51 protein-coding genes and 2 tRNA genes (1 of these 53 cut by a window edge) are annotated in these 56923 nt (G+C 62.9%); 28 read left to right on the top strand and 25 right to left on the bottom strand.

The window, feature by feature from the left end:
* A protein-coding gene (locus tag NHAM_RS17490) for a DUF3772 domain-containing protein (protein ID WP_011511789.1) crosses the window boundary here: on the bottom strand, positions 1–2102 show its 5' portion. It extends 397 nt beyond the left edge of the window; only the first 2102 of its 2499 coding nucleotides appear in the window; it begins with the start codon at positions 2100–2102; the stop codon falls past the left edge of the window.
* A gap of 475 nt (positions 2103–2577) precedes the next feature.
* On the opposite strand from NHAM_RS17490, the gene NHAM_RS17485 reads away from it, so the two are divergent.
* From NHAM_RS17485 to NHAM_RS17475, 3 genes are all read left to right on the top strand, one after another.
* Entirely contained in the window at positions 2578–3807 is a 1230-nt protein-coding gene (locus tag NHAM_RS17485) for an acyl-CoA dehydrogenase family protein (RefSeq protein ID WP_011511788.1), read from the top strand.
* Between the two features lie 9 nt (positions 3808–3816).
* Positions 3817–4359, top strand: coding sequence for a flavin reductase family protein (locus tag NHAM_RS17480; RefSeq protein ID WP_011511787.1), 543 nt, complete (start codon positions 3817–3819; stop codon positions 4357–4359).
* Positions 4360–4560: 201 nt separating this feature from the next.
* On the top strand, positions 4561–5781 hold the full coding sequence (locus tag NHAM_RS17475; RefSeq protein WP_011511786.1) for a citrate transporter: 1221 nt from the start codon (positions 4561–4563) through the stop codon (positions 5779–5781).
* A gap of 17 nt (positions 5782–5798) precedes the next feature.
* Here the strand turns inward: NHAM_RS17475 and pncB are convergent, their stop codons facing one another.
* Positions 5799–7103 (bottom strand): nicotinate phosphoribosyltransferase, encoded by a 1305-nt coding sequence (pncB, locus tag NHAM_RS17470; protein WP_011511785.1) that lies wholly within the window; start codon positions 7101–7103, stop codon positions 5799–5801.
* 170 nt (positions 7104–7273) lie between these two features.
* Between pncB and NHAM_RS17465 the strand changes: the two genes are divergently transcribed.
* The 4 genes from NHAM_RS17465 to NHAM_RS17450 all read left to right on the top strand — a co-directional run bounded on the left by NHAM_RS17465 (position 7274) and on the right by NHAM_RS17450 (position 10684).
* Complete coding sequence (locus tag NHAM_RS17465) at positions 7274–7885, top strand: LemA family protein (protein WP_011511784.1); 612 nt, start codon at positions 7274–7276, stop codon at positions 7883–7885.
* Positions 7886–7906: 21 nt separating this feature from the next.
* Positions 7907–8773 (top strand): TPM domain-containing protein, encoded by an 867-nt coding sequence (locus tag NHAM_RS17460; protein WP_011511783.1) that lies wholly within the window; start codon positions 7907–7909, stop codon positions 8771–8773.
* 2 nt (positions 8774–8775) lie between these two features.
* Positions 8776–9273 (top strand): TPM domain-containing protein, encoded by a 498-nt coding sequence (locus NHAM_RS17455; protein WP_011511782.1) that lies wholly within the window; start codon positions 8776–8778, stop codon positions 9271–9273.
* Between the two features lie 301 nt (positions 9274–9574).
* On the top strand, positions 9575–10684 hold the full coding sequence (locus tag NHAM_RS17450) for a hypothetical protein (protein ID WP_041358311.1): 1110 nt from the start codon (positions 9575–9577) through the stop codon (positions 10682–10684).
* Positions 10685–10879: 195 nt separating this feature from the next.
* On the opposite strand, the gene putA is transcribed toward NHAM_RS17450, so the two are convergent.
* Complete coding sequence (gene putA, locus NHAM_RS17445) at positions 10880–13888, bottom strand: bifunctional proline dehydrogenase/L-glutamate gamma-semialdehyde dehydrogenase PutA (protein ID WP_041359221.1); 3009 nt, start codon at positions 13886–13888, stop codon at positions 10880–10882.
* A 251-nt stretch (positions 13889–14139) separates the two neighbouring features.
* Between putA and NHAM_RS17440 the strand changes: the two genes are divergently transcribed.
* Entirely contained in the window at positions 14140–14733 is a 594-nt protein-coding gene (locus NHAM_RS17440; protein WP_049769367.1) for a hypothetical protein, read from the top strand.
* Positions 14734–14949: 216 nt separating this feature from the next.
* Here the strand turns inward: NHAM_RS17440 and NHAM_RS17435 are convergent, their stop codons facing one another.
* The 4 genes from NHAM_RS17435 to NHAM_RS25205 all read right to left on the bottom strand — a co-directional run bounded on the left by NHAM_RS17435 (position 14950) and on the right by NHAM_RS25205 (position 17616).
* Complete coding sequence (locus NHAM_RS17435) at positions 14950–15150, bottom strand: cold-shock protein (protein WP_011511778.1); 201 nt, start codon at positions 15148–15150, stop codon at positions 14950–14952.
* 429 nt (positions 15151–15579) lie between these two features.
* Positions 15580–15912: a sulfite:cytochrome C oxidoreductase subunit B gene (locus tag NHAM_RS17430; protein WP_011511777.1), complete on the bottom strand. Its 333-nt coding sequence runs from the start codon at positions 15910–15912 to the stop codon at positions 15580–15582.
* 11 nt (positions 15913–15923) lie between these two features.
* Complete coding sequence (locus tag NHAM_RS17425; protein WP_011511776.1) at positions 15924–17132, bottom strand: molybdopterin-dependent oxidoreductase; 1209 nt, start codon at positions 17130–17132, stop codon at positions 15924–15926.
* A gap of 232 nt (positions 17133–17364) precedes the next feature.
* A complete protein-coding gene (locus NHAM_RS25205) occupies positions 17365–17616 on the bottom strand; it encodes a hypothetical protein (RefSeq protein WP_081435031.1) in 252 nt (83 codons plus the stop codon).
* Between the two features lie 350 nt (positions 17617–17966).
* On the opposite strand from NHAM_RS25205, the gene NHAM_RS17415 reads away from it, so the two are divergent.
* Positions 17967–19613 (top strand): glycosyltransferase family 39 protein, encoded by a 1647-nt coding sequence (locus NHAM_RS17415; protein WP_157043671.1) that lies wholly within the window; start codon positions 17967–17969, stop codon positions 19611–19613.
* 210 nt (positions 19614–19823) lie between these two features.
* Positions 19824–20933, top strand: a complete 1110-nt coding sequence (locus NHAM_RS17410; protein WP_011509106.1) for an IS5-like element ISNha7 family transposase — start codon at positions 19824–19826, stop codon at positions 20931–20933.
* A 116-nt stretch (positions 20934–21049) separates the two neighbouring features.
* Here the strand turns inward: NHAM_RS17410 and NHAM_RS17405 are convergent, their stop codons facing one another.
* Complete coding sequence (locus NHAM_RS17405; RefSeq protein WP_011511773.1) at positions 21050–22096, bottom strand: YcjF family protein; 1047 nt, start codon at positions 22094–22096, stop codon at positions 21050–21052.
* Entirely contained in the window at positions 22093–23562 is a 1470-nt protein-coding gene (locus NHAM_RS17400; protein ID WP_011511772.1) for a YcjX family protein, read from the bottom strand. Before NHAM_RS17400 ends, NHAM_RS17405 begins: the two co-directional genes overlap by 4 nt.
* Positions 23563–23808: 246 nt before the next feature.
* Between NHAM_RS17400 and trhA the strand changes: the two genes are divergently transcribed.
* Together trhA and NHAM_RS17390 are read left to right on the top strand one after the other, a co-directional pair.
* A complete protein-coding gene (trhA, locus tag NHAM_RS17395; protein ID WP_049769439.1) occupies positions 23809–24453 on the top strand; it encodes a PAQR family membrane homeostasis protein TrhA in 645 nt (214 codons plus the stop codon).
* A gap of 187 nt (positions 24454–24640) precedes the next feature.
* A complete protein-coding gene (locus NHAM_RS17390) occupies positions 24641–25816 on the top strand; it encodes an isovaleryl-CoA dehydrogenase (RefSeq protein WP_011511770.1) in 1176 nt (391 codons plus the stop codon).
* A 205-nt stretch (positions 25817–26021) separates the two neighbouring features.
* Here NHAM_RS17390 and NHAM_RS17385 read toward each other — a convergent pair whose 3' ends face one another.
* Both NHAM_RS17385 and NHAM_RS17380 read right to left on the bottom strand, forming a co-directional pair.
* A complete protein-coding gene (locus NHAM_RS17385; RefSeq protein ID WP_011511769.1) occupies positions 26022–26834 on the bottom strand; it encodes a DUF2927 domain-containing protein in 813 nt (270 codons plus the stop codon).
* A 217-nt stretch (positions 26835–27051) separates the two neighbouring features.
* Positions 27052–27615: a L,D-transpeptidase gene (locus NHAM_RS17380; protein WP_011511768.1), complete on the bottom strand. Its 564-nt coding sequence runs from the start codon at positions 27613–27615 to the stop codon at positions 27052–27054.
* Between the two features lie 240 nt (positions 27616–27855).
* Between NHAM_RS17380 and NHAM_RS17375 the strand changes: the two genes are divergently transcribed.
* The 3 genes from NHAM_RS17375 (at position 27856) to NHAM_RS17365 (ending at position 30547) form a co-directional block, all read left to right on the top strand.
* Positions 27856–29403 (top strand): acetolactate synthase large subunit, encoded by a 1548-nt coding sequence (locus NHAM_RS17375; RefSeq protein ID WP_011511767.1) that lies wholly within the window; start codon positions 27856–27858, stop codon positions 29401–29403.
* A gap of 64 nt (positions 29404–29467) precedes the next feature.
* On the top strand, positions 29468–30154 hold the full coding sequence (locus tag NHAM_RS17370) for a metallophosphoesterase (protein ID WP_011511766.1): 687 nt from the start codon (positions 29468–29470) through the stop codon (positions 30152–30154).
* Positions 30155–30289: 135 nt separating this feature from the next.
* The gene (locus tag NHAM_RS17365) at positions 30290–30547 is read left to right on the top strand and encodes a hypothetical protein (protein WP_011511765.1); all 258 of its coding nucleotides are present in this window, start codon (positions 30290–30292) and stop codon (positions 30545–30547) included.
* A 73-nt stretch (positions 30548–30620) separates the two neighbouring features.
* On the opposite strand, the gene NHAM_RS17360 is transcribed toward NHAM_RS17365, so the two are convergent.
* From NHAM_RS17360 to NHAM_RS17350, 3 genes are all read right to left on the bottom strand, one after another.
* Positions 30621–30695 (bottom strand) — tRNA-Val (locus NHAM_RS17360).
* A 108-nt stretch (positions 30696–30803) separates the two neighbouring features.
* Positions 30804–32063 carry a hypothetical protein gene (locus tag NHAM_RS17355; RefSeq protein ID WP_011511764.1) on the bottom strand — a complete coding sequence of 420 codons (1260 nt, stop codon included), beginning with the start codon at positions 32061–32063 and terminating at the stop codon, positions 30804–30806.
* 245 nt (positions 32064–32308) lie between these two features.
* Positions 32309–32941 (bottom strand): DUF1134 domain-containing protein, encoded by a 633-nt coding sequence (locus NHAM_RS17350; protein WP_011511763.1) that lies wholly within the window; start codon positions 32939–32941, stop codon positions 32309–32311.
* Between the two features lie 114 nt (positions 32942–33055).
* Between NHAM_RS17350 and NHAM_RS17345 the strand changes: the two genes are divergently transcribed.
* Positions 33056–33562: a YHS domain-containing (seleno)protein gene (locus NHAM_RS17345; RefSeq protein ID WP_041358308.1), complete on the top strand. Its 507-nt coding sequence runs from the start codon at positions 33056–33058 to the stop codon at positions 33560–33562.
* A gap of 121 nt (positions 33563–33683) precedes the next feature.
* On the opposite strand, the gene NHAM_RS17340 is transcribed toward NHAM_RS17345, so the two are convergent.
* Positions 33684–34463: a 3'(2'),5'-bisphosphate nucleotidase CysQ family protein gene (locus NHAM_RS17340; RefSeq protein WP_049769437.1), complete on the bottom strand. Its 780-nt coding sequence runs from the start codon at positions 34461–34463 to the stop codon at positions 33684–33686.
* Between the two features lie 189 nt (positions 34464–34652).
* Here NHAM_RS17340 and chpT point away from each other — a divergent pair, with 189 nt between their 5' ends.
* The 6 genes from chpT (at position 34653) to NHAM_RS17310 (ending at position 41356) form a co-directional block, all read left to right on the top strand.
* A complete protein-coding gene (gene chpT / locus NHAM_RS17335; protein WP_011511760.1) occupies positions 34653–35300 on the top strand; it encodes a histidine phosphotransferase ChpT in 648 nt (215 codons plus the stop codon).
* Between the two features lie 314 nt (positions 35301–35614).
* The gene (locus NHAM_RS17330) at positions 35615–38350 is read left to right on the top strand and encodes a hybrid sensor histidine kinase/response regulator (RefSeq protein ID WP_011511759.1); all 2736 of its coding nucleotides are present in this window, start codon (positions 35615–35617) and stop codon (positions 38348–38350) included.
* Positions 38351–38361: 11 nt separating this feature from the next.
* Entirely contained in the window at positions 38362–38832 is a 471-nt protein-coding gene (locus tag NHAM_RS17325; RefSeq protein ID WP_011511758.1) for a chemotaxis protein CheW, read from the top strand.
* A gap of 72 nt (positions 38833–38904) precedes the next feature.
* Positions 38905–39270 carry a response regulator gene (locus NHAM_RS17320; RefSeq protein WP_011511757.1) on the top strand — a complete coding sequence of 122 codons (366 nt, stop codon included), beginning with the start codon at positions 38905–38907 and terminating at the stop codon, positions 39268–39270.
* 77 nt (positions 39271–39347) lie between these two features.
* The gene (locus NHAM_RS17315) at positions 39348–40493 is read left to right on the top strand and encodes a protein-glutamate methylesterase/protein-glutamine glutaminase (protein ID WP_011511756.1); all 1146 of its coding nucleotides are present in this window, start codon (positions 39348–39350) and stop codon (positions 40491–40493) included.
* Positions 40490–41356, top strand: coding sequence for a CheR family methyltransferase (locus NHAM_RS17310; RefSeq protein ID WP_011511755.1), 867 nt, complete (start codon positions 40490–40492; stop codon positions 41354–41356). Before NHAM_RS17315 ends, NHAM_RS17310 begins: the two co-directional genes overlap by 4 nt.
* A gap of 162 nt (positions 41357–41518) precedes the next feature.
* On the opposite strand, the gene ctrA is transcribed toward NHAM_RS17310, so the two are convergent.
* Both ctrA and NHAM_RS26890 read right to left on the bottom strand, forming a co-directional pair.
* The gene (ctrA, locus tag NHAM_RS17305; protein ID WP_011511754.1) at positions 41519–42220 is read right to left on the bottom strand and encodes a response regulator transcription factor CtrA; all 702 of its coding nucleotides are present in this window, start codon (positions 42218–42220) and stop codon (positions 41519–41521) included.
* A complete protein-coding gene (locus tag NHAM_RS26890; RefSeq protein WP_157043670.1) occupies positions 42205–42372 on the bottom strand; it encodes a hypothetical protein in 168 nt (55 codons plus the stop codon). Before NHAM_RS26890 ends, ctrA begins: the two co-directional genes overlap by 16 nt.
* A 217-nt stretch (positions 42373–42589) precedes the next feature.
* On the opposite strand from NHAM_RS26890, the gene fliI reads away from it, so the two are divergent.
* Both fliI and fliJ read left to right on the top strand, forming a co-directional pair.
* A complete protein-coding gene (fliI, locus tag NHAM_RS17300) occupies positions 42590–43918 on the top strand; it encodes a flagellar protein export ATPase FliI (protein WP_041358305.1) in 1329 nt (442 codons plus the stop codon).
* Positions 43919–44027: 109 nt separating this feature from the next.
* A complete protein-coding gene (gene fliJ / locus NHAM_RS17295; protein ID WP_011511752.1) occupies positions 44028–44447 on the top strand; it encodes a flagellar export protein FliJ in 420 nt (139 codons plus the stop codon).
* A 200-nt stretch (positions 44448–44647) separates the two neighbouring features.
* Here fliJ and NHAM_RS17290 read toward each other — a convergent pair whose 3' ends face one another.
* Both NHAM_RS17290 and flhA read right to left on the bottom strand, forming a co-directional pair.
* The gene (locus NHAM_RS17290; protein WP_011511751.1) at positions 44648–44848 is read right to left on the bottom strand and encodes a hypothetical protein; all 201 of its coding nucleotides are present in this window, start codon (positions 44846–44848) and stop codon (positions 44648–44650) included.
* Between the two features lie 322 nt (positions 44849–45170).
* Complete coding sequence (gene flhA, locus NHAM_RS17285; RefSeq protein WP_011511750.1) at positions 45171–47408, bottom strand: flagellar biosynthesis protein FlhA; 2238 nt, start codon at positions 47406–47408, stop codon at positions 45171–45173.
* A gap of 332 nt (positions 47409–47740) precedes the next feature.
* Between flhA and NHAM_RS17280 the strand changes: the two genes are divergently transcribed.
* The gene (locus tag NHAM_RS17280) at positions 47741–49810 is read left to right on the top strand and encodes a TonB-dependent receptor plug domain-containing protein (protein WP_081435030.1); all 2070 of its coding nucleotides are present in this window, start codon (positions 47741–47743) and stop codon (positions 49808–49810) included.
* 289 nt (positions 49811–50099) lie between these two features.
* A tRNA-Ile gene (locus tag NHAM_RS17275) sits at positions 50100–50175 on the top strand.
* A 5-nt stretch (positions 50176–50180) separates the two neighbouring features.
* On the opposite strand, the gene NHAM_RS17270 is transcribed toward NHAM_RS17275, so the two are convergent.
* The 6 genes from NHAM_RS17270 to NHAM_RS17240 form a co-directional block, all read right to left on the bottom strand.
* Positions 50181–51419 carry a tyrosine-type recombinase/integrase gene (locus tag NHAM_RS17270; protein ID WP_011511748.1) on the bottom strand — a complete coding sequence of 413 codons (1239 nt, stop codon included), beginning with the start codon at positions 51417–51419 and terminating at the stop codon, positions 50181–50183.
* Between the two features lie 294 nt (positions 51420–51713).
* On the bottom strand, positions 51714–52082 hold the full coding sequence (locus NHAM_RS17265) for a hypothetical protein (RefSeq protein WP_011511747.1): 369 nt from the start codon (positions 52080–52082) through the stop codon (positions 51714–51716).
* Positions 52082–52663, bottom strand: coding sequence for a hypothetical protein (locus tag NHAM_RS17260; RefSeq protein ID WP_011511746.1), 582 nt, complete (start codon positions 52661–52663; stop codon positions 52082–52084). The genes NHAM_RS17265 and NHAM_RS17260 overlap by 1 nt, the downstream gene beginning before the upstream one ends.
* Entirely contained in the window at positions 52663–53124 is a 462-nt protein-coding gene (locus tag NHAM_RS17255) for a hypothetical protein (protein WP_011511745.1), read from the bottom strand. The genes NHAM_RS17260 and NHAM_RS17255 overlap by 1 nt, the downstream gene beginning before the upstream one ends.
* Positions 53125–53260: 136 nt before the next feature.
* Positions 53261–53680, bottom strand: a complete 420-nt coding sequence (locus NHAM_RS17250; RefSeq protein WP_011511744.1) for a hypothetical protein — start codon at positions 53678–53680, stop codon at positions 53261–53263.
* 169 nt (positions 53681–53849) lie between these two features.
* On the bottom strand, positions 53850–54629 hold the full coding sequence (locus NHAM_RS17240) for a Rha family transcriptional regulator (protein ID WP_011511743.1): 780 nt from the start codon (positions 54627–54629) through the stop codon (positions 53850–53852).
* A 359-nt stretch (positions 54630–54988) separates the two neighbouring features.
* On the opposite strand from NHAM_RS17240, the gene NHAM_RS26885 reads away from it, so the two are divergent.
* Together NHAM_RS26885 and NHAM_RS17235 are read left to right on the top strand one after the other, a co-directional pair.
* Complete coding sequence (locus NHAM_RS26885) at positions 54989–55162, top strand: hypothetical protein (protein ID WP_157043669.1); 174 nt, start codon at positions 54989–54991, stop codon at positions 55160–55162.
* Positions 55163–55599: 437 nt separating this feature from the next.
* A complete protein-coding gene (locus NHAM_RS17235; RefSeq protein ID WP_041359211.1) occupies positions 55600–55833 on the top strand; it encodes a hypothetical protein in 234 nt (77 codons plus the stop codon).
* The last annotated feature ends 1090 nt before the right edge of the window (positions 55834–56923 follow it).

The raw sequence follows: 56923 nt of genomic DNA, 5'->3' as shown, positions 1-56923 counted from the left end.
AGTTCCGCGTTTGGCACGATCACCGAGAGGTTGTCGTAGGTCGCGATCTCGGTGGCGCGCACGTTGATGCGTTTGACGACGCCCATGCGGCTGCCGACCTCGATGCGATCCCCGACCTTGATCGGGCGCTCCACGAGGAGAATCAGACCGGAAACGAAGTTGTTGATGATGGATTGCAGTCCGAAGCCGATGCCGACCGACAGCGCACCGGCGACGATGGCGACGTTTTGCAGGTTGAGACCGACATACGACAGCGCGATCAGGGTGGCGAGAATGACGCCCGCATAACCCGCGCCGGTGCCGATCGAACTGCGAACGCCGACATCGAGATTGGTTTCCGGCAGGAAACGCTCCTCGAGCCAGCGCTTGAGCGCGCGCGTGGCCATGACCCCGATGATGAGAACCGCAACCGCGCCGAGAATCGCGGACGGCGAAATGGTGATATTGCCGATCTGAAAGCTGAAGAATGCCGAAGACATCGACGTGACGACGTCGTCGGAACGGATCCCCCAGGTCGTGAGCACGACGAAGGCCGTCAGCCCTATCAGGGACAGTTGGATGAGGCCGCCGAGCACCGCGGCGATCTGCCGGACCGCGCCGCTCCCGAGGCCCGCGGTTTGCCGCAGAAAGCGGCCGATCGCGCCATGAAAGGCAAATGTCGTATTGATGAGAACCGCGGCGAACCGGCTCAGCAGCACGAAGCTCATAAGCGCGGTGATCACCACGCCCATTTCAATCGTAACAAACCGGGCAAACGCGACGTATCCCCCGAGCGGCGCGAGAACGGCGGCCGTAGCCATCACCCAGCCAACCGGAATCAGCAGGCGCCACGCGGACTTTTTCGCGGAGGAAGCAGCGGGGGTTTCGTCGTCGGCTTCAGTGGCGGCCGCAACGCGCAGCGCGCCCATATAAAGCAGCGCCTTCACGACCGCAACGATGCCCTGACTTGCAATCGAAAGTTCGACGGGCGCCCCGATCGCGAGGTTTGTGGCGTCCACAACCACGCCGACCGCGATGATTATGGCGAGCAGGACCGAGAAGGAGATCATGCCGTCGGCCGCAGCATTGTCCAGTTCGATCAAACGCCACGTCGGCCGACTGGGCGCGAGGACCGCAATGGTCAGGCGGACAAAGAAGAAGCCGAAGGTGATGCCCAGGAACAAGGCCCGAATGATGGGGCTCACGTCGTCGGGTAGAACCCCGAGCATTATGAGCGCCTGGTAGAGCACGAGCAGCGCGACGGCCGTGAGCGCGGTGTCCGCAAGGACGATGACGGCGGCGGAGCCGGTCTTCCGCAGCGGGCTGGGATTGGCAATCTCGGGGTCGCGTTTTGTCCAGCGCGACCACCAGCGCCGGCCCGGTGACAGGAAGAAGCCGAGCACCACGATGGCTGCGATAACGAAGCCGGAGGCGGCGCGAAGCGGTTGTGATGCCAGCACCCGCCCCCACTTGGAGAGGAGCTCGACCAGGTGGCCGGCGGCAATCGGCACGGCGGATGCGGCCGTGATCCAGAAAGCGGGACTGACCAGGCTTGGAGAGCGTTGCAGCACGGAATCGTTGAAGATCGCGCGCCGCCGATCGGAGATCGCGTCGATTGTTTGCTGGGCCCGCACGTTGATGAGCTTGGCCTGCTGAACGATGCCCTGGCGGGCGGCAACTTCAGCCACCAGTTTGGCGCGCTCGAGCTTCACGTCGTCCGGCGGCGGAGCGGTCGCTTCGGGACTTGGCGCGAGTTCGGCAGCCCGCGCGGTCGCCGCTTCGAGCGGAGGCGTCATTCCCGATATCAGCTCGCGCGCTTGGCTCTGCGCCGCTGCGGCCCGATCCCGGAGATCGTTCAAAATGACATCGTCGATGGCGCGGGCGCGCAGCGCCGACTCGACCTGATCGAGCGTCTGCTTCCAGCCGTCGAGTTTCGACTGTGCTTGAGGAAACTGCGGCGCCGGAACCGACGGCAGATCTTCAGCCGGCGCGGCCGCCGCAGGTGCGGCAGCCGGGCTTGCCGGTTTGGCACTCCCGGCATTACCGGGTGCAGGCGTCGCGGCGTGCAACGGCATCCATGATAAAAAGGCGATGAAGAAAATTGCCGCGCGGATTGTCTTCATGACTCTCTTGCCTATCGAAACAGTGCAGGAATTGACGATGCAGCCTTCCGGAACGGAAATGGCGAAGCCGGCCGTGACGGTTTCCGCCGCTGGTCCGCTATGCGATGCGCGTGAGGGCGGAAATCCGCCTATCGTAGGATTTCAGTTTAGCCGCTTCGATAATCGCAGCAAACCAGCCTCGCGGAGGCTGTTGTCGCCGGTGCCGTGCGCGGGTGTGTCATGTGTATGGCATTGATATTGCTTGTATATCTATTGATATGATGGCTGCGTGAGTCACCTCCTCGCTGCTCGAATTCAAAACCCACTAGCGACTTATATTTATTTGCGAGTGGTCCTTCGATTCTAACATTTGCAAGAAGGCTCGCTGAAACCGGATGCGAATGTTAGCATTGGGCCGTTAGATCATGCCGGGTCGGATAGGATCGGCCAGCATCGCAACGTGGTCGGTTGCTCAGTTGACTGTGAGGATTGCTAAATGGCAGGTATCGGTTGCAGCCCGCCTGCGAATCCGTCGTCAGACCCTGATCCGAACGATAACGCCTATGCCGCCATGATGGTGCGAGCCCGGGCGTTGGTGCCGGAATTGCGTGACCGGGCTGCCAGGACCGAGGAGTTGCGGCGGCTGCCGCCGGAGACCGAGGCGGATTTTCAGGCGGCCGGTTTGTTCGGGATACTGCAGCCGAAGCGGGTCGGCGGCTCTGAGTTCGACTATGTGGCTCTCGTCGACTTCGCCGAAGCGATTGCCATCGCCGACGCATCCGCGGCCTGGACGCTGGCCAACCTTGCGAGTCATCACTGGATGCTCGGCATGTTCGACAGCCGGGCGCAGGATGTGGTCTGGACCAGGGGCGCGAACGCATTGACCGCGTCGTCTTTCGTGTTTCCTGCCGGCCGTGCCAGGAAGGTCGAGGACGGGTACCGCTTGCAAGGCCGCTGGCCGTTTTCGTCCGGGGTGGATTGCTGCGCGTGGAACATGCTCGCCGGGATCGTTTCAACCGATGATGAAGCCGACGGCATCGAGTACAGGATTTTTCTGCTTCCCCGCAAAGATTACCGGATCATCGACATGTGGAAGGCCGCCGGCTTGAAAGGAACGGGCTCGAACGACGTCGCGGTCGACGATGTCTTCGTCGACAGTTGGATGACGCTGTCGGTGGCGGACATCGCCGGCGGTCCGTCGCCCGGGAGTGTTGTGAATCCGAACCCCCTTTATGCCCTGCCGGTCTTTGCGCTGTTTCCCTTCGTGCTGTCCGGTGTGGCGCTCGGTAACGCCCGGGGCTGCCTCGATGACTACATCGAGGTCGCACACCACCGCGCAACCACCTATGGCGCCAAGCTCGGCGATCTTCAGTCCACGCAGATCAAGATTGCCGAAGCGTCCGCAAAGATCGACGCCGCGCGCCTCATCATGCGCTCGACCTGCATCAAGGCGATGCGTGATGCGCGGCGCGGGCTTGTCCCCGACATGGCGGTCAAAACCGGATGGCGGCGCGATGGCGCCTATGCGGTGAACCTGTGTACCGAGGCGGTGTCGTTGCTGTTTGCAGCGAGCGGGGCGCGCGGGTTGTTTTCCGGCGCGCCGCTGCAACGGCAATTCCGCGATGCGAACGCGATCAATTCCCATATCGCGTTCAGCTTCGATGCGGCGGGCACGGATTACGGCCGGGTCGCCCTCGGCCTGCCGTCTCAAAATCTGACGCTGTGAGGTCGTCAGATGACAGACGATTCTGAATTCCCCGGCGCGCCGGATCCTGCCAATGAACTGGCGAGCGGCCAGTCGTCCCTCGATCCGCGCGACTTCCGCAATGCACTGGGAACCTATGCGACCGGCGTCACCATCATCACGGCTGCCGACGATGCCGGAAAGGCATACGGGCTGACGTGCAACTCGTTCGCCTCGGTCTCGCTCAATCCGCCGCTGGTGCTCTGGAGTCTGGTGGTCTATTCCCGGAACATGAGCGTATTCCAGAACGCCAGCCACTTCGCGGTCAACGTACTCGGTGCTTCACAGCAGGCGCTGGCGGTCAGATTTGCGACGTCGTCGCGCCGCAAGTTCGAAGGGGTCGATTGGACGCCGGGTCTCGGCGGCATTCCGCTGCTGTCGGGCAGCGTTGCGAATTTTCAATGCCGAACCGTCGATCGCTATTACGGCGGAGACCACGTCATCTTCCTCGGCGCCGTAGAGGCCTATAGCTACAACCGGGACGAAGCGCTGTTGTTTGCCCGCGGCAAATACGGCCGCTTCGTCGGCGAATGACGGCCCGCCGGCTCGGTGGCGGCAACCGCCGGACTCGTTACCCATCGAGGTCTCGGGTCGGCATGGGATCATATGCCGCACGGTCCGAGGCGAACACCGATCGAATGTCGTTGCGATAGCGATCCGTCTTCACTTTCCTTCGGCCCGGTGTGAGTCCGTCGTCAGGTCTGTATCCTGACGGTTTGAATATTTGGGAGCACGATGGCCGATCCGATTCTGATTCTTGGAATTCCCCTCGATTTCATCCTCTTTGGGTTTATCCTGTTCGGCATTGCGCTGTTTCACCGGCATACGCTCGCGATCGCTTTGATCGGTCTTGCCGTGATCATCAGTTACAAGATCGGCTTTACCGGATTCAAATTCGGCATGGGAGTGGCCGGTCTTGGCCATCACATGGAGCACGAGTGGGTCACGCTGGCCAACCTGTTCCTGCTGCTGATGGGATTTGCTCTGCTGTCGCGACACTTCGAGGAGAGCCGGATTCCGGATGAGGTGCCGGCCCTGTTGCCCGATGACTGGAAAGGCGGTGCCGTCCTTCTCGTCATCGTTTTCGTGCTGTCGAGCTTCCTCGATAATATCGCGGGAGCGCTGATCGGCGGCACGGTGGCGCGCCACGTGTTTCGGGGCAAGGTGCACATCGGTTACCTGGCCGCGATCGTCGCAGCCTCCAATGCCGGCGGCGCCGGAAGCGTGGTCGGCGATACGACGACGACGATGATGTGGATTGACGGTATCAGCCCGCTCAGTGTCCTCGAAGCCTATGTCGCGGCCATCGTCGCGCTCGTGATTTTCGCGGTTCCGGCGGCGATGCGGCAGCATCGCTTGTCGCCGGTGGTGAAGAACGCCACGAGCGGCCTGCGTGTGGACGGCGCGAGGGTCTTCATCGTCGCGGCCATTCTGATTGCGGCGCTGGTTGCAAACGTGACCGCGAACCTGAAATTCCCGGCGCTGCTCGATACGCTCCCCGTGCTCGGGCTCGCCGTCTGGGCGGCGATTTTGCTGACGGCGTTCTTGCGTGCGCCGGATTGGAAGGTCATGCCCGAGACTTTCAAGGGTACGATCTTTCTTCTGGCGCTGGTGACCGCCGCCTCCATGATGCCGGTGGAAAAACTGCCGGCGGCGTCGTGGCCCACGGCGCTCGGCCTCGGCTTCGTTTCGTCGGTGTTCGACAACATCCCGCTCACCGCGCTGGCACTCAAGCAGGGTGGCTATGACTGGGGATTTCTCGCTTACGCCGTCGGCTTCGGTGGCTCGATGGTCTGGTTCGGCTCTTCCGCGGGCGTGGCGCTGTCGAACATGTACCCCGAGGCGAAATCGGTGGGATCCTGGGTCAGGAACGGTTGGCCCATCGCGGTCGCCTACGTCGTCGGTTTTTTCGTGATGCTGGCCGTCGTCGGCTGGCATCCCGACGCGCCCCATTGAAGGGCGCCATCATCGGTTCAGACGTGAACGGGAGCGCGGACGCGGCCGGCGCTTCCGAACACGCGCAGGTAGCGTTCGATCTCCGAGGGCTCGCCGGTCGCCTTCTCGGGATTATCCGACAGTTTCACGGCAGGACGGCCGTTGACCGACGTCACCTTGCAGACGATCGAGATCGGATCGAGGTCGACGGTGCCGTCGGGCGAACATCCCACGAAGTCGTTGGTCAGGTTGGTGCCCCAGCCGAAACTGACCCGCACGCGGCCAGCAAAGTGATGATACGTCTCCTCGATCGAATCGACGTCCATGCCGTCGGAAAACACCAGCAGCTTCTCCCGGGGATCGCGGCTCTTCTGCTTCCACCACTTGATGATTTCCTCGCCCGCCGCGATCGGCGGCAGGCTGTCGGGACGAAATCCGGTCCAGTCCGCCACCCACTCCGGCGCGTCCCGCAGAAAGGCCTGGGTGCCGAAGGCATCGGGCAGGGCGACCAGCAGGTTGCCCCCATAGGTGTGTCGCCATTGGTCGAGGATACGATAGGGCGCCCGGCGCAACGCGGTATCGTCGTCGGCGAGCGCAGCCGCGACCATCGGCAGTTCATGTGCGTTGGTGCCGATGGCCTCGAGGTCGTTGTCCATCGCGAGCAAAACGTTCGACGTGCCGGTGAAGGCGGGTCCCAGTCCTTCCTTGGCCGCCTCGACGCACCAACGCTGCCAGAGAAAGCCGTGACGTCGCCGCGTTCCGAAGTCCGACAGCCACAAGTCATCCAGCTTGCGCAACCGTTCGACCTTGGCCCACAGCTTTGCCTTGGCGCGCGCATAAAGCACGTCGAGGGCGAAACGGCCCTGACCCTTGGTCACCTGGCGCGACCGTAACTCGTTGAGAATGGCGAGCGCCGGAATCTCCCACATGGTGGTGTGGGTCCACGGACCGTGGAAATGCAGTTCGTACTGGCCGTCGACCTTCCGCAATTCATATTCGCCAAGCCGGAACGTCGCCAGCCAATCGATGAAGTCCGGCGAAAACATCTGGGTCTTGCCGTAGAAGGTGTTGCCCGCGAGCCAGATCAGCTCGTTCTTGCTGAAGCGGATAGAGCGGGCATGATCGAGCTGCGCGCGCAGTTCACCCTCGTCGATCGCTTCGGCGAGGCGGACGTGGCGGCTCCGATTGATGACGGAAAACGTGACGTGCTCGTTCGGATAGAATTCCCGGATCATCTGCAGCATCAGAAGCTTGTAGAAATCCGTATCGAGCAGGCTGCGCACGATGGGATCGAGGCGCCAGCCGTGGTTATAGGTTCGCGTCGCGATATCCGTAACGGTCATGCCTGAACTATAACGCAGCGGCAGGTTTGCGGACAGGCTGGTTCCCAGGAACGGGGGAATTGACAGGCCGGCGCGGCCCCGACATCTGCTACTCTTCCGGTTGCGCGGCCGAAGAGGTCGCGCGGCTTTTTCTTAAAACGCAGTCTTGATTGCCGGGCAGGAGAGATCTGATGCGAAAGTTTTTGACGGTACTGGCGGCGCTCGCCACCCTGAGCCTGACCAATTGCGGCTACAACGCCATCCAGTCGCAGGACGAGCAGATCAAGTCCGACTGGTCCGAAGTGGTCAATCAATACCAGCGCCGCGCCGACCTGGTGCCGAACCTCGTCAATTCGGTGAAGGGCTTTGCGCAACAGGAAAAGGACGTCCTGCTCGGCGTCACCAACGCGCGCGCCAAGGTCGGCAGCATCCAGGCCACGCCGGAAGTGCTCAACGATCCCGCGGCGTTCCAGAAATTCCAGGCCGCCCAGGGCGAACTCTCCAGCGCGCTGTCGCGCCTTTTGGTCGTCACCGAGAATTATCCGCAGCTCAAGTCGGATGCGCTGTTTCGCGACCTGATGAGCCAGCTCGAAGGCACCGAGAATCGCATCACCGTGGCGCGCAACCGCTACATCAAGGCGGTGCAGGACTATAACGTGACCGTCCGCTCGTTCCCCACCAACCTGACCGCCATGGCGTTGGGTTACAAGACCAAGCCGAACTTCACGGTCGACAACGAGAAGGATATTTCGACCGCGCCGAAGGTCGATTTCAATCCGGCGCCGGCCGCGCCGTCGAAGTAGCCGGCGCGGTCGGTGGCGGTAATGCGCACCCTGAAGGCGACGCTGCTGGCGCTGATGCTGTGTTGGGTCGGCGCGGCATTCGCGGATGTCGCGGTGCCGCCTTTGACCGGGCACGTGGTCGATCAGACCGCGACGCTGAGCAGCGATCAGAAGGCGTCGCTCGAACAGAAGCTGAAAGCGTTCGAGGATCGCAAGGGCAGCCAGGTCGCGGTGCTGATCGTGCCGACAACCGAGCCGGAAACCATCGAGCAGTATTCGATCCGGGTTGCCGAGCAATGGAAGATCGGCCGTAAGAAGGTCGATGACGGCGCGATCCTTCTCGTCGCCAAGGACGACCGCAAGCTGCGGATCGAGGTGGGTTACGGCCTCGAGGGCGCGCTGACTGATCTCACCTCGAAACGGATCATCGACGAAGAGATCGTGCCGAAGTTCCGAACCGGCGATTTTGCCGGCGGCATCTCCGCCGGTGTGGATCGCATGTTACGCGTGATCGACGGCGAGCCCTTGCCTGCGCCGAAACCGCAGGCGCAGTACGCGAACAATTTCAGCATCGAGGATCTCTTCAATCCGTTTGTCATCGTCGGCGTGCTTGTCCTCGGCGGGATATTCCGGGGTGTGTTCGGCCGGCTGTTCGGCTCTGTGGCGGTCGGGGGGATCGTCGGTTTGGTGGCCTGGCTGTTCATCGGATCGCTTGTCGTCTCGGGTGCCGCCGGAGTGCTTGCCTTCGTCTTCACGCTGCTCGGCGATGCGATTGTCTCGGGCGCGGGCCGGGGCGGCGGCGCCTGGATCGGCGGCGGCCGCGGAGGCGGATCGTTCTCGGGCGGCGGCGGAGGATTTAGCGGTGGCGGCGGAAGCTTTGGCGGCGGCGGCGCATCGGGGAGCTGGTAGGCATGGATATCAGGCGTATCGGCAAGCATCTGCTTGGGCATCGCTGGCGGGTGCGAAAGCATTTGCCGCCAGAGGCGATGGCCGCCATCGAACGGGCGATCCGCGCCGGCGAGACGACCCATTCGGGGCAGGTGGTGTTTGCCGTGGAAGGCGCGCTCGACGGCATTCCCCTGTTTCGCAATCAGCCGGCGCGCGAGCGGGCGCTCGACGTGTTCGCGCACCTGAAAATCTGGGATACTGCGCACAACAACGGCATCCTGATCTATTTGTTGCTCGCTGACCGCGATGTCGAGATCGTTGCCGATCGCGGCATTCACGCCAGGGTCGGCGAGGCGGTATGGAAGACCATCTGTGTCGCGATGGAGGCTGAGTTCAAGCGAGGCCGCTTCGAGGCCGGAGTCGTCGAGGGCATCGCAGCCGTCTCGCGGCAACTTGCAAAACATTTCCCGAAGCAGGGGGCCGGTCCGAACGAACTGCCGGATGCGCCGGTGGTGATTTAGGCTATAGCGTTTTCGAGCGAAGTGGATACCGGTTCGCAAAACGCGGCAAATCAAAAACACAGAGCCCCGCTTCTGATTTTATCAGAAGCGGAAAGGCTCTGGGGGCGCCACCCAAGCCTTCGTGGACGGGCCGTGCTCCAACGCGATGCCTCGCTGATATGAGGTTGGCGCTTTTGCCGTCTTGGTTAAGCCGTTTTGTGAGTCGGAAAAAATCCTAAAATTTCCGCAATGGTCCCGAAGGTAACGATTTCGCAAGCAATGAAAAGTTACCAAATGGTCAACCTTTATTGGAGGTTTTAACGTGAGCGACCATTCGTCTGATCGAACCAAGAGTGGTCCCGGTGACAAATCCGCCGGGATGGATGACATGTCGTCGAGCGCCGAATCTCCAGAACTTGCACCGGAGCAGGAATTGTCTGCGCCGCCGCCCGACGACATCAAGCTCGAGGCGCCGAAGCTGGAAATACCCCGGATCGAGCCCAAGGTTGAAGCTGAGGCTCCGAAGGCGGAAGCACCGCGGATCGAGTCCGAGGTTGAGGCTGAGGCTCCGAAGGTGGAAGCACCGCGGGTCGAGTCCAAGGTTGAGGCCGACGCTCCGAAGGCGGAGGCACCCCGGATCGAGCCTAAGGTTGAGGCTGAAGCTCCGAAGGCGGACGCTCTGCGAGAAACCGGCAAGATCATGATCGTGGCGCCGTCACGCGACCAATCATGGGATCGCGCGACCATCGATCAGGGCCCTGCGGCAGCCAGCGGTGCGCAGGCGTCGAGCCGGTTCGGCAAGCGGCGTCTCGCCGCAATTGCGGCGGTCGCGGTGTTGGCGGCGATTGCCGGTGCGATCGGCGGCTCGCTCGCGACATCCGGCCTCGGCCACGGCGTCGCCGGTGAACAGTCGTCGGCGATGGCGAGCCGCACCCAGGCCATGGAGGCCACGATCACGCGGCTGGAGTCCGAAGTTGCCACGCTGAAGACGGGCATCGATCGCTCCGCCAAGGGCGAGGCCGGTCAGTTCGCCAAGGTCAACGATCGTCTGGACAAGGTCGAAAAGGCGCATGCCGAGTCGGCGGCGAAGTTGACAAAGCTCAATGAGACGCTGGACAGGCAGCGTGTGTCCTCCTCCGCGTCGGTTGCCGCTCCGGCCGCCGCCGCGACGAACGTGACGGGGTCGATTCCAACTGTTGCCACGCCGGTGCCGCTGCCGGCGGCGAAGCCGGCAATAGCGCGTCTGCCCGCGGTCGAGGGCTGGGTATTGCGCGACGTCGCCAACGGCGGTGCGCTGATAGAAGGGCGTGGCGGTATCTACGAGGTCTATGCCGGCGATCCGGTGCCCGGGCTAGGCCGCGTCGATGCAATCCGCAAGCAGGACGGTCGCTGGGTCGTCGTCACCAGCAGAGGTCTGGTGGTCTCGCGCTGACGGCGGTTTCCGCGACCTCGTGGCGGATAAAGCGCGCCGGAACTATTTCGTCCCTCGGGATTTGACATCCTGGGCCTGATCGCACTCGGGCTCGCTTGGCCATGGCTGCTTCGCTAGAGCGAATGCGGAGGCTTCGCCACAGTCCCCGCCGCACGCAGCGTTTTTGGCAGAGCGGTTGCCCCCGGTGGCCGTTGACTACCCTTCTTCGGTCATCAATGCGGCATTACCGCCGGCGGCTGCGGTGTTCACCGTCACGGTCTGCTCGGTCGCGAAACGGGTGAGATAGTTCGGGCCGCCGGCTTTGGGCCCGGTCCCCGACAGGCCGTGACCGCCGAAGGGCTGCACGCCGACCACCGCGCCGATCATGTTGCGGTTGACGTAGACGTTTCCGACCTGGAGGCGATCGACGATCACCTCGATCGTGTCGTCGATGCGGGAGTGGATGCCGAGCGTCAGGCCGTAGCCGCTGTCGTCGATGGCTTGCAGAACCGCATCGAGGCCGGAGGCGCGATAACGCACGACGTGGAGGATCGGTCCGAACACCTCTTCGCTCAGTTGCCGCGCGTCGGCCAGTTCGAAGATATGCGGCGCGACGAAATTGCCGGACGCGGGCGCTTGTCCTGCGAAACGCACGCGACCTTCGCGCGTCATGCGCGCGATATGCGCATCGAGTTGCTGTTTGGCCTCGCGGTCGATCACCGGGCCGACATGCGTGGCGGGATCGGACGGGTCGCCGATCCTCAGTTCGCGCGCGGCGCCCGCGATCATCTCGATCATGCGGTCGGCCACGTCATCCTGCACGAACAGCAGCCGCAGCGCCGAGCAGCGTTGCCCGGCGGAGCGGAACGCCGAAGTCACGACATCGTCGGCGACCTGCTCGGGCAGCGCGGTGGCGTCGGCGATCATGGCGTTGATGCCGCCGGTCTCGGCGATCAGCGGCACGATGGGGCCGTCCTTGGCGGCGAGCGAGCGGTTGATCGACCGCGCCACTACCGTCGATCCGGTGAAGACCACGCCGGCGATATCGCGATGCGCGACAAGCGCAGCCCCGATGGGGCCATCGCCCTGGATCAGGTGAAGCGCCGTTTCCGGGATGCCGGCCTCATGCAGCAGGCGCACGGCCTCGGCCGCGATCTGCGGCGTCTGCTCGGCGGGTTTCGCGGCCACCGTATTGCCGGCCATCAGCGCCGCGGTTATCTGTCCGGTAAAGATCGCCAGCGGAAAATTCCACGGCGAGATCGCGGCAAAGACGCCGCGCCCGCGCAGCCGCAACGTGTTGCGCTCGCCGGTCGGCCCCGGCATCGGCTGCGCGTTGTCGAACAGCTTGCGGCCTTGCGCGGCGTAGTAGCGGCAGAAGTCGGCGGCTTCGCGGACCTCCGACACGGAATCATCCAGCGTCTTGCCGCCTTCCCGCTGCAGCAGCGCGATGAAATGCGCCGACCGTTGTTCCAGCAAGTCGGCTGCGCGCTCCAGGGCAGCCGCTCGCATAGCCGCCGGTGTGCGGCTCCATGACGGAAATCCGTCGCGCGCCAGAGAGACAATGCGGTCCACGTCCTCCGGCGCGCTGTGTTTCACCGTGAGGGTCAAGGTTTGTTTGGTAGCGACGTCGGCAACCAGCCGGTTCAGCGCCGCGCGCTCGCCGAATTCGATGCCACGCGAATTGACGCGCTCCGGCTGAAATAGATCGCGCGGCAGCGGAATCGTCGTATGCCCGGCATTGTCGGCATTGCCGATGATATCGGCCGGTCGGCGCAGCAGAGTGTCCGCCGGGACTCGCGGATCGGAGGCCATTGCGACGAAGGAGGAGTTGGCGCCGTTTTCGAGCAGGCGGCGCACCAGATAGGCGAGCAGGTCGCGATGACTGCCGACGGGCGCATAGGTGCGGCAGGCGATGGCCGGACGATCCTTGCCGAGCTTGGCGTAGAGGGCGTCGCCCATGCCGTGCAGGCGCTGGAATTCGTATCCGTCGTCGGCTCCGTCAGTCAGTTCGAGAAGCGTGGCGACGGTGAGGGCATTGTGGGTCGCGAATTGCGGAAAGAGGTGTGGCCGCAGTGTCAGCAGTTTTTTTGCGCAGGCGATGTAGTTCAGGTCGGTCATCGCCTTGCGGGTGAATACGGGATAGCCGTCGAGCCCGCGTTCCTGCGCGCGCTTGATCTCGGTGTCCCAGTACGCGCCCTTCACCAGACGGACCATCATCCGCCGATTGAGGTGTCGCGCGAGGTCGTCGATGTAATCGATCACCGCAGAGGCGCGCTTCTGATAGGCCTGAATGGCGAGGCCAAAGCCGCTCCAGCCGGCGAGCGAGGGATTGGCGGCGACGGCGGCGATGACGTCGAGCGACAGTTCCAGCCGATCGGCTTCCTCCGCATCGACCGTGAAGTTGAGATCGTGCGCCTTGGCGCGCGCGGCAAGATCGATGACGCGCGGCACCAGTTCCGCCATCACCCGTTGTCGGCTCACCGCCTCAAAGCGTGGATGCAGCGCCGACAGCTTGACGGAAATGCCGGGGCGGTCGGGCAGGGGCCTGTCGCCGGCGTATTGGCCAATCGCCTCGATCGCGGCGGCGTAGGACTTGAAATAACGATCCGCATCCGCGGCGGTACGCGCGCCCTCGCCGAGCATGTCGAAGGAATAGCGGGCGTGTCCCGCCGCGTGCGCGTGCGCCCGCTCGAGCGCCGCCTCGATGGTCTCGCCGAGCACGAAGTGGCCGCCCATCAGCCGCATCGCCTGCCGCGTCGCCGCCCGCACCGCCGGAACGCCGAGCCGCTTGGTGAGCCGCCCGATGGTTCCCTGCGGCGTCTCGCCCGGCTGGACGACCCGCGCCGACAACCCGAGCGCCCAGGCGGAGGCGTTGACGAGGAAGGCGCTGGATCTGGTCTCGTGATGGATGAAGTCGCCTTGCCCGAGCTTGTCTTCGATGAACCGGTCCGCGGTATCGGCATCGGGCACCCGCAGCAGCGCTTCGGCGAGCACCATCAGCGCGAGTCCTTCCCTGGTCGACAATGCAAACTCGCGCAGCATGTCCTCGACGCCGCCCAGTGGATCGTCGTTGCGTCGGATGGCGTCGATCAGGCCGCGCGCCGTGCGATCGATCCGCGCTTCCCGTTCGGGCACCGGCCGCGTCTCGGCGAGCAGGAGCGCCGCCATGGCCCGGTCGTCCGGAGCGTAGGAAGCCGAAAACGGCGGTGGAATCTGGGACGACATCGGCGATTCTCGGCCTTCCGCAAACTGCCGTTTGAGAACTGTCATGTGGATCGCACGCGCGCGACACGAATCTGAAATGCTGTTGCGGCCGTGCGACCCTTTCTCCAACCAAACAAGCTAAGCTCAATCCGGTATGGAGCCAATGGGGCGTCGGTAGCGTGAATGCACGAGGTGTGATGGCGAGCTTTCCAAATCGATGGCCTGGCTGCTCAAGCAGGCGCCGCCTGTCTCGTCTGCTTGCGGCGGGTACGATGCTGTTCATGGCGCAGGCTATGGACGGTCCTGCCGGGGCCGCTGAACTCAGCCCCGGCATCGCGCAGCTTTACACCTCCGTCTCGATCTATCCGCCGACCGCGAAATCCATGACGGTCTGCTACGGCTTCGTCTGCCGGCGCCGCGAGGGGCTCGATTTCACGTCTACCGACCGGGCTGCGCTGACGCGAATTCTGGCGGCGGGCCGTTCATCCGCTGCTGCGGAGCGTCGGGCGGTGCAAAAGGCGGTGGTCTGGTTCGATCGCCGCATGGGACCGATCCTCGGAACCAGCAAGCGTGTGGCGCGGGCCGATTTCCGCGCCGGCGATTACAAGCACAACTTCGATTGCTGGGACACGACCCGCAACGTCACCAGTTTGCTGCCGGTCCTGCAGGACTGGAGACTTTTCAAATTTCACACCGTGGGGAATCCGCATTATCGCGGCAACACGCTTGTGCTGCAGACCCCGCATAATACCGCGGTGCTGGTTGAGCGCGCCACGCATGTGGAGTGGGTCGTCGACATGTGGCCGCGCGGCTACGCGCAACTGCCCGATGTCATGACTGTCGATCAATGGGTCAAGGAAGATTGAGGGTCAAGGAAGATTGAGGCAACACACTCCCGCGCGATCGCGTCGTCACGTGGTTTGCCGATACACGTGGTTTGCCGATATTCGTCGCCGGCGGATCGAGTCTGCGCTGATGGCGTAAACCTGATTACGTCGGCGAAGCCGATGTCGTTCGCTTCGGAGTGTATCCCGCCTGTTAGGACGCGACTTTATCCGGGTCTTGAGAATCGCGTCGTCGCGTCAAACCTTGAGGTTTTCGGCCGAGGTCTTGCCGCGGTTGGCAACTTCCTCGAACTCAACCGTCTGGCCTTCATTGAGCGTTGAAAGGCCCGCTTTCTCGACGGCCGAAATATGGACGAATACATCCTTGCCGCCGCCGGCCGGCTGGATGAATCCGTAACCCTTGGTCGGGTTGAACCACTTCACAGTACCCTTAGCCATTCCCAAGTCTCCGCAGGATTGAAACAGTCGTCGGTCCCCGGAAACCGGCTTGTCCGACGGCGCGCACGATACGCGGTCTCGGCCCGGCTTGATAGATCAAACGCAAGCTCGAAATACCTCAACCAACCCCTATCTGAATACGGTACAATTTTGCCACAATTCCGGGCATTCCGGCGCTAAAGCGTTTTCGAGCGAAGCATGTCCTCGGGTTTGACCCGAGGATGGATACCGGTTCGCGTGAAGAAAGCGCGTCAAATCAAAATCATAGAGCCTCGCTTCTCATTCTATTAGAGGCGGTAAAGGCCCTAGTGGAGTGAATTTGACATTCGCGAGGACCACTAGGGTGCCAAACGCTCGTCCGCCGGTGGCGGGCGGGGGCAATCCGCCGACCGGAGATCCCGGATTTCCGGCGAACGCCGGCTCCCAACGTCAATGGGTCGCAGTCAGATAGTCGACGATCTTGCCGATGTCGGCCTCCTCGATCTGCGCGCCGTACACCTTGATCATCTTGTTCACTTCCGCCTGCCAGAAATCCTTTGTGAATTTCGGGCCGCGCGGCTGGGTCTGGACGTAGTCCGCCGAATGACAGGCCGTGCAGTTGTTCTTCACAACATCGAGATTGGGCCCCGGTTTGAACTCCGCCGCTTTATCGGGAAGCTTGTAGGCGATCGGCTTGGCGCCGGCCGTGGTCGGAGCGAAGGCGCCGATGCCCCCGGCCAGTCCGATGGCGACTGCGAGGGCGAGAAGAACTGGACGCATCATGATCTCCTCCCTCAAGCCGCCGTCACGCGGACGGTCTCGATGACGTTGCGCATGTAGCCGGCCGGATTCCACAGGGCTTCGGCCGGCTGCACCTGGCCGCCATTGCTGGTCGCGCGCACCTTCAGTTCATGCGGACCGGCGGTGAGCTTGACGGGAACCTTCCATTCGCGGAACGAGTATTTGCCGTAGTTCCGGCCGAGCCGCGCGGCCTTCCAGGTCTTGCCGCCGTCGATCGACACGGCGACCTCCTTGATTCCGGTGCCGCCATCGAACGCGATCCCCTTCAGGAGCTTGCCGCCGGTCGCGAGTTTCGCGCCATCGGCGACATTGGTGATGAAGGAGCGGACGTTGAACCTGTTGATAGGGACCGTCGCCTTCGGCGCCGTGCCCGGTTCGACGCAGGCACAGGCATTGTCCGGAATGCGATAGGCCGTCTTCATCCAGAAATTGTCATAGACGCTGTCGATGACGGTGATCTCGTTGAGGTGCTTGACCCAGTAGGTGCCGTAATATCCGGGAACGACGAGCCGGAGCGGAAAGCCGTTCAAAAACGGCAAATCCCGCTCGTTCATGAGATAGGCCAGCATCACTTCGCCGTCCCGCGAGTGGTCGATGTCGAGCGCCTTGGCGAAATCCGGCGTCTTGTCGCTGACGGGGCCGTCCATGCCGTCAAAAACCACCTGCTTCGCACCCCGCTGCACGCCGGCCTGATCGAGTACGGCCTTCAGCGGCACGCCGCGCCAGCGCGCGTTACCCATCGCGCCGTTGCCGGACTGTCCGCCGGCGACACGCGGACTGGAAAATCCACGGCTGTTGCCCGAGCACTGATTGACGGCGACGACCTCGGTCGCCTTCATCTTCCTGATGTCCTTGAGTGACAGCTTGAGCGGACGGTCGACCTTGCCCTTGATCTCGAGCGTGAACGTGGCGGGATCGATGTTGAGCGGGAGGTCGGCCAGATGATAGCGGACGAAGAAGGCGTCGTTCGGAGTAATCACGCTCTCGTTAAAGACCGAAAACGGCGTTTCGAGCTGCGGCGGCCGGCTGGTCTGGCCGATCATCATGCGCTTCTGCGGATACTTCACCAGCGGGCGCTCGCCGTTGTCGAACGGCAGGGTCACGTTGTCGAGCGCGAAGGCCTTGAAAGGGGGCAGGCTGGCGGCGGCGCCGAGCGCCAGTCCGGCGCCGACGCGTTTCAGCATCTCTCGTCTGTCGAGCATGGCTTCCTCCGAAGCTTTTTGGTCGAGGCCCGTCATCACGGGATCATCGATCCGCGAAGTCTCGCACCGCCAGCTTGCAAGTCAATCGGTGCTTTCGAGTGAGGGAGGTCGACAACATCGATGGATCGTCGCCGGACTTTTGCTCGGACGGATGATGCCGCTGCCTGCCGACGGACAAAACCCCGGCCGCTGGGCAGCCGGGGTTTTGCGATCGAGAGAACTGAAGGCCGGATCAATCGCAAACGTTGATGGTGCGCAGGCGGAAGCCGTACGGGGTCGGCACGCGCCGCACCACGTAACATCCGTCATCATAGCCGCCGACATAGGCGACGCCAAAGCGGTGGCCGTGGCCGAAGTGGCCGAAGTGGCCGAAGTGGTGGTGGTGATGCCCGCCCCAGCCATGCGCAGAAGCGGCCGAAGGGGCCAGCGCCGTCGCACCGAGGGAAGCGGCGGCAACAAGTCCAAGAGCAAGTTTACGAAACATGGTCGTTCTCCTTAAATAAAGCGCGTGATGCGCGGGGTTCAAATCGGGTTCTAGTTTCCAGTTGCGGGCTCGTGATTGGGTGTCGCTCTTGCCCGTCGCAAGTTCGTCGCTTGCTTTGAAAAGCCGGTTCGAAGAATCCGGCGGGGCTAACCGACAATTTTCTGAAGGGCCGTTCATGCAGGTGGGATTGAGCCTGTGTGTGCGTGCGCAATCTCACCCAGCACAATGCCGCCGGAAAATATGCGCGAGCCAAGCGGCGGGCCGACCTTGTTGGCGTCAGATTGACACCGGGGGCCGAGTGGTCAAGAAAGCGCGACCGAAGCCGCCGGAGAACCATGCGAGGATGCGCGATGGGCGCGGTCCTCGGCGTCCAGATGACAATCGCACAGCCCGATAAATCCGCGTCGCAACCGGAACGTCCAGCGCTTTCGTCGCTGCTTTGGGTCGCGGCGTTGATCGCTGTGATGACCGCGATGCGATGCATCTTTGCCGGCACGCTGGATCTGCGCACCGACGAGGCCTACTACTGGACCTGGTCGAAGGAAAGCGCGCTGTCTTTCCTTGACCATCCTCCAATGATCGCGTGGTTCATTCGTTTCGGCACCGCGATTTTCGGCGATACCAATTTCGGCGTCAGGTTTGCCGGGTTGCTGGCGATGCCGATCTCGCAATTGCTGCTGGCCGATATCGTCCGTCGCGTCACGCGCGACATCCGCGCCGCCATGCTTGCGGTTCTGATGATGGAAGCCACGCTGTATTACGGCCTGCTGATGGCGAAGGTCGCGCCCGACGTCGCACTGATCCCGTTCGAACTGGCGATGGTCTGGTCGCTGGTGCGGCTTAACGAGAGTGGCGATGCGCGCTGGTGGCTCGCGGCCGGCCTCTTCGGCGGCCTCTCGCTGCTGTCGAAACTGACCGCGCTGATGCTGGTCCCCGCCATTGTCCTTTTCATCGTCGTGCCGGACTGGCGTCGGCGCTGGCTGCGCAGCCCGTATCCATGGGCCGCGGCGTTGATTGCCGTCGCGGTGTTCTCGCCGGTTCTGATCTGGAACGGGATGCACGACTGGGCCTCGTTTCGGTTTCAGTTCGTTCGTGCCACCGCGACGCACGATTTCATGCTGCGCACGCTCGGCGATTATATCGGCCTTCAGTTCGGCCAGGTTGGACCGATCCTGCTGCCTGTGGTGTTGTTCGGCGTGGGGCTTACGGCATGGCGCGGATATCGGCATCGCGATCCGGTCGCCGTGCTGTTGTCCACGGCCGTGCTGGTGCCGTTCGGGTATTTCCTCTGGAAGTCGATGACCCTTCGGGTCGGCGACACCTGGCCGATGCTGATCTGGCCGTTGGGCTTCGCGGCAGCGGCGATCGACTTTGCGACGCGTCGCCGGGAAAAATGGCCGGCGTGGATGGAGAAATCCTCAGCCTTCTGGGTCAATGCCGCGATCGCGTCGGGCCTCGTCCTCGTCGCCGCGGTCTTTCTGTATTACACCGTCAGTCCCTGGAATTTCATTGGTAAGACCGATCCGATCGGCGGCGAGGCCGGGTTCGCGCAGGTCGCGAGCCGCGTGGAAGGCGAATTGCAAAACTCCGGCGCAACCTGGATTGCGACCGACGATTACCGCATCTATGCGATGCTGCGCTGGCATCTCAAAGATCGCGTGCCGGTGATTCAGATCAACGAACGCAGCCGCTTCATGGACTTCCGCGATCCGGGTCTCGACGTGATTACCGGGCACGCCGGGCTTTACGTCGCTCGGGAGCCGGATGATGCCTCGATTTTGGCCTCGACCACTGCGGTGCTCACGCCACTCGGTCAGGTTCAACGGATCTGGCGTGGCAGGGTGATGGATACCTATGTCCTGGAAAAGCTGACGGGCTGGACCCCCGATCTCTCGCCGCCGCCGGACTCGCCGCTCTATAAATGGCGGAAACTGGCGGACGGTGACGCCACGTTGCCGCGTGACGGTGGCCGCCGTCTGGCCCTTGTAAGCAGGTGAGCGATAGTCAGGGCCTTTTCGCTTCTGATGCAGAAGCGAGGCTCTTTGATTTTGATCTGGCACGCTTCTTCGCGCGAACCGGTATCCATCCTCGGGTCAAGCCCGAGGACATGCTTCGCTCGAAAACGCTCTAGCAGGCTGTTGAAGAAGTCTCTGGCGCAGCGGTTCTGGGCATGATTCTCTTGATGCGGATGCGTCGAGGGGGGAGCGATGCGGGGAAGCGACGAACGGTCAGGCTCGCTGTTCAGCTATGTGGACTTGGAGGCTCGGATTCGCTCCGACCATCCGCTGCGAACGATCCGACAGATCGCGAACGCGGCGTTGAATGATCTGTCGAGGGACTTTGACAAGCTCTACACGGCGTTCGGCCGTCCCTCGATCGCACCGGAGAAGCTGCTTCGGGCAATGCTGCTGCAGGCATTCTACGGGATCCGCTCGGAACGGCAGTTGATGGAGCGGCTGGAGTTCGACCTGCTGTTGCGCTGGTTCGTGGGCTTGGGCGTGGACGACCCGGTGTGGGACCACTCGACCTTCTCGAAGAACCGCGACCGATTGCTTGAAGGTGAGATCGCCGCGAAGTTCTTGAACGCGCTGATGGGGCAGCACCAGGTCAAGCGGCTGTTATCAAGCGAGCATTTTTCGGTCGACGGCACGCTGATCGAGGCGTGGGCATCGATCAAGAGCTTCCGGCGCAAGGACGGCGGTGACCAGGACAGTGATGGACCGGGACGCAACGCCGAGCGCAGTTTCCACAACGAGAAGCGCTGCAACGAGACGCATCAGAGCACGACCGATCCCGAGGCACGGCTCTATAAGAAGGGCGGCGGCCAGCCGGCGAAGCTTTGCTACATCGGCCATGCCCTGATGGAGAACCGCAACGGACTGGCGGTGCTGGGTGGCGTGAGCCGGGCGACCGGAACGGCGGAGCGGGATCAGGCGTTGGCGCTGATCGACTGCCACCGCGGCCAAAGCGAGCGGCGGATCACGCTGGGCGCCGACAAGGCCTATGACGTCACCGCATTCGTCGAGGACTTAAGACGGCGTTCGGTCACGCCGCACATCGCCATCGACGGGCATTTGAGCAAGACCGGAAAGCCGCGCAAGACCGCGATCGACCAGAGGACTCTCCGTCATGCCGGATATGCCGTCAGCCAACGCTGTCGCAAGCGCATCGAGGAGGTGTTCGGCTGGATCAAGGCCTCCGCCGGACTTGCCAAGATCAAGCTGCGAGGCCGCGACCGCGTCAACGCCACCTTCACCCTGGCGCTGGCGGCCTACAACCTGATCCGCTTGCCCAAACTCCTGGCAGCCGCCGCGTGAAACACAAGTCGTGCACCGTCAAGATGCTCGATCAGGACCCTGATGGTGGCGCCGCCCGCAGATCACGCTGACTCCATTCCATATCCGTCTCCGTGGGAAACTTCTTCAACAGCCTGCTAGTTGTCGTCGCGGCGCTTGCGTAACAGGTCTTTCGCAAGATCGCCGAGCGCGGGCCGCGGCAGTGCGGTGAACGGCATCGGCCGGGTGACGTCGATCGCCGCCAGCCCGAGGCGCGCGGTCAGCAATCCGTTGAGGACGCCTTCGCCCAGACGCGTCGACAGCTTCGCGACGATGCCCTGGCCGAGCATTTGCTGGATCACCGTGTCGCTGGCCGCCATGCCGCCGGTGATGGCGAGATGCGCTATGACGTGGCGAATCAGGCGGATCATTCCGAGCGTGCCGGGCCTTCCGCCATACAGGCGCGCGAGCTGCCGCACCAGCCGCATCGCCGCAGCGAATACGAACAGCACATCCACCACGGCGCGGGGGCTGATCGCGGTCACGATCGACACGCGCTGCGCCGCCACCGACACCAGCCGGCGTGCTTCCTGATCCAGCGGAGCCATCAGCTCGCGTTCGGCGAGCCGCACCAGATCGGCGCCATCGATGATGTCGGAGCCGTGGCTCCGCAGCGTGGCCCGCGCCCGCGCAAGGTGCGGGTTGTCGTGGGCGAGCTTCACCAGATCGCGGACGACCGCATCGGCTCCCTTGCGATCGTCGGCCGCGATTGCGGCCAGCGCGCGCCGATGCATGTTTTCGATGGTGGAGAGACGGGCAAGGCCCGCGATCTCGCGCGCCGCGATGACGATCGATGCAACCACGAACAGCGCCGCCAGCACCAGCCCGAGGAAGCCGAGCGTCTCGTTGCGTGCAAACAGGTCGTGGATCAGGTTTATTGCGCCGAGCACGGTACCGAGCACGACGAGCCCACCGAGAGACGACCAGAACAGCACGCCCCAGCGAAATCCCTTCCGCGCCGGCACCGGAGGCATCTCCGGCGCCTCCGGCAGCAACACGGGCTCGGGCTCCGGCTCGGCTTCCGGCGTGATGCTGATGCTGCTGCGCGTAGGCCGGGCCGCCTCCTCGTCGGGATCCAGGACCACGACATTCGGATCGTCGAGCTTGAAGGTGACGGGACGGCGCAAGCCGGATCGCTCACTCATTGCAGTCGGTCTCCGATCAGGAACTGAAGCGCGCGGTCGAGGCGGATATGAGGCAGAGCCGGATCGCGGGTTCCGTCGTTTTGGAGGCGCGGGGGACGAAAGCGCAGAAAGCGGAAATCGGCCTGGTCCACCGCCGTCGTGGACAGCCCGCGGAACGCACCGTTGCCGCTGAAAAGACCCTTGAGATCGGTGGGCAGGTCGCCCGGGAATGTCGCGACCTCGGTGTTGCCGTCAAGGGGCTGGCCATTGGCGACTTCGCCGGCCAGGGGCGTGCCGAGAATGGACGGCAGTTTTTCGCGCCCGCACCGCACTTGCGCCTCGCGGGTGGCGCGGACGGCCGCCAGGGCGACGACGTCGATGGCGGCGCCGGCGACTTCGGCCCGTGAGGCGGCGCGTTCCACAACGCGCCGCAGGATCGCCTCAAGCCGGTCATGACTGGTGTGATGCAGATGGTCGGCCTTGGTGGCGGCGAACAGGATACGGTCGATCCGCGGCCGGAACAGCGTACCCAGGAAGGTGCTGCGGCCGACACGGTAGCAATCCAGAATTCCGGCGAGGGCGGCCTCGAGATCGTACAGCGCTTCCGGTCCGGCATTGAAAGCGGCGAGCGTATCGACCAGCACGATCTGGCGGTCGAGCCGCGAAAAGTGATCGCGGAAAAACGGTCGAACCACGAGGTCCTTGTAGGCCTCGTAGCGCCGCCGCATCATCGTCCATAGCGATCCATCGGGCGCGATCCCGCCGGCGGGCAGATCGAGCGGTGCGAAGGTGAGCGCGGGCGAGCCTGCGAGGTTGCCTGGCATCAGGAAACGGCCGGGCGGCAGCAGGCTCATGGCGAAGCGCTCGTCCCGACAGGCGCGGAGATAGTCGGTGAACAGCCGTGCGGCGGTGAGCGTCGCCTGTTCGTCCTCGCGGGCCGAGGGCCGGAGCGTAGCGTGATGCGCGTGCCATGCCTGTGCGAGCCGTGCGCGCGGCTGTTGCCGCGACAGTGCCAGGCTCTCGGCCGACCATTGTTCATAGCTCTTGTCGAGCAGCGGCAGGTCGAGCAGCCATTCGCCGGGATAGTCGACGATATCCAGCGTCAGCGTCCGGTCCGTGCCGTTTTGCCCCTGATAGCCGATCACGAGCCGCAACTCGCTGATATCGACCGTCGAGTTCGGCCAGCGCCGATCCGCGATCAGCGTCTGGACGTGATTTTCATAGTTGAACCGCGGTATCGCGTCGTCCGGCTGCGGGGCAAGCTGTGCGCGGGCGATGCGACCGCTGGCGAGCGATTCAAAAACGGGAAACCGGCCGCCGCGCGACAGGCCATGCACCAGCGCCGTGATGAATACGGTTTTGCCGGCGCGCGACAGGCCCGTGACGCCGAGCCTCACCGTCGGGTTGAAGAAGCTTTCGCCGTAATCCAGCAGCGCGCGCGCCGACAGACGTGCTTCTTCAACGATATCGGAAAAGCTGGAGGCCATGTCGATGTGATGTCAACGATAATGCTAGGGGCTGGAACAGCGTGAAAATCGCGTGCGGGCAACCCGAAAGTGGCGATTTTCGGGCAGAAATCAAGTTTCGGCTTTGAGACGACCCGTACATCATTTGTGTTCAGATTTCGTTGACGGTGGACCGGCTGCCATTGTAGCGCCTTTCCGCAAGCGCAAAACATTGAAAATAGACCCAAACCCGAGTTGGTGACGTTGCAAACCGACCCCGCGAATGCCATGGCCGGCGCGATCCGCTGGAATTACGACCGCGCCGAACTGATCGCCGACGGCGTCGTGCATGTGCTTGGCGTCCTCGCCGGATTGATCGCGGCCACGGTGCTGATCGTGCTCACCGCGGTTTATGCCGGCCGCGACGTGGCGGTCGTGTCCATCTACGTCGCCGGCCTGATGACCATGCTGGTATTGTCCGCGACCTACAACCTCTGGCCGGTGTCGCCGCGGAAATGGCTGCTGCGCCGCTTCGATCATTCCGCGATCTACGTTCTGATCGCGGCGACCTACACGCCGTTCATCATGCAGGTGAAGGACAACGCATTTGCGCTCGCTCTACTGATCGGAGTCTGGTGCGTAGCGATGATCGGAGTGGCGCTCAAACTGGTTCTGCCGGGCCGGTTCGACCGGCTGTCGGTCGTTCTCTATCTGGTGATGGGGTGGAGCGGCATCACGATCTACGACGACGTGGTGCCGTCGCTGTCCGCGACAGCCCTGTGGTTTGTGGTCGTGGGCGGGGCACTCTACAGCTTCGGTGTGATCTTCCACACCTGGCGGCGGCTCCGCTTCCAGAACGCCATCTGGCATTCGTTCGTCCTGCTCGGTGCAGCCTGTCATTATACGGCCGTGTTCGATCTCGTCTTGGCCTGAGCTTTTTACGAAGCGGAGCGGGATGATGCAGGCGTCGCGACCCGCAAGGTCACGGACGCATCGCGCGCTCGCATCATAGAGGCATTGACGAAAGAGGCCGGCCTCTTCTCTCCGTCAACGCTCCGTGGCATGGTCGCTCCTGGAATAAACACGATCGGTCTCCGGTCGCGACCACGGGAGGCTTCGCGTGACCGGTTCCAACGCTCCTGGTGCATTCAATTTCGACCTCGGCGAAACCGCCGATGCGATCCGCGAGACGGTCCGCGATTTTTCCGAAAACGAGATCGCGCCGCGCGCGGCCGAGATCGACAAGACCAACAAGTTCCCGCGCGACCTCTGGCCCAAACTTGGCGCGCTCGGTCTTCACGGCATTACGGTCGAGGAGGACTATGGCGGCGCCGGTCTCGGCTACCTCGAACACTGCATCGCCATGGAGGAAATCTCGCGCGGTTCGGCTTCTGTCGGATTGTCCTATGGCGCGCACTCCAATCTCTGCATCAATCAATTGCGCCGCAACGGCAGCGAGGCGCAGAAGCGCAAATACCTGCCGAAGCTGATTTCGGGCGAGAACGTCGGCGCGCTGGCGATGTCGGAGCCGGGCGTCGGGTCGGACGTGGTCTCGATGAAGACCCGAGCGGACAAGAAGGGCGACCGCTACGTCCTCAACGGCAGCAAGATGTGGATCACCAACGGGACCATCGCCGAAACGCTGGTGGTCTACGTCAAGACCGATATCGCGGCGGGATCGCGCGGCATCACCGCCTTTGTCATCGAAAAGGGCCTGAAGGGATTTTCGACCGCGCAGAAGCTCGACAAGCTCGGCATGCGCGGTTCCGACACCTGTGAACTGGTGTTCGAGGATTGCGAGGTGCCCGAGGAGAATGTGCTCGGCGAGGTCGGCAGCGGCATCAACGTCCTGATGTCCGGTCTCGATTACGAGCGCGCCGTGCTCGCCGCCGGTCCGCTCGGCATCATGCAGGCCTGCATGGACGTGGTGATGCCTTATGTCCACGAGCGCCGGCAGTTCGGGCAGCCGATCGGCAGCTTCCAGCTCGTGCAGGGCAAGGTCGCCGATATGTATGTCACCATGAATGCGTGCCGCGCCTATGTCTATGCGGTGGCGAAGGCTTGCGATCGCGGCGAGACCACGCGCGAGGACGCGGCAGGGGCGATCCTTTACGCAGCCGAGAAGGCGACGCAGTGCGCGCTGGATGCGATCCAGTTGCTCGGCGGCAACGGCTACATCAACGACTATCCGACCGGACGCCTGTTGCGTGACGCCAAGCTCTATGAAATCGGCGCCGGCACCAGCGAAATCCGCCGAATGCTGATCGGCCGCGAGCTGTTCGAGAAGACCGCGTAAGCGTCAGGTATACTGACGGACGTTTTGCGCGTCATTGCCGGGCATAGCCGTTCGAAGAACGGCGTCGCTTCCGCTTGCCTCTGCCCGGCAATCCATCCTTTAATGACATGAGCAGATGGATGCCCGGATCAAGTCCTGGCATGACGGTGAGAGCAAAAGCCGGTCGGATGCAACGCAACGTTCGCACCCGGCTTTGCAATTCGTATCACTCCAGCGGCAGGTCGTTGACCTTCGCAACCCATGCCCGCACATCGATCATGACCTGCGGCAACACCGCCTTGGTCTCCTGCACGGTCATGCCGGCCTTGATGCGCGGATCGTAGAGGATGTTGAGGATGTACTGGTCGTAGATGTCGAAGAAACCCATCTGGACACCGTCGTTGAACATGGTCCACGGCACCGAATCGGTGTCGTTGATCGGTCCCAGCGATTGCAGCAGTTCTTCATAGGCGCAGTCGAGGAAAATGAAGTTGCCGTTATCGACGGTCAGGACCACGTCGGAATGCTGGATCTCGTATTTCTCGTTCTTGCGGAAACCGGACAGGCATTGAGGGTCGAGCGACCTGCGAATCTCGCGAGCCCGCTTGGCGCCATAGAACGCGGCGATGGTGCGATGGAGGTCGCGGTCGCGAACCAGCCGGACGGTGACGTTGGCGGCGGCGGCGGCGCTGTCGGCCATGGCGATGTCGAGATGCCGAACGCGCCGTGCGATATCGGCGACCACTTTCGCGAGTTGCGCCTTGCGGTCGGCACGATTGACGCCGTCTGCGATCACGCGCACCGGTCCGGCGTATTTGCGGATGCGGTCGACCCGGCCGGCGAGATGGTACTCGGCGCCGAAGGCGATTTTGAAGAACCCGTCGAGAATCTCGCTGTCGGTGAACGTCCTTCGCTCGGCGTGCTGGCGCGCGGTGACACCCGCAACCTCTGCGATGGCGGGATGCAAGGCGGCGGGCGCGCACAGCGCCGCTCCGATCAGGGTGGCGGCGACAACCTTGCGCGGGAAAGCTGAATGCATCACGGCGGGGTTCCCTCAACCCGCGCGGGCACAAAGGCTACGTTCGAGCGCGCATTCCTGCCGATGTTACGTTCCGCTGCCCCCTCCTTGAGCCTTTTCTCTTCTGATTCCATCAGATGCGAAAAGGCTCAAGGATTTTGATTTGACGCGTTTTCTTCACGCGAACCGGTATCCATCCTCGGGTCAAGCCCGAGGACATGCTTCGCTCGAAAACGCTCTAGTTCTTGACGACAACCGTTGTGCCGACCGACACGCGGTCATAAAGGTCCTTTACATCTTCGTTCGTCATGCGGAAGCAACCGGAGGACACCGCATGACCGATCGTCTCCGGTTCGTTGGAGCCGTGGATGCGGTAGAGCGTCGAGCCGAGATACAGCGCGCGCGCGCCAAGCGGATTGTCGATGCCGCCTTTCATGTGGCGCGGCAGATCGGGACGCCGGCGCAGCATCTGTGCGGGCGGGGTCCAGCTCGGCCATTCTTTCTTGGCGGTGATGCGGTGGACGCCGCCCCAGCGGAAGCCGTCGCGGCCGACGCCGATGCCGTACCTCAGCGCCTGGCCGTCGGGGAGGACGAGATAGAGCCGCCGCTCGCCGGTGCTGATGACGATGGTGCCCGGCGCATACCGGCTCTGAAAATGGACAAGCTGTCGCGGGATCGGATTTGCGGATGTAAAACTGGGGCCGAAATCCATGAAGCCGCGCGTATCGACGTACTGCGCGAAGGCGGACTTCGCATTGAAAACAAAGGCGGCGGCAATCAAAAGAGCCAAAACACGCGTCATTATTTCCTCGCATCGATCAATTTCATGGCGAGACAGGCCACAATTCTTCCGATTTCGCAAGCCGCAGCCGCGTGAGGAGGGTTCTTCCCGCGCCGACGTTGCGAAAAAGTATCAACCTCCGAGTTCTTCATGCGGGAACGCCAGCCGCCATGATGGTAGCCATGCGCGCCAATCCTTGACGCGCGGCTGGAACAAAGCTGATCTCGATTCGACCGGAAAGGCACGAGCGGGAGCAGAAGGATGAACGGTGCTGAAAGCCTGGTACGAACGCTGGTTCAGGGCGGCGTCGACGTTTGCTTCGCCAATCCCGGCACCTCGGAAATGCATTTTGTCGCCGCGCTGGACCGGGTGGAGGGCATGCGCTGCGTGCTCGGGCTGTTCGAAGGCGTGGTGACCGGCGCCGCCGACGGCTATTTCCGCATGAAGGGCACGCCGGCCTGCACCCTGCTGCATCTCGGTCCGGGTCTCGCCAATGGCCTTGCCAACCTTCACAACGCCAGGAAGGCCAATTCAGGTATCGTCAATATCGTCGGTCAGCACGCGGTCTACCACATCGGATACAACGCGCCGCTGACCTCGGATATCGAGGGGCTGGCCCGGCCGATGTCGGCTTGGGTCCGCACCTCGCCGGATTCGAAGTCGGTCGCCCGCGACGGCGCGGCGGCGATTGCGGCGGCAAAAGGTTCACCACCGCAGATCGCGACGCTGATCCTGCCCGCCGACACCGCATGGAACGAGGCCGACGGCATTGCCGCGGTGCCCGAGACGTCGCAGCGCGCCGGCTATTCGCCGCAGGCGGTCGATACCGCAGCCAAGATCCTGCGCGGCGGCGGCGGCGAGACTCTGCTTCTGCTCACGGGCGGCGCGCTGACCGAACCGGGACTGGCGCTGGCTGCCGGTATCGCGGGCAAGACAGGCTGCAAGGTGATGGGCCAGACCTATAACCCGCGCATGGCGCGCGGGCGCGGCCGCTTTTCCATCGAACGCATCCCATACGTGATCGAGCAGGCGTTGCCGGTCCTTAAAGACTTCAGGACCATCATCCTGGTCGAGGCCAACGATCCCGTCGCGTTCTTTGCCTATCCGGACAAGCCGAGCCTCTTGAAGCCCGAGGACTGCGAGGTGCATCGCATGACGGCGAGCGGCGAAGACTCGGTGGCCGCGCTTGAAGCGCTGGCGGGTGCTGTTGGCGCCAGGCCGCAGGATGCGAAGCCGCAAAAGCCGATGGAAATTGCGTGGCCGGCGGGGCCACTCAACCACGCGTCCATCGCGCAGGCGATTGCGATGGCAATTCCGGAAAACGCCATCATCGTCGACGAGTCGATCACGACGGGGCGCGGATTCTTTCCGCCGACCGCCTCTGCTGCGCCCCATGACTGGTTGCAGAACATGGGCGGTTCGATCGGATTTTCGACGCCGGTGGCGACCGGCGCCGCGATCGCCTGTCCCGACCGCAAGGTGATCTGCATGGTCGGCGACGGCAGCGCGATGTACACGCTGCAATCGCTGTGGACGCAGGCGCGCGAAGGGCTCGACGTCACCACGATCGTTTTCTCGAATCGAATCTATCGGATTTTGCACGGCGAGTTCGAGGGCGTCGGCGCCGGCGAGCCGGGCCGGCGGGCGATGGACATGCTGAGCCTCGACCGCCCGGCGCTCGACTGGGTGGCGCTTGCCAGGGGCATGGGCGTGCCGGGGCGAGCCGTGACGACCGCGGACGACTTCAACGAGGCGCTTGCCAGGGCAATTGCCGAAAAGGGGCCGCGCCAGATCGAAGTGCAGATGTGACGACCGATGCGGGGCGCGTCGATGCGCTGAAGCAGCAGGGACGCGGCGCGCGTGCGAGAGTCCAATGAGCCTGACCTATGTCATTCCCGATATTCACGGCCGCTTCGATCTCATGAGCGAGGCCTTGCACGGGGTTCATGCCTACGCCGCGGGCAATGGCGGCACGCTCGTCATGCTGGGCGACTATGTCGACAAGGGACCGGACAGCAACAGGGTCATCGCCCGGTTGCGCCGTGGAATGCCGGATGGCTGGAGCTTCGTTCCGCTCAAGGGCAACCACGACGCGATGATGGTCGCGGCGTGGCGCGATCCCGCGAACATGACGCGCTGGCTGAAGCGCGGCGGCGATGCGGTTCTGGAATCCTATGGCGGCGATCCCTCTGTTATTCCGCGGACGGACATTGCCTGGCTCGATGCGCTGCCGCTCACATATACCGATGCGCATCGGGTCTATGTTCACGCCGGGCTCGATCCCGGCGTCGCGCGCGATGCGCAGCCTGAGACCACGCTGCTCTGGAAACGCTATCCCAAAGGCGAGGCGGCCGGCTTCGAGGGCCGCCATGTCGTGCATGGACACAACTCGTTTGCTCAGGGACCGGAGTTGTACCAGGGCCGCACCAATCTCGATACCCGGTCATGGCGAACCGGCCGCCTCGTGACCGGCGTGTTCGACGATGCGGTGCCTGGCGGACCCGTCGATTTCATCGTCGTTCATGGCCCGGCACAGGAGCGCTTGGGTCAATCACTCTGAGATGGAATCGGGACGGTGCTTGTCTTCACCTCTCCCCCGCAGGGGAGAGGTCGGCGGGCTGCGCCCGGTCTCTTTCGTGGGATAGCCTGATCGTTTATCTTGACGGCGGTGCGCGACGCAGGTCTTTCGTATGGCATGGACAAGGTCTCGGACTCGGTTACGAAACTGCAGGCGACGTTCCGCATCACGGTGAACGGCGAGTCCGTCGCCATCGCGACGGTGGGGCAGGCCTACGACTTCATCACCCGTCTGAGCACCGTCGAATGGGTGGAGTGTCGCGCACTGCACGAGGAAGCGCGCATCGCGCTCGAGGCCGCCGCCGGCAACGCGATGTTGAGCCGCAAGGCGACCGATGCGTTGCGGGCGCTGTTCGCGCGAACAAAACTGCTGTGAGCGGCAAAACTGCCGAGCGATCGGACCGGGTCGTAACGGCGCGCAGCGCGACAGCAATCCGTCGCCGGACGAATGGTGGGCGCACAAGGGATCGAACCTTGGACCTCTCCCGTGTGAAGGGAACGCTCTCCCGCTGAGCTATGCGCCCGGGATCGTCATCTGCCGTAAAAGTTGCCGGGCTTCGGTTTCGGCCGACCCGGCGCAGCGACCGAAGCCGCGATTTAGGGAATGCAGGGCAGGGGTGTCAAGCGAACCTTCAACCTGGCCGACGCGCGCTGCCGGAGGCGAGGGATTGCAGGGCGCGGATGCGGTCGGCCAGTGTGCCAGCGGAGGGGGGCGCGCCGTTCACGGTTTTCGCCGCCCTGGTCGGGGCCGTGTCCGCCGCCAGGATGGCCTTGATCGGGGAATCCGGCCCCTCGATGGTCATGGCCAGCCCGGCGATCTCGGCGGCGATGTCGTTGATACGCTCACGCAACAGCGCGTTTTCCAAGTGCTCGGTCGTACCGGAGGATACCGCCTGCTGCTGGATCACATTGATGTCGCGCTGCAGTTTGGCTCGCTCGTCGTGGGCGGCGCGCAGCGCCCGTTCGGCTGCGACCATTTCGTTGCGCAGCATATCGATGAGCGGAGACTTGCCGCCGTTCAGCGACGCGATCTCCTCGCGTAATTCGCTGACGGCACGTTCCGCGGCCGCGTTGGCCTGCCGCAGCCGGCCGTTCTTCTCGTCTCGTTCGGCCAGCGTCTTGGTCTGCGCGGCGAGGTGGCTTTCGAGTTCCTGGACTCGACTGCCGAGCCTTTCGGCGTCCTTGACCTTGTCAATGAGCTGCTCGTCAATCTTGACGACGCGCTGGCTCAGATTTTCTACGTGTTTGCGCGCGTCGTCGCGCTCCCGGGCCGTGGCGGCCGATACGCTGCGCTGCTGCTCGAGCAGCGCCTGCGTGGCGGCGAATTCCTTTTCGACGTCGTCGACGCGGCTCTGCAATCGTTCGATCTGCGCGCGCACCACGAACAGTTCGGACTGCCGGGTCTCCGCCGTCAGCGAGCGGTCCGACAGTTCTTGACGGAGTCGGCCGAGTTCGGCCTGCCTATCGACGAGGGTCTGCTCGGTGCTCCGCAACGTTTCGGCCTTGGCGGCAAGCTCCTGTTCGGTGGACTGCAAATGCTCCCCGACCGCCTTCTCCTGCCCATCGAGATTGAAGATCGTGGCGTTCTTCTCGCCGAGCTCGACCTTCAGGCGGTTGATTGCGTCGGCCTTTTTGCCGAGTTCGGCGGCTTGGCTGGCGGTCTTTCTCTTGAGCTGGTCGACGCTCATTTCCAGACGCCGCGCCGACATCGCAAATTCGGCGCGCAACTGATCCTTGTCGGCCTGGATTTCGGCCATCGACAGCGGGGTCGCAGCTTCGAGGCGTTTGGTGGTGAGGCGGACGGCGCGGTTATGCACGAGCGGCATGACCATCAGCGCGCACAGCATCGAAACCAGAAAACCGATCGCCAGATACATGATCGGCTCGACCATGGGCAACGCTCCACTAGATCACGATGATTTTGGATCGAATCGATCCAGATCATGAACGTGATCGATTCCAATATTTGAGAGCGGGATGCGGGGCGGAAAACCGCTACACACTTTTCCTCATCCCGCTCTAGGCCCGGATAAGGGTTTGGTTACCATGCCACGGGCGGCCGGCAAAAGGCCAGCCACGACTCGTTGGCGTTGAATCTGTCCATCACGCTCGTCCGCGGTTGCGGACGTCTGGGTTTTCAGAACGGATTCCAGGTCGCCCGCGGCGTAAATTTCAGATAGCCGATATTGGCGCCGAGCCGTAGCCCGAGACCGGAACGGATCGGCACCAGCACGATGTTGTTTGCGGTCAGCGCCGTCATGCCGAAGCCGCCGATGATGTAGGCGGAGCCGTCGATGCCCGCGAAGCGCTGATAGATCGCGTTCGTGGCCGGCAGGTTGTAAACCAGCGTCATGGTGCGGGCGCCGTCGCCGCCCCAGTCGAAACCAACCGACGGCCCCTGCCAATAGACTTTCAGGTCGCCGGCATTCTTGGTGTAGAGGGTGCCCTCGCCGTAGCGCAGGCCGGCGACGAAGGCGCCCGAGCCTTCCTCGCCCAGGATGTAGCCGTTGGGCAGGCCCCACTGGCTGACGGCGCGCTCGATGACCGAGGCCAGGCCGCGAGAGACGTTGCCGAAGAACCGGGTTCCGGATTTGAGCAATTCGTCCGACGAATAGGTGCCGCCACCGGCGTGCCGTTGCGGCGGCGGGGACAGTTGCTGGCCCGGGGGTGCCTCGTATGGCGGCGCCGATTGCTGGGCTGATGCGGGCATAATCCAGAACGTCGTCGCTGCAGCGAGCGCGACCGCTGCAAGGCGCGAAATGAAAGTCATGGAAGCATCCCCCAAGGTAGCGAAACTTGTCGCTGTGTCTTTAACCCGATGCTGACAGGCGGTCGGTATGATGCGGCGATCGTCCCCTCGACTCGCACGTTATCGGCACCAACTATGACGGCACGGCGGCAGGAAAGAAATGGCTTGCGCCGCGGAATAGCCGTGATCGCCTTGCTGGGGTGCGGGTTCGCCTGCACCGAGGTCGACTTCGCGGCCAGGGCCGCGACCTCCGAACGGGTCGTGGCCGACCGTTATACGGGTCTGGCGATCGGCGGGTTCGATCCGGTAGCTTTCTTTACCGACGCCCGGCCGGTGCAGGGTTATTCCGACTACGAGGTGTCGCAGGGCGGCGCCGTCTGGCGCTTCAGCAATCCCGACAATCGCGCGTTTTTTATCGCAGATCCCGACGTGTATAGCCCGGGTTTCGGCGGCTATGATCCGGTGGATATCGCGCGGGGCGTGACTTTCGCCGGAACCGCGCGGCTCTGGCTGATTGTCGGCCAGCGGCTTTACCTGTTCGGCCATGAGGACAGCCGCGCCGCCTTCGCGGCCAATCCGGCGCGCTATCTGCTTGAGGCGACGCGTCGCTGGGCCGTGCTGAAGGAAACGCTGGCGCGCTAGATTCTGATTCAACTGCGTTGAAGCCGAATCCAGCCTTACCCTTTTGATTGAGCATGATCTCATCCGAAAACCGGTTCACTTTTCGGGACCATGCTCTCTAGCTGCGGTTCAGCAGTCCGTCTCAAGGCGCGGCCGAGGGATCGCCCCAGGCGATAAACTCCGGCACCAGAAATCCTTCGCGCGATTCGCCGAAACGCAGCGGCGCGCCCCGCCCGTCGGTGATCTTGCCGCCGGCGGCGGCGACCAAAGCGTGACCTGCCGCAACGTCCCATTCGCTGGTCGGGGCAAGGCGGGGATAGATGTCGGCGCCGCCCTCCGCGATCCGGCAGAACTTGACCGCGGAGCCGAGCGGCTTGCGCACCGCGCCGGGCCGGCTGTCGATGAAGGCGTTCGAACGGCTGTCGCCGTGCGAACGGCTGACGGCGGCAATCCATTGGCAGCCGCGGCCGGGAAACGGTCGGGTCGCGATTGGCTCCGCGCCGCCGACGTCGCTGTCGGGCGCGACCGCGAGGCGCTGGGCGCCGTGGCCGACAAGGCCGCGCCAGATCGAGCCGAGCGCCGGCGCACCGACGATTCCGAAAAGCGGCACGCCGTCGGTCACGATCGCGAGGTTGACCGTGAATTCGTCGCGGCCGGCGATGAATTCCTTGGTGCCGTCCAGCGGATCGATCAGGAAGAAGCTGCCGACATAAGGCGGCGTCGCCAGATGCACGCGCTCCTCCGATAGCACCGGAATATCGGGGCAGAGTCGCGCGAGCCCTTCGGCGATGATGCGGTCGGAGGCGAGATCCGCGTCCGTGACCGGAGATCCGTCGGCCTTGCCGCCGATCGTCATGCGATCGCGCTTGACCGAGAGGACGGCGGTGCCGGCCTTCGCGACCAGCGCCGTCAGCGCATCCATCAGCGCCGTAGCGGATTGAGCGTCGATCACCGGCACGTTCGCAGCTTCCTTGCACGGTGTCGCAGAACGGCGGCGACCGCCTTGTGGTGGCAGCACAGGCTCCGGCGGTGTATCAAGCCATGAAGATCGTTTGATTCGCCGTGTTCGCGCGCTGCGGATTTGCCGAAACAGATCCGAGGAGCAGGTTTTATGTCTGACACATCGTCTCCCGGTCCCGCTCCAGACACGCTCGAACTCGCAGCCCTGCTCTGTTCGCGCGTCTGTCACGACCTCATTAGTCCGGTTGGCGCAATCGTCAACGGGCTTGAGGTGCTGGACGACGATCCGAAGCCGGACGATCGCGAATTCGCCCTCGATCTGATCCGCAAGAGCGCCAAAACCGCCTCGGCGCGGCTGCAGTTCTGCCGTCTCGCATTCGGCGCCGCGGGCTCGGCCGGTGCGCAGATCGATCTCGGCGATGCGCAGAACATGGCGAAAGGCCATTTTGAGGACGGCAAGATCACGATCGCCTGGAATTTGCCGCGCCTGTTGCTGCCGAAGAACAGGGTGAAGCTTCTGCTCAACTTGCTGGTGATCGCGCAACAGACGATCCCCCGCGGCGGCGTGCTGACGGTCGATCCGCTCGGCGAGGGCGAGGCGATGGGCTTTCAGATCACCGCCGCCGGGCTGAACGCCCGCCTGTCGCAGACCACCGCCGATCTTCTGGCGTCCGGTCCCGCCGGCGCCGTCGATGCCCATGCGGTTCAGCCCTACTACACCCGTCTGCTTGCTGAGGCCTGCGGCATCGGCATCTCGCTCGCCGCCGACGGCGAGAAGGTGGTTGCGACTGCCCGTTGAAGCTCCGCGTCAACCGATAAGGTTAGCGAATGGTTTCCGAGCCCGCGGGCTGTCGGGCGCGTCCTTTTCCGTTTGCTAAACCCATATTAACCAACCTGCATCGAAACTCGCCCAAACCCCGAAAGGTGCAATGACGTCGCGCGCCGGCGTTTCAAGGCCAGTCCACGATGAATGACCGTCTCCACCGTTTTGGCCACTCGTTGGGCGCATTCTTTTCCGCGTGCTCAACTAATATTAAATGCTTTGGGTTGAAACTGGCCCGGCCGCGAACAGGCGCGACGAGGTCGCCCCGGCATTTCGAAGGCCAGAAGGCTATGGATGATCTCCTCCGCGAATTCCTGACCGAGACCAATGAGAGTCTGGACACCGTTGACAATCAGCTCGTCAGTTTCGAGCAGGATCCGAACAACGCGAAGATATTGGATAATATCTTTCGGCTGGTCCACACCATCAAAGGCACGTGCGGTTTTCTGGGCCTTCCAAGGCTAGAGGCGCTCGCCCATGCGGCGGAAACGCTGATGGGCAAGTTTCGCGACGGCATGCCGGTGACCGGCGAGGCCGTGACGCTCATTCTCTCCACCATCGACCGCATCAGGGACATCCTGAGTCAACTCGAGGCGACCGAGACCGAGCCGGAGGGGGCCGATACCGATCTGATCGACAAGCTGCATCACATGGCCGAGCACGGCGCGACCGCGCCCGTTGCTCCCGAGCCCGCGTCTCCTTCCGAGCCCGAGCCCGCGCTGGAGATCGCCGCTGCCGAGCCGGCGCAGGAAACCGGGACGGTGACCTTTCAGGTGCTGGAACGGCCGCTGCGCCCGGGTGAAGTCTCCCTCGACGAGCTTGAGCGCGCGTTCCGCGAGACGGAGGCCGAGCCGGTCGCGCCCGCTCCGCAGCCGGCGTCCGACGCGCCCGCGCCGGCCGTTGCTCCGAAGGCCGTCGCCAAGGTTATCGCCAAGGCCGCGCCGAAGAAGACCGCTGCCGAGATGGAGACCCCGGAGGGCGACCGGGTCGCCCACCAGTCGATCCGCGTCAACGTCGATACGCTCGAGCACCTGATGACGATGGTGTCCGAACTGGTGCTGACGCGCAACCAGCTGCTCGAGATCAGCCGCCGGCACGAAGACAACGAATTCAAGGTGCCGTTGCAACGGCTGTCCAACGTCACCGCGGAGCTGCAGGAAGGCGTCATGAAGACGCGGATGCAGCCGATCGGCAATGCCTGGCAGAAGTTGCCGCGGATCGTGCGCGACCTGTCGAGCGAACTCGGCAAGCAGATCGAACTCGAGATGCATGGCGCGGACACGGAACTCGACCGTCAGGTTCTCGACCTGATCAAGGATCCGCTGACGCACATGGTGCGCAATTCCGCCGACCACGGCCTGGAAACGCCGGCGGAGCGCATCAAGGCCGGCAAGCCGGAACAGGGCACCATCCGCCTTTTGGCCTATCACGAGGGCGGCCACATCATTATCTGCATCGCCGATAATGGTCGCGGCCTCAACACCGAGCGCATCAAGGCCAAGGCAATCCAGAACGGCCTCGCGACCGAGACCGAACTCGAGAAGATGACCGAGGCGCAGATCCACAAGTTCATCTTCGCTCCGGGATTCTCGACCGCGGCGGCAGTGACCAGCGTCTCCGGACGCGGCGTCGGCATGGACGTGGTGCGCGCCAACATCGACCAGATCGGCGGCACCATCGACGTCAAGTCGGTGGCCGGCGAGGGCTCGAGCGTCACCATCAAGATTCCGCTGACGCTGGCGATCGTGTCGGCGCTGATCGTGGAGGCCGCAGGCGAGCGTTTCGCTATACCGCAGCTCTCGGTGGTCGAGCTGGTGCGCGCGCGCGCCAATTCGGAGCACCGCATCGAACGCATCAAGGACACCCCGGTGCTGCGGCTGCGCAACAAGCTTTTGCCGCTGATGCACTTGAAGAAGATTCTGAAGATCGATGACGGCACCTCCAGCGATCCGGAGAACGGTTTCATCGTGGTGACGCAGGTCGGCAACCAGACCTTCGGCATCGTCGTGGACGGCGTGTTCCATACCGAGGAAATCGTGGTCAAGCCGATGTCGACCATACTGCGGCATATCGGCATGTTCTCGGGCAACACCATTCTCGGCGACGGCGCCGTGATCATGATCATCGACCCGAACGGCATCGCGCACGCGCTGGGCGCATCGGTCGCAACTCAGCAGGAACTTGCCGACCAGAACGCGGCGGGCGTCAGCGACGCCGAGCAGATGACGTCGCTGCTGGTGTTCCGCGCCGGATCGGATCAGCCCAAGGCCGTGCCGCTCGCGCTCGTCACGCGACTCGAGGAGTTCAGGGTCGACAAGATCGAGATCTCCGACGGCCGCTATATGGTGCAGTACCGCGATCAGCTCATGCCACTGGTGCAGATGGATGGCGTTTCGGTCGGGACCGATGGCACGCAGCCGGTCCTGGTGTTCGCTGACGACGGCCGTGCGGTGGGACTGGTGGTCGATGAGATCATCGACATCGTCGAGGAACGGCTGAACATCGAGGTGGCGAGCAGTCAGCAGGGCATTCTCGGCTCCGCTGTCATCAAGGGCCGGGCGACGGACGTGATCGACATCGGTCATTTCCTGCCGTTGGCCTTCGCCGACTGGTTCAAGCGCAAGGAGATGAGTGCGGCGGCCGCGACGCGGTCGGTGCTGCTGGTGGATGACAGTGCCTTCTTCCGCAACATGCTGGCGCCGGTTCTCAAGGCCGCAGGTTATCAGGTCCGGCTCGCGACCAACGCACAGGAAGGTCTGGTCGCGCTGCGATCGGGCCAGGAGTTCGACGCAATCCTCACCGATATCGAAATGCCGGACATGAACGGCTTCGAGTTCGCGGAGACGGTGCGCTCCGATCGCCGCCTGAGCGACACGCCGATCATCGCGCTGTCGTCGATGATCTCTCCGGCCGCGATCGAGCGCGGCCGTCAGGCCGGCTTCCACGACTACGTCGCCAAGTTCGACCGGCCCGGCCTGATTGCCGCGCTGAAGGAACAGACCGCCGAAATGATCCGGGCGGCATGAAGGATCAGAGCATGACCAACCTCAACCAGGGCAGCGAAAACGCGATCACCGAATACGTCACCGCGACCATCGGCGGGCAGTTGTTCGGGCTGCCGATCTCGCGGGTGCACGACGTGTTCAAGCCGGAACGTCTGACCCGGGTGCCGCTGGCGTCGGGCGACGTCGCCGGCGTCTTGAATCTGCGCGGTCGCATTGTCACCGCGATCGATGTGCGCGCGCGATTAGGCCTGCCGAAGGGAGAGACCGATCGCCCGCCGATGGCCGTCGGTGTCGAACTGCGCGGCGAGTCCTACGGACTTCTGATCGATTCGATCGGCGAAGTCATGAAACTCCCGGACGAAGGCCGCGAGGTCAATCCGGCCAACCTCGACCCGCGGATGGCGGAGATGTCGGCGGGCGTGCATCGGCTGGATGGACAGTTGATGGTCGTTCTCGATATCGATCGTGTTCTGGAGATAATGCCTGACAAGCTTGCGGCCTGAGAACGGCCGCAGGTGCTTGTCGTCGGGAAATGTCCCGTCGTGCGTGAAGGCTGAAAAGAGGCGGAGGCCGAAATGAAAACATGCCTGGTCGTGGATGATTCCAGCGTCATTCGTAAGGTCGCGCGACGTATCCTGGAAGGTTTCGATTTTCGCATCATCGAGGCGGAGGATGGCGAGAAAGCGCTGGACATTTGCAAGCGCGAGCTGCCGGATGCCGTGCTGCTGGACTGGAACATGCCGGTCATGGACGGTTACGAGTTTCTTCGTAACCTGCGCCTGATGCCCGGCGGCGATCAGCCGAAGGTGGTGTTCTGTACCACGGAGAACGATGTCGCGCACATCGCCCGCGCGCTCCATGCCGGCGCCAACGAATACATCATGAAGCCGTTCGACAAGGACATCGTGACGGCGAAGTTTCACGAAATCGGTCTGATCTGAAGTTCGCCGCGCCGGGAGCCGATCCCGGCCGGCGCAGATATCGTCTTTGTCCGTCGTTGCGTCTGGTGAGTTGGGTAATGCGTACTGCTGTGGCAAGTCCGGCGGCTCTGGATTCGGGGAGGCAGGAGCCGCTGCGTGTCATGGTGGTCGATGACTCCGTCGTCATTCGCGGACTGATTTCCCGATGGATCGAGGCCGAGCCCGACATGGTGGTCGCGGCCTCGCTGCGCACCGGGCTCGACGCGGTCAACCAGGTCGAGCGCGCCAATCCCGACGTCGTCGTCCTCGATATCGAAATGCCCGAGCTCGACGGCATCTCCGCGCTGCCGCAACTACTGGCAAAGAAGCGCAATCTCATTGTCATCATGGCCTCGACGCTGACCCGCCGCAATGCGGAGATCAGTTTCAAGGCCCTGTCGCTCGGCGCCGCCGATTACATTCCGAAGCCGGAAAGCACCCGCGAGATCGCCGCGGCCGATATCTTCAAGCACGACCTGATCCAGAAGATCCGGCATCTCGCCGCAAAGCGTCGTCGCCCGGCGGCGCTCGCCTCGGCGCGCGAGCCGGAACCGCGTCCCATCCAGGCCACTCCTGTGCCGGCGCATTCGGCACCGGTGTTGCGCCCCTTCAGCACGCACGCCCCGCGCGCGCTGCTGATCGGCTCGTCCACAGGCGGGCCGCAGGCGCTGATGACGCTGGTGGCCGGAATAGGGCCGGTGATCGACCGCTATCCGGTGCTGATCACGCAGCACATGCCGCCGACGTTCACGACCATTCTCGCCGAGCATCTGGCGCGAGCCGCCGGACGCCCGGCGCATGAGGGGGTGGATGAGGAGATCGTGAAACCAGGTCATATCTATCTCGCGACCGGCGGCCGCCACATGCGCCTGGCCAGAAAGGGCACAGGCGCCGTCATCGTGCTCGATGACGGCCCGGCGGTGAATTTCTGCAAACCGGCCGTCGATCCGCTGTTCACGTCGGCGATCGACGTCTGGCAGGGAGGCATTCTGGCCGTCATCCTGACGGGAATGGGATCGGACGGAATGCGCGGCGGCCAGCAAATCGTCGCGGCAGGGGGCAATGTCATCGCGCAGGACGAAGCGAGCAGCGTGGTGTGGGGAATGCCGGGCGCAGCCGCCCAGGCCGGAATTTGCGCGGCCGTTTTGCCGCTTCAACAGATCGCACCGAAGCTCGTTCGGCTGTTTGCGGGAGACCATTCGTGACGCCGCTTGATTTTGAGTACCTGCGCAGGTTTCTGAGGGAGCGGTCCGGACTCGATCTCGCCGCCGACAAGCAATATCTGGTCGAGAGCCGTCTGATTCCGCTCGCGCGCAAGGCCGGCCTTTCGGGCATCGGCGACCTCGTGCAGAAAATGAAGAACGGCGCCGTGGCGCTGACGGTTGACGTCGTCGAGGCGATGACCACCAACGAAACCTTCTTCTTTCGCGACAAGACGCCGTTCGAGCATCTGCGCGAGACCATGATTCCGGCGCTGCTGCAGGCCCGCGCGGCTCGCCGCAGCCTGCGGATATGGTGCGCTGCCGGATCGACCGGGCAGGAGCCTTACTCGATCGCGATGTGTCTCAAGGAATACGCTCCCGCGCTGGCGGGCTGGCGTATCGAGATCATCGCCACCGATCTGTCGAACGAGGTGCTCGAAAAGTCGCGGGCCGGTCTCTACAGTCAGTTCGAGGTGCAGCGCGGGCTGCCCATTCAGTTGCTGATCAAGTATTTCAAGCAGGTCGGCGAACTCTGGCAGATCAATGCCGACATTCGCGCGATGGTTCAGCACCGCCAGCTCAATCTGTTGCAGGATTTTTCCCACCTCGGCGCCTTCGACGTGGTCTTCTGCCGCAACGTGCTGATCTATTTCGATCAGGAGACCAAGGTCGGCGTTTTCATGCGGCTAGCGAAGCAAATGGAAGCCGATGGCTTCCTCACGCTCGGCGCCGCGGAAACCGTGGTCGGGCTGACCGACGTGTTCAAGCCCCATCCGGACAAGCGCGGTCTCTATCGGCCCAATCGCGTTCATGCACCGTCGCTGGTGCCGGGCATGCCGGCGGCCAGGTCCGCCGCCCGCGCATAGCGCGCCGGTGAATATTTGTGCCGGTCCGGGGCAACCCGGCGCCGGGTTCATGGAGGCCGGAGCAGGGGCATTCCGGCAGCGCGACAGCTCCGGCGCCCTCCCCAAACAAAAACCCCGCCATTTGCGGCGGGGTCAGTCTGGGAGGAACGCAGGATTGCGGTGTCAGGCCGGGATGCGGGCTTCATCCTCGTGCGGTTCGCGCAGCACGTAGCCGCGGCCCCACACGGTCTCGATGAAGTTGCGGCCGTCGGAGGCGTTGGCGAGCTTCTTGCGCAGCTTGCAGATGAAGACGTCAATGATCTTCAGCTCGGGCTCGTCCATGCCGCCATAGAGGTGGTTGAGGAACATTTCCTTGGTCAGCGTGGTGCCCTTGCGCAAGCTGAGCAGCTCCAGCATCTGGTATTCCTTGCCCGTCAGGTGGACGCGCTGGCCGCCGACTTCCACCGTCTTGGTGTCGAGATTGACCACGAGATCGCCGGTCTGGATCACCGACTGGGCATGGCCCTTGGAGCGGCGCACGATCGCATGGATGCGGGCCACCAGCTCGTCCTTGTGGAAGGGCTTTGTCATGTAGTCGTCGGCGCCGACGCCGAGACCCTTGACCTTGTCCTCGATGCCGGCGAGGCCGGAGAGGATCAGAATGGGTGTTTTGATCTTGGAGACGCGGAGCTGCTTGAGCACGTCGTAACCGGACATGTCGGGCAGGTTGAGATCGAGAAGGATGATGTCGTAGTCGTACAGTTTGCCAAGATCGACGCCTTCCTCGCCGAGATCCGTCGTATAGACGTTGAAACTCTCGGACTTGAGCATCAGCTCGATCGACTGCGCGACGGCGCTGTCATCCTCAATCAGCAAAACGCGCATGCCAGTCCCCTAATCGTCGCCGCGCCGGGCGTCAGGCCGGCCGCAATACTTGCGGCACTGGAAACGCCTTTAAGCAACTGATTCGGATCCTGACTGCCTATAGTTAACAAAAACTGTTTCTGTTGTGCAAGCTCTATCGGTGCAATTTTCATCGAATCGCCCTAAAGTGTTGCGTTGAAGCAGTTTTTCCTAGCCAATCGCGTTCAGGTTCCACATTAAAAGCCAGACCTAACCGACTCCCGCGACTCGCCTTCGTTCTGAAGACCAGGCGCGCTCAATCGCCAAAGACAGTGACGCAATGATTAACGATGCGGGTAAACACGAGGTTAAAGGGTGCCCGCTAATGCGCGGAAACTTAAGGTTTTCACGGTGAAGGGCCTGGCCGAACAGGTCGGCGATATCGAGCGCGTCAATATTTATGGCCGCGTGGTTGGCGTACGCGGCCTGATGGTCGAGATAGCCGGCCCCATCCATGCGATGTCGGTCGGCGCCCGAATCCTGATCGAGACCGGCGGCGACCGTGTCATCCCGGCGGAGGTGGTTGGCTTCAACGGCGACAATGCCGTGGTCATGCCGTTCGCCGGCCTTGACGGGGTGCGGCGCGGCTGCCGCGCCGTGATCGCCAATGCCTCCAGCCAGGTGCGCCCGGCTCCCTCCTGGCTCGGCCGTGTTCTCAACGCCATGGGCGAGCCGATCGACGGCAAGGGAGCGTTGCCGCAAGGGCCGGTGCCGGTGCCGTTCCGCAATTCGCCGCCGCCGGCGCATTCGCGCAAGCGGGTCGGCAAACCGCTCGACCTCGGCGTTCGCGCGCTGAACACGTTCCTGACCTGCTGCCGCGGCCAGCGGCTCGGTATCTTCGCCGGTTCCGGCGTCGGCAAATCGGTGCTGCTGTCGATGCTGGCGCGCAACGCGGACGCCGACATTTCGGTGATCGGGCTGGTCGGCGAACGCGGCCGCGAGGTGCAGGAATTCCTGCAGGACGACCTCGGCGAGGAGGGGCTCGCACGATCGGTCGTCGTGGTCGCGACCTCCGACGAGCCCGCCCTGATGCGGCGGCAGGCTGCCTATCTGACCCTGGCCGTCGCGGAATATTTCCGCGACGAGGGCAAGGACGTCATGTGCATGATGGATTCGGTGACGCGGTTCGCGATGGCGCAGCGCGAAATCGGATTGTCGACCGGCGAGCCGCCGACCACGAAGGGTTACACGCCGACCGTGTTCACCGAACTGCCGAGGCTTCTGGAGCGCGCCGGTCCCGGCGCCGCCGACAAGGGAACCATCACCGGTATTTTCACGGTGCTGGTGGACGGTGACGATCACAACGAGCCGGTGGCCGATGCGGTGCGCGGCATTCTCGATGGCCACATCGTGATGCAGCGCGCCATTGCCGAGCGCGGCCGCTATCCCGCGATCAATGTCCTGAAGTCGGTGTCGCGCACCATGCCGAAATCCGCCGATCCTGCCTTCCTGCCGGTGATCACCCGCGGGCGGCAGGTGATGGCCACCTTTTCCGACATGGAGGAGTTGATCCGCCTCGGCGCCTATCGGACCGGGTCTAACGCCGAGGTCGACGAGGCGATCCGGCTCAATCCGCTCCTGGAAGATTTTCTGCGCCAGGCCAAGGACGAAGTCACCAGCATCGAGGACGGTTATCGGCGGTTGCAGCAAATCCTTAAGACCTTGGAAACGGAACGCTAACTTTGTCGGGCCATCATCGGCTTCTCATAAGAGTAGTGCCGGCGGGACCCGAACGGGATGCCGGTATCGTCCCGCGTTCAGATTCGGGACTTCTGGGGAGTACTAGTCGATGAAGTCACGTGAAACGCTGATCCGCCTAAAGAAATTCCAGGTCGAGGAGAAGCGACGGAGGGTGGCTCAGATCGAGAGCATGATCGCTGACTTCCAGCGCATGTCGGTCGATCTGGAGCGCGAAATCGAAATCGAGCAGGATCGTGCCGGGATCGACGATCCCGCGCATTTCGCCTATCCGACCTATGCCAAGGCGGCGATCCAGCGTCGCGAAAACCTGACCCGCTCGGCGGACGAATTGCGCGTCCAGCTTGAAGACGCCAAGCTGGGTCTTGCGGAGGCCTTCGAGGAACTGAAGAAGGTCGAATTGCTCGATGAGCGCGACCAGGCGCGCGAGCGTGCGGAAGAGAGCGCCCGCGAGCAAGCCGATCTCGACAGCATCGGCCTGATGCGGGCGCGCATGGGCGTCATCGCCTGACCGCGACATCGACAATTCATATCCATCGAATCCAAGCGTTCCGCCCGGGTTTTTCTTTTTGAGAGATAGGCAAAAGAAAACGCCCGTGGGGGGCGGGCGTTTTCCATCGTAGACCACTTGGGGTTAGTGGGGTCCTCTACGTACTCACGCGGCGACTTCGGGGGGCAACTAAAGAGGCCTCGTGAATTCCTTAAATTCCTTCAGCGAACGACCATCGCGCCAGAACTCGTGACTGCCATCGGTTTGCCGGCCTTGATGATGCGCGCGGTCTGCGTATAGCCGTCGCCGGCATTGATCCGCGCCGAAATGGCGAAGCCCGCTACTGCAATCCCTGCGACGAGAGCGACAACCACGATCTTCAGGTGGGTCGTCCGATCCGCACTGTAAATCGAATGGTTCATGGAAGCCTCCCTGCCGCTAACTTCCTTTAGAGATTTGTCTCCGTCATCCCCGAACAGGTTCATGGTCTCGCGTCATGCAAACGTAGGAAGGCGCCTTATTGTTCCGAAGGGGTGATCACAAGGCAGTGAAAAGGTGTGAACAAACGCGATCGCCTGATCCCGGAAGCATGGTACATATCTATATTTTTGCAATGAGATCAGTGTGTTAATCTTAAGCGACTGATAAATCGCGCGCCCACGCACTCATCGTAGGCTCCAGACATAAAACATTTGTCTGATGCCAAAATGCCGCATAGGCGCCTGCTTGATTCGGTGCGGCGGATCAGATGCTTCCGACGGTTTTGAGCCGGGCGCGCGGATGAATTTCGGCCTGCGACAGCACGGGGGTCTGGGCGCGGAACCGCTCGACCAGCGAGCGGACGAACGGCCGGATCGCGGCCGAGGTCACGAGCACCGGCGCTTCGCCTTCGCGGGCGGCCTGTTCGAAGCGGTCGCGCACCGCGGTCATGAATTCCGACAGCTTTGAGGGTTGCATCGCGAGGCTGCGTTCTTCGCCCTGGCCGATGATGGATTCGGCAAAGGCCTGTTCCCATTTCGCCGACAGCGCGACCAGCGGCAGGTAGCCGTTGCCCGAGGTATTCTGGGCGCAGATCTGGCGCGCAAGGCGGGCGCGCACGTGCTCGACCAGCGTCGCCGGGTTGCGCGAGAAGGCCAGCGCATCGGCGATGCCTTCGAGGATGGTGGAGAGATCGCGGACCGAGATGCGCTCGGCGAGCAGGAGTTGCAGTACGCGCTGGATGCCGGAGACCGTGATCTGGCTCGGAACGATGTCCTTGACCAGTTCGCCCTGTTCCTTCGGCAGATCCTTCAAAAGCTTTTGCACCTCGCCGTAGGAGAGCAGGTCCGACATGTTGGTCTTGAGCAGTTCGGTGAGGTGGGTCGAAGCCACGGTCGCGGCATCGACCACGGTATAACCCTTCAGCGAGGCCTCTTCCTTCAGCGAGGCATCGACCCACGTTGCCGGCAGGCCGAAGGTCGGTTCGGTGGTGTGAATGCCGGGCACGTCGACCTGATCGCCGGCGGGATCCATCACCATGTACTGGTTCGGCCAGATCCGGCCCGAGCCGGCGTCGACCTCCTTGATTTTGATGATGTAGGTGTTGGCCTCGAGTTGCACGTTGTCGAGAATCCGTACCGCCGGCATCACAAATCCCATCTCGATCGCGAGCGAGCGGCGCAGCGCCTTGATCTGCTCGGTGAGACGATCCTGGCCGTCGGGGCCGTTGACCAGCGGCAGCAGCGCATAGCCCAGTTCGATCTTGAGATCGTCGATCTTCAGCGCGGTCGAGATCGGCTCCTCCGCAGCGGCCGCGGCCGCCGCTGCTGTTGCGGCGTCGGGCGCTGCCGCGGCCTTGGCTTCCGCAGCCGCGATGCGGTGACGCTTTCGCGAGGTCCAGGCCAGCGCCGCGGCGCCGCCGCCGAGCGCGAGGAACGGCAGCATCGGAATGCCCGGCAGCAGTCCCAGCACCAGCATCACCCCGGCCGACATGCCGAGCGCCTGCGGGTAGCCGGAAAGCTGCTTCATCAGCGCCTTGTCGGCGGCGCCGGTGACCGCGGCCTTGGAGACCAGAAGGCCGGCGGCGGTCGAGACGATCAGCGCCGGGATCTGCGTGACAAGGCCGTCGCCAACGGTCAGCAGGGTGTAGCTGCGCGCGGCGTCGCCAAAGCTCAAGCCCTGCTGCGCGATGCCGATGATCATGCCGCCGATGATGTTGATGAAGACGACCAGCAGGCCGGCGACCGCATCGCCGCGCACGAACTTCGAGGCGCCGTCCATCGCGCCGAAGAAGCCGCTTTCGTCCTCCAGCGCCTTGCGGCGTTCCTTGGCGGTCTTTTCGTCTATCAGGCCGGCGGAGAGGTCAGCGTCGATCGCCATCTGCTTGCCGGGCATGGAGTCGAGCTGGAAGCGTGCCGCGACCTCGGCGATGCGGCCCGAACCTTTGGTGATGACCACGAAGTTCACGATCACCAGGATCGCGAACACGATGATGCCGATCACGAAGTTGCCGCCCATCACGAAGTTGCCGAAGGCCTCGATGACGTGGCCGGCGGCGGCCGAGCCTTCATGTCCGTGCGACAGGATCAGCCGCGTCGAGGCGAGGTTGAGCGACAGCCGTAGCATGGTCGCAATCAGCAGCACGGTCGGGAAGGCGGAGAATTCCAGCGGCGTCTGGATGAACAGCGCGGTCATCAGGATCAGGATCGACAGCGTGATCGAGATCGCCAGAAAGAGGTCGAGAACCACCGACGGCAGCGGCAGGATAAGGACGACAAGGATGGTCAGGACGCCGAAGGCGAGCGCGAGATCGCCGCGCCGCAGCATGGTCCCGATCTCGCTGAAGCTCGGAAAACCCGAAGCTGACGCGTCCGCGCCCTGACCCGCCGTGATGCCCATCGTCGTCGCCGTCTCCCCCCGCGAATGCCGTTCTCGCGCGCCAACCGTCTGCGCGGCGGCCGAGGGGCCGCCGTTCCGAAAGTGAGGCACCGCACTGGCGTCCACGGGATCCTCCCGTTCTACGCGGCTGACGACACTCGACTTCACCCGGATTCCACTGGGCAAAATTTGCCCGGTGTATGGTTAGCAAAGGGTTAACGCACCTCCATAACAGGCTGATTCTCGGTCGCTTCCGGCGCCGGCCGAAGCAGGCCGGGCGAAGGACGGGCAGCATCTCGCCCATCGTTGTATCCGCGTCAATATGCCGCCGTGTCGGAGACTTCCACCTTTCTCCGATCACGAGATATTTATACAAATATAACGAGTAACAGGGGGCTGGTGTGGGGCGATCAACGGTGGGCAGGAGCGCGCTCCTGTCGTCAGTGGCGATTGTGGCGATGACGGTCGGTGCGGAGGCACAGGATCCGCAAGATCGTGGCGGGGTTTATCAACTCGGCGAGATTTCCGTCTCCGGCGCGGGACAGGGCGGGGGCGGCGTCGGCGGTTCGACGGTGACGCGCGAGGAGACCTGGACGTTCGAGAAGAACACCCTCGAACAGGCCGTGAACCTGGTGCCGGGCGTTGTCAGCACACAGTCGACCGCCGGCCAGCGCAACGAGACCGACATCTTTGTGCGCGGCTTCGGCCGTTGGCAGGTGCCGCTGATGATCGACGGCGTGCGTGTCTATCTGCCCGCCGACAACCGGCTCGATTTCAGCCGTTTTCTCACCAACGATATTGCCGAAATCCAGATTCAGAAGGGCTACGCCTCGGTGCTCGACGGGCCGGGCGGTATGGGCGGTGCCATCAACCTGGTGTCGCGCAAACCGGTAAAACCTTACGAAGGGGAGTTCATGAGCGGCGCGACCTTCGACAATCGCGGCTCGTTCCAGGGCTGGAACAGCTACGCGATGGTTGGCTCGCGTCAGCAGGATTTTTACGTGCAGGGCAGCGCCAACAATCTCAACCAGGATTTCTGGTCGCTCTCGCGCGATTATCGACCATACCGGGCGCAAGGTCCTTATGCCGGCTCGCTCGAGGATGGCGGCCGGCGCAACGGTTCCGACAACCGCGACTGGCGCATCAATTTCAAGGCCGGTTACACGCCGAATGCCACCGACGAATACAGCATCAACTACATCAAGCAGGTCGGCGAAAAGGGCGCCCCGCTCAATGTCTATAACAATCCGCCGTCGAGCCAGAACAGCTATTGGCGCTGGCCGGCGTGGGACATTCAGAACCTGTCGTTTGCGTCGAATACCCAGATCGGCGACGCCTCCTACCTCAAGACCAAACTTTACTACAACACGTTTTACAACGTGCTCTCGGCGTTCGACGACATCACCTATACGACACAGTCGAATAACGGCCGCTTCGACAGCTACTATGACGACAATGCGCGCGGCGGCTCGGTCGAGGCCGGCACCGAGCTGATTCCGATGAATACGTTGAAGGCGGCGTTCCACTACCGCCAGGATTTTCACACCGAGTGGAATGACAACCGTCCGACCAGCCCTACCTTCCATTTCACCGAGCCGAAGCAGAATCAGAGCCAGGCGACGTGGTCGGCGGCACTGGAAGACACTTTCCACGTCACTTCGAACTTCGATTTGGTGGGAGGCATCAGCTACGACAAATACCGGATCGACAAGGCCGAGGAGTACAACAACGCCGGGTTCATCTACGAGTATCCCAAAGGAGGTGCCGATGCCTTCAACTGGCAGACGGCGGCGATCTGGCGCTACAGCGAGGCCGGGCAGCTTCATTTCAGCGTGTCCGACCGCACGCGCTTTCCGACCATCTTCGAGCTTTACAGCCAGCGGTTCGGCACCGCGATTCCGAATCCCAACCTGGGCCCCGAGCGCGCGACCAACTACGAACTTGGCTGGAAGGGGCGCGTTGCCCCCGACTTGCGGGGATCGGCGGCGATCTTCTACAGCGATGTGCGCGACCTGATTCAGGCAGTCCGTCTCAATCCGTCGCAGTCGCAGACGCAGAACATCAACAAAGGCGACTTCTACGGCTTCGAGATGTCGCTGGAGGCGCAGCTCTCGCCGCAGCTCGTGCTCGGCGGCAATTACACCTTCATCGAGCGAAACGTCAGTGACGTGTCCGTTCCCGGCTTCCAGCCGACCGGCGTGCCGACCCACAAGGCGTTCCTCTACGCCTCGTGGCGGCCGATCGAGCGGCTCACCATCACGCCGAGCCTGGAGATCACCAGCGACCGCTGGAGCGACGTCGTCGTCGGTACCCAGGCACAGAACGCGCCCATCCTCGCCGCCTTCCCCGACCCCTATATTCGCACCGGGGCCTATACGCTCGCCAACATCAACCTCAACTACAAGGTGATTGAGAACTTCGAGGTGGCGGGCGGCGTCAAGAACCTGCTCGACCAGAACTACGAACTGGCGTGGGGACTGCCGCAGCCGGGACGCACCTTCTATGTGAAGGCGCGTGCGACCTTTTAGGGCGTTTTCGAGCGAAGCATGTCCTCGGGCTTGACCCGAGGATCGGTAGCGGTTCGCGTGAAGAAAACACGTCAATTCAAAATCTTAGAGCCTCGCTTCTGATTCCATCAGAAGCGAAAAGGCTCTGGTGCGGCGGTCGCGGACAGGAGGAGATGCGCGCTGGCCCCCTGCGCGCATCTCCGCATCGCGGTCGCAGCCGGCCAAAAGCCCTGAACGCCGATTGCCGCGCGGCGCCCGACATTGTAAGGGATGCGTGCGCCGAGGGCGGTTGCGCACGCGACGTCCGGCCGGGCCTGTAGCTCAATGGTTAGAGCCGGCCGCTCATAACGGTCTGGTTGGGGGTTCGAGTCCCTCCGGGCCCACCATGAATTTACTTCGACTTTCGTATTCTTGGATGGTGCTTATTTAGCTCAACCACCGTTTCAACCACCGAAACGCTCTTGGTGCGGTCCTTTGATGTGATCGCAGCGGCCGCTTCCTTCATGTAGTCGGGGTGGTGGTGGCCGTAGGTGTCGATCAGCACCTTCACCGACATTCCGAGATAGCCCGCGGCCTGCCATGGATCCGTGCCACGCTGCATGAGCCACGTAGCGGCGGTGTGGCGCAGCGTGTGAGGCGAGACGGGGCCTTCCGCCAGCGAGATTTTCGACAGCGTCACGGCCCGTTTAAAGGCCGTCTTGACCGACTTCACGGCCTTGCCGTTGAACTCCACGAAATGCTCGGCATCCGGGTTGAGTTTATGCCAGCGGCGCATGTGAGCCAGAAGTCTTGTCGGAACGGGAGCTGGCGGCTGGCGCTTGTTCGTTTTCTTCTTGCCTTTGGCCAGTCTGTAGAAAATGCCTCGTTCAAGATCGACGTGCGACCTGCCTACCGCGTTCGTCGGTGACGCGCTTGCGACCGCGCCGGCCCGGGTGCCGGTGTAGACGCCGATCAGAAGGAATCTCGCAAGATGCCGCAGTGGCCGCTTGTCGGTCGCCAGTTTCTTGCCAAGGTCCTTGCCGCGGTGGCGTCGCTGCATCTCGCGGTACCGCCAGCAGGCCCATATCAGCTTGGCCGCCTCGCTTCGGGTCAACCAGCGCTCCCGTGCCGCGCCCTTGGCAGGCAGCGCAACGTGGATGACGGCGTGGTGCAGATTTTCGCGAGCATGATGGTTGATCGCGGAGCGCAGATCCTCAAGGTCGCGCCGGGCCCCGCCGGGGCGACCGCGCTCCTTCACGTACTCGTTGCAAAGCTGGGTGCTCATCTGCCCCAGTTTCTTGTCGCCGAAGAAGTCGTTTAGACGGGCGATTCGGTTGTCGAATTTCCGCTTGAGCGCGTCGGTCTCAAATGCGTTACGTTTGTCGTCCCGGTAGATGGAGAGGACGTCGGCGATATCAATGATGTCGACGCTCCGCTCTTTCCGCACCGGCGTGTACTTGTTCGCGATGTAGTTGGCGAGGGCTCGCTCGGCTTCGGTTGGAGGTCGCGTGCCAGCCGGGATCGCAAGGCATCCTGTGGCGATATGTTTGCCGCCGTCTTTGATGACCCAGACCGCGGAGCCGACGATCTTCCCATCTTTCCGCCGGGGTGGGCGCTTCCAAAGTCGAGGACCTTTACTGACACGCGGCATAGCTCTCGCATCCGTTCGATATGCGCCAGCGTGGTATATTCCTTGCCGGCGACCATTTCAGTGATGAGGCGATCCCGATCACGTTCCCGGCGCAGTCCGGCGACCGTCATCGATCCGTCAGGGAACGCGATCTTAGCCGCGTCCGCAAGCCGGAGAGGCGTGTCCTGTCGAATCGATTCTGCCGGGAGGCTCAATCTGCGTACCTCCCGGGCCTGCACAGACGCCAATTCGTCGACCTTAGGCCATCAGCACCCTCATTGCCGACGCGCCCGTTGTATCCGCGGGCCCTATGCATCAGATCGCTTCCTGCAGGCGACGGAGATCGTCGCGGATGGAAAGCAGCAGCGTCGATGGTCCGTCATCGCAGACAAAACCGGAAGGCGTGAAGGTCCATTCGGTCAGCGGCGCGGTGTCGTTGTTGCGATCGGCGTGAACTCCAGCCGCCGCGATCTTGAGCAGAACATCGTCGAGGTTTTTTGTCGACATGCTGATGATCTTGTCGGCCAGCGCGACGCAGCGAGATATCAGATCGCTGTATTCGCGGCTCTCGGTATCGACATGGTTCTTCTGCTCGTCGAGTGCTTCGAGTTTTGCGAAGGTGCGCCGGATCGGGGTCGAGCGGGTGCGTCGCGGTGCGGCAGAGACGGTGGGGATCTGCAACATCACGCAATCTCGCCAGGATTGTCCGTCGACAAAAACTTGGCGATCCCTCGGAGGCAATCGCATGCGAGTTCATCGAACTCGCACCCCTCGTAAATCTCTAAAGGGTAGAAGATCAGCGCTGACGCTGCTTTCCCGGTGCGCGGCGGCTCGTCAATGAATGACTGGACGATATCCCTGCGTTCTTTGATGAAGGCCTTGATTTGCTGGTTGATCTGGTGGACGCCCGCCGCCTTGTTCCAGCGCAGGCACTCAGCCTTCCGTTCCCTATAGCGACGCGTTGCATCCAGATACTCCCGCTCGACGACATCCGCAGGGATACCGCGGTCAAGGAGCTCACGACGCACCCTCGCGATCTCATCGCCGCCGATATGGGAATAATGACGCCAAGCAATGAGAGCGACGGGCTGCTTACCGTAAATCGGCCGCGCCGCCGCCACGGTTTGATCTTCCACCTCGCAGAGAGCAAGGACCTGTTCGCCAAGAACCTTGTGACGACGGATGCGGTCGAACGTGGTGTCCTCAACAGGCGGCGAAGACGTCGGAATGGCTTTGCTGGGGCTGGAAACAGGAAGCTGCAACATCAGCGTGCCTCCGCCTCTCGTACCGCAAGGGCACCGGCCACAGCCGCAATCTCGGTCAAGTTGGCGCCCATGGCGGAAGCGGCATGCATCAGAGCGGCGGCGACCAGATAGGCATTGCCGCGAGTGACGGGGATACGCTTCAGCCGATCTGCTACTGCGTAGCTCTTATTGATCAGATGACACCATTCTCCACCGAGAAAATCGGCAGCCGTCTCTGCCCTCGGCTTATTATCCTCCCCCAAGATAGCTTCGGCGGCACCGACATAGGCCCAATAAATGCCGACCATGGCGCTGGCCTCATTCGAGGCCGCGAGGCGATCAAGCTCGCCCTCAAGGTCGCCCTCGCCCGTGACAGGGCTGATGTTTTTATCGATAACGTCGAATGGTGAAGGGGTCCGCTTCCGCCGGCGCTTGATCGGCATCGGCTTCAGGGCTGATGACGTTTCCGGGATTTGCAACATATCGGCACATATCAACGGCACGCGGCCGTCACGCTCCGCAGAAGATTGCGGACCAGATTGCGGCGGTTGAAATGAAGAGGGCGATGCCGACCAGGGCGGAAGCGTCCTCGATGAAAGCGCGCGCAATCGTCATGGGCTAGACGATCGCGCTCGTGTTCTTCGACGCTCTGTGAAATTTCGCGATGTCGGTACAGAGTGACGACAGGAGATTGGCGGAGGTGTCCAAATCGAAAGTCAGCGCCATATCGGCGGCAGCGGCTTTCGCTCGCAGTCCGTCCAAAGTTGTCGGACGAAGGCTGGCAATCAGATTCTGTTGTTTCTCGGCTCGCCTAAGCAGGACGACATCCATCCTTCTGGCGAAGTCATTGTCGGCGGTCGGGTCGGCTTCGAAGGCGCCGCTGGCACCGCGCACTGCGACTGCAAAGTTGATGCAGGCTTTGATAAGGGCGGCGTCGGGGTGCGTGGTTTCGATGCCCGCAGATCGTCGCGGTGCTGTGGCCGCACTCGTCGAGAAGTCGACGACGGTGGGGTTTGAGACTGCTGCGTTTAGTGACATTGGAGGCTCCCGCTGATGACGGCCCGGTCGGTGAAATTGCGCTTAGTGGCGGCGCCGGCACGCGCCTGTAAGGCCGCGTCGGCTTGGAGAGTACGCAGGACCTCTCTCTCGTCGCCAAGGTCGCAGCCGGAGGCCGCGAGCAAGATGGACATGGATCGGATGAAGGTGGTCACGGCTTCACCTCGCGAGAGGTGATCCGGATGTTATCTGGAGCATGTTTCGCGAAATGCTCCACGCCCTTGGCCGTGACCCAGCCTCGGAGGTGAGATTCGCCATCGGCGTCTAACTCGGGCCGGATCTCAAAGAGACCACGGCGGACGAACTGTGATCGCGGCATCAGCTTTTTGCCGCGGTAAAACAGGTGGTCGATCTTCAACCAGTTGCAGAACTTGTTCGGATAGCAGCCGGCGGCAGTGCCGGCTTCCTGATACCCAAGCAAACCATCGGCTTTGACGAACTGGTCGTAAAACTCGACCTTCGGCTGCTGCTCTGAGATCAGAGCCTGCTGCTGTTCGACGACTTCGACGGTGCTGGCGAGTTCGCGCAGGGCGGCGGCGTAGTTGGCAGGCAGGGCCGGGCGGCTCGCCTGCGTCTCCAGCTCCTGCCATCGGTCGACGAGGCGAGCCGTGAACTCCGGAGAAAGCTGCGCGACGATCACGTAGCTGTCGCGCTTGCCGATCCGGTAGACGCGTTCCGTCCGGGAACGACCCAGCGCATCGGTGGAATGTTCATCCTCAAATTGAGGACGGACGATTACGCCGCGTTCGACAAGGGTTTCGATGGTGCGCTTGACGTTGTCGTGGCGCTTCTCGACCAGATCCGCGATCTCGCGGCTCGACATAGTCGGCGCGGCGCCGGTGGCGAACGGGCTGGGTTGAGCGGCAGTGGCTGGAAGGTGAAGCGCCGGGACAGTCGATGACTGGCTGTGCGCGGATACTACGGGTCGCATCACTCTCTCCCCGGTCCCTGTGGTGTTGGATCGTGGGGAGGAGTAAAACGGTAGAATTACCGTTTGTCAACATATAACAGTAGAATTATCGAATTGTTTTTAAACGAAGACGATGCGAATCGGGACTCGACTCTCGGTTAGCGGTGAGTCTTAAATAGAACATTACAAGAACAAAATCGGGGCGGCTGGCGTGGTGTCTATTGTCTGGGTGGAGTGTCGCGACTGTGGAAACGGTAAAAAATGGAATGCTCCGCCCGACGTCACCGAAAAATACTGGGCCAGATTTAAATGCAGCAAATGCGTCAAGGACGGCGGTTTGGGCCGTCGAATTAGGATCTCAACAGTATCGGAGCGTAGCGATGACGAGCACCACCAAGACGATCACGTATTACGGCGTTCAGCCCTTTGAACACGCCGCTCGCGGCCGGAGCAAGGTTCTCCCGCCCGTCGTCGCACAGTCGCAGGGCGAGGCTCTGCGGCGCGCGGAGCGGTTAGCGGCAGAGAAGGGCGGGGCGATGGAGGCGACGTCATGAAAAGCCAGGACATTCCGAGAGAGCGGGAGACCAATAAGGGATTTTTTCTTCGGGATAAGTAGTTTTGGGGCGTAGCGGCAACGACTGTCACCACGACGCTCCCCATGGAACAGATCCTGTCACGAGCGATTGACTGAACGCCAATACGACGAGGCGGGAGAGTGAACATGTCTCAGTGTGAAACCTGCGGAAACGACTACGACAAGGCATTTCAAGTCACCATGGGCGGCAAAACCCACACTTATGACAGCTTCGAATGTGCGATCCACGCATTGGCTCCTGTGTGCGAGCACTGCGGTATTCGGATCGTTGGGCATGGGCTTGAATCTGGAGGCAAGTTCTATTGCTGCGAACATTGCGCAGAGAACAACGGCGTTAAGGGATTGCGTGATCGTCAGAACTAGAGACTTTCTTGATGGGATAGAGTGCCGATGCCCATGGCCAAAACGCCCCGCGACTTGGCCGACCGGATGGCGGCCCGGCGCCGACAGTCCGATGACGGCTATGCCCGCGAGACCTTCCGGCAGCCCCGCGACCAAGCCAGAGAGACGGCGAGGATGTTCCTCGATCGCTGGCCGGCCGCAGCCTACATGTCGAAGGTTGAGTCCTGGCGCGAGCTGCCCGGCGGCGAGATCGAATTCACGATGAGGCGATTAAAGAGCGCGGACTAGCGCTTTGCTCTCCGTATGCTCCTCTCTTGGCTTAGTCTTGAGGTGCAATTCCTATGACGGAACGCCGCGAATTGTATCGAAGCCCGAATGGCGATTCCTGGTACTTGGGTCGTGAGCCCACAGATGGGCATGCCTTTATCATCCACCAACCCAATTCCCCATCCGGCGGACGGCTCTCGCATATTGATCTGGGAGAGTTCCTCCGGAGTGGAAAAGGTCCAGAACAACAGGCATTGCTCCGTTTGATAGGCACACTCGTTGAAGTGCCACCATATGCTTGACCCCCGAAGTGTCCGGATCGAGTTCACGATGAAACGGCTGATCGCAGATTGATGGGGGACCGACCTGGGACTCGCACCCAGGATTTGAGACCGTGCAAGGGCCTCCGTATTGCTGTTCTGCCATCGGCCCACACCGGCACAAAATCCGCCCCGGCGTCGCCGCCGGCCTGAACGCCACTCCACAAAAATCCGCCGGTGCGCCCGCAGTACCGGCGGATCCGGCCGGAGACCGCATACCCATCCAGGAACCCTAACGCTCGGAGTGGGCTGCAGACCCGTCCGCACTGGCAACGCACGGAGGCAGACGTGCGTTCCGGCAGCGAGGCTCCCACACCAAAAAAGCCCGCTGAACGCAGTGGGCCTAATCGGGGTTAGGGAATCGAGGGGGCCTGTGGATCACTCGTTCCATCCGGATAACGCTTGGGGCGGGACGGCGTTCCTGGACAAAGAAAGCCCGCCGGGGTGGCGGGCCGAGTTGGGTCCGGGAATTGCGGGGTTGTGGGTTAGTTCTCCCGTGCCGGTCGAGTCAATGCGCGGGAAGGTGGCGAGTTCCTGGCAAAAGGATGGCCCGCTACGGGCGAGGAAGCGGGCCGAGTTGGGCTTTGGACGGTAGCCGTCCAAAAGACCGCCAAGCCGGATAATGCGCTGGGGTGGCAAGAGGTTCCGAAGCAAAGAGACCCGCCAGCGAGGGGGATCACCGACGGGTCGGAGTCCTTGGGGGAACGGTTGCTAGACCGTCCGTTCAGGTAATGCGCGGGGTGGGGAAGGGTTCCGAGGCGAAGACCTCGCCATCGAAGGTGGTAAGGATG

This window comes from Nitrobacter hamburgensis X14 (genome assembly GCF_000013885.1).
In the GTDB taxonomy this organism is placed as follows: Bacteria; Pseudomonadota; Alphaproteobacteria; order Rhizobiales; family Xanthobacteraceae; genus Nitrobacter; species Nitrobacter hamburgensis.
This window is presented reverse-complemented; position numbering and strand designations above follow the sequence as displayed.

Excerpts from the sequence above, each read along its gene's own strand:
- NHAM_RS17485 (WP_011511788.1), top strand. The coding sequence starts at position 2,578 with ATGGCAGGTATCGGTTGCAGCCCGCCTGCGAATCCGTCGTCAGACCCT.
- NHAM_RS17480 (WP_011511787.1), top strand. The coding sequence starts at position 3,817 with ATGACAGACGATTCTGAATTCCCCGGCGCGCCGGATCCTGCCAATGAA.
- NHAM_RS17475 (WP_011511786.1), top strand. The coding sequence starts at position 4,561 with ATGGCCGATCCGATTCTGATTCTTGGAATTCCCCTCGATTTCATCCTC.
- pncB (WP_011511785.1), bottom strand. The coding sequence starts at position 7,103 with ATGACCGTTACGGATATCGCGACGCGAACCTATAACCACGGCTGGCGC.
- NHAM_RS17465 (WP_011511784.1), top strand. The coding sequence starts at position 7,274 with ATGCGAAAGTTTTTGACGGTACTGGCGGCGCTCGCCACCCTGAGCCTG.
- NHAM_RS17460 (WP_011511783.1), top strand. The coding sequence starts at position 7,907 with ATGCGCACCCTGAAGGCGACGCTGCTGGCGCTGATGCTGTGTTGGGTC.
- NHAM_RS17455 (WP_011511782.1), top strand. The coding sequence starts at position 8,776 with ATGGATATCAGGCGTATCGGCAAGCATCTGCTTGGGCATCGCTGGCGG.
- putA (WP_041359221.1), bottom strand. The coding sequence starts at position 13,888 with ATGTCGTCCCAGATTCCACCGCCGTTTTCGGCTTCCTACGCTCCGGAC.
- NHAM_RS17440 (WP_049769367.1), top strand. The coding sequence starts at position 14,140 with ATGCTGTTCATGGCGCAGGCTATGGACGGTCCTGCCGGGGCCGCTGAA.
- NHAM_RS17435 (WP_011511778.1), bottom strand. The coding sequence starts at position 15,150 with ATGGCTAAGGGTACTGTGAAGTGGTTCAACCCGACCAAGGGTTACGGA.
- NHAM_RS17430 (WP_011511777.1), bottom strand. The coding sequence starts at position 15,912 with ATGATGCGTCCAGTTCTTCTCGCCCTCGCAGTCGCCATCGGACTGGCC.
- NHAM_RS17425 (WP_011511776.1), bottom strand. The coding sequence starts at position 17,132 with ATGCTCGACAGACGAGAGATGCTGAAACGCGTCGGCGCCGGACTGGCG.
- NHAM_RS25205 (WP_081435031.1), bottom strand. The coding sequence starts at position 17,616 with ATGTTTCGTAAACTTGCTCTTGGACTTGTTGCCGCCGCTTCCCTCGGT.
- NHAM_RS17415 (WP_157043671.1), top strand. The coding sequence starts at position 17,967 with ATGGGCGCGGTCCTCGGCGTCCAGATGACAATCGCACAGCCCGATAAA.
- NHAM_RS17410 (WP_011509106.1), top strand. The coding sequence starts at position 19,824 with ATGCGGGGAAGCGACGAACGGTCAGGCTCGCTGTTCAGCTATGTGGAC.
- NHAM_RS17405 (WP_011511773.1), bottom strand. The coding sequence starts at position 22,096 with ATGAGTGAGCGATCCGGCTTGCGCCGTCCCGTCACCTTCAAGCTCGAC.
- NHAM_RS17400 (WP_011511772.1), bottom strand. The coding sequence starts at position 23,562 with ATGGCCTCCAGCTTTTCCGATATCGTTGAAGAAGCACGTCTGTCGGCG.
- trhA (WP_049769439.1), top strand. The coding sequence starts at position 23,809 with ATGGCCGGCGCGATCCGCTGGAATTACGACCGCGCCGAACTGATCGCC.
- NHAM_RS17385 (WP_011511769.1), bottom strand. The coding sequence starts at position 26,834 with ATGCATTCAGCTTTCCCGCGCAAGGTTGTCGCCGCCACCCTGATCGGA.
- NHAM_RS17380 (WP_011511768.1), bottom strand. The coding sequence starts at position 27,615 with ATGACGCGTGTTTTGGCTCTTTTGATTGCCGCCGCCTTTGTTTTCAAT.
- NHAM_RS17375 (WP_011511767.1), top strand. The coding sequence starts at position 27,856 with ATGAACGGTGCTGAAAGCCTGGTACGAACGCTGGTTCAGGGCGGCGTC.
- NHAM_RS17370 (WP_011511766.1), top strand. The coding sequence starts at position 29,468 with ATGAGCCTGACCTATGTCATTCCCGATATTCACGGCCGCTTCGATCTC.
- NHAM_RS17365 (WP_011511765.1), top strand. The coding sequence starts at position 30,290 with ATGGACAAGGTCTCGGACTCGGTTACGAAACTGCAGGCGACGTTCCGC.
- NHAM_RS17355 (WP_011511764.1), bottom strand. The coding sequence starts at position 32,063 with ATGGTCGAGCCGATCATGTATCTGGCGATCGGTTTTCTGGTTTCGATG.
- NHAM_RS17350 (WP_011511763.1), bottom strand. The coding sequence starts at position 32,941 with ATGACTTTCATTTCGCGCCTTGCAGCGGTCGCGCTCGCTGCAGCGACG.
- NHAM_RS17345 (WP_041358308.1), top strand. The coding sequence starts at position 33,056 with ATGACGGCACGGCGGCAGGAAAGAAATGGCTTGCGCCGCGGAATAGCC.
- NHAM_RS17340 (WP_049769437.1), bottom strand. The coding sequence starts at position 34,463 with ATGGATGCGCTGACGGCGCTGGTCGCGAAGGCCGGCACCGCCGTCCTC.
- chpT (WP_011511760.1), top strand. The coding sequence starts at position 34,653 with ATGTCTGACACATCGTCTCCCGGTCCCGCTCCAGACACGCTCGAACTC.
- NHAM_RS17330 (WP_011511759.1), top strand. The coding sequence starts at position 35,615 with ATGGATGATCTCCTCCGCGAATTCCTGACCGAGACCAATGAGAGTCTG.
- NHAM_RS17325 (WP_011511758.1), top strand. The coding sequence starts at position 38,362 with ATGACCAACCTCAACCAGGGCAGCGAAAACGCGATCACCGAATACGTC.
- NHAM_RS17320 (WP_011511757.1), top strand. The coding sequence starts at position 38,905 with ATGAAAACATGCCTGGTCGTGGATGATTCCAGCGTCATTCGTAAGGTC.
- NHAM_RS17315 (WP_011511756.1), top strand. The coding sequence starts at position 39,348 with ATGCGTACTGCTGTGGCAAGTCCGGCGGCTCTGGATTCGGGGAGGCAG.
- ctrA (WP_011511754.1), bottom strand. The coding sequence starts at position 42,220 with ATGCGCGTTTTGCTGATTGAGGATGACAGCGCCGTCGCGCAGTCGATC.
- NHAM_RS26890 (WP_157043670.1), bottom strand. The coding sequence starts at position 42,372 with ATGAAAATTGCACCGATAGAGCTTGCACAACAGAAACAGTTTTTGTTA.
- fliJ (WP_011511752.1), top strand. The coding sequence starts at position 44,028 with ATGAAGTCACGTGAAACGCTGATCCGCCTAAAGAAATTCCAGGTCGAG.
- NHAM_RS17290 (WP_011511751.1), bottom strand. The coding sequence starts at position 44,848 with ATGAACCATTCGATTTACAGTGCGGATCGGACGACCCACCTGAAGATC.
- NHAM_RS17280 (WP_081435030.1), top strand. The coding sequence starts at position 47,741 with ATGACGGTCGGTGCGGAGGCACAGGATCCGCAAGATCGTGGCGGGGTT.
- NHAM_RS17270 (WP_011511748.1), bottom strand. The coding sequence starts at position 51,419 with ATGCCGCGTGTCAGTAAAGGTCCTCGACTTTGGAAGCGCCCACCCCGG.
- NHAM_RS17265 (WP_011511747.1), bottom strand. The coding sequence starts at position 52,082 with ATGTTGCAGATCCCCACCGTCTCTGCCGCACCGCGACGCACCCGCTCG.
- NHAM_RS17260 (WP_011511746.1), bottom strand. The coding sequence starts at position 52,663 with ATGTTGCAGCTTCCTGTTTCCAGCCCCAGCAAAGCCATTCCGACGTCT.
- NHAM_RS17255 (WP_011511745.1), bottom strand. The coding sequence starts at position 53,124 with ATGTTGCAAATCCCGGAAACGTCATCAGCCCTGAAGCCGATGCCGATC.
- NHAM_RS17250 (WP_011511744.1), bottom strand. The coding sequence starts at position 53,680 with ATGTCACTAAACGCAGCAGTCTCAAACCCCACCGTCGTCGACTTCTCG.
- NHAM_RS17240 (WP_011511743.1), bottom strand. The coding sequence starts at position 54,629 with ATGCGACCCGTAGTATCCGCGCACAGCCAGTCATCGACTGTCCCGGCG.
- NHAM_RS26885 (WP_157043669.1), top strand. The coding sequence starts at position 54,989 with ATGACGAGCACCACCAAGACGATCACGTATTACGGCGTTCAGCCCTTT.
- NHAM_RS17235 (WP_041359211.1), top strand. The coding sequence starts at position 55,600 with ATGGCCAAAACGCCCCGCGACTTGGCCGACCGGATGGCGGCCCGGCGC.